General features: G+C 40.1%; 48 protein-coding genes and 1 tRNA gene (1 of these 49 running past the window's edge). 22 read left to right on the forward strand and 27 right to left on the reverse strand.

Going from position 1 to position 57,671, the window contains the following annotated elements; genetic code table 11:
- Nucleotides 1-370: 370 nt before the first annotated feature.
- From GARC_RS26425 to GARC_RS15885, 6 genes are all read right to left on the reverse strand, one after another.
- A protein-coding gene (locus GARC_RS26425; RefSeq protein ID WP_085948795.1) for an IS630 family transposase occupies nucleotides 371-1,349 on the reverse strand; the annotation gives its coding sequence in 2 pieces (ribosomal slippage) (nucleotides 371-949 and nucleotides 951-1,349; 978 coding nt in all).
- A gap of 215 nt (nucleotides 1,350-1,564) precedes the next feature.
- On the reverse strand, nucleotides 1,565-3,295 hold the full coding sequence (locus tag GARC_RS15865) for an acyl-CoA dehydrogenase family protein (protein WP_007622008.1): 1,731 nt from the start codon (nucleotides 3,293-3,295) through the stop codon (nucleotides 1,565-1,567).
- A gap of 619 nt (nucleotides 3,296-3,914) precedes the next feature.
- Nucleotides 3,915-4,910: an NAD(P)H-dependent glycerol-3-phosphate dehydrogenase gene (gene gpsA, locus GARC_RS15870; RefSeq protein WP_007622012.1), complete on the reverse strand. Its 996-nt coding sequence runs from the start codon at nucleotides 4,908-4,910 to the stop codon at nucleotides 3,915-3,917.
- A gap of 16 nt (nucleotides 4,911-4,926) precedes the next feature.
- A complete protein-coding gene (secB, locus tag GARC_RS15875) occupies nucleotides 4,927-5,436 on the reverse strand; it encodes a protein-export chaperone SecB (RefSeq protein ID WP_007622014.1) in 510 nt (169 codons plus the stop codon).
- Between the two features lie 22 nt (nucleotides 5,437-5,458).
- Entirely contained in the window at nucleotides 5,459-5,716 is a 258-nt protein-coding gene (gene grxC, locus GARC_RS15880) for a glutaredoxin 3 (protein WP_007622016.1), read from the reverse strand.
- 16 nt (nucleotides 5,717-5,732) lie between these two features.
- Nucleotides 5,733-6,158: a rhodanese-like domain-containing protein gene (locus tag GARC_RS15885; protein WP_039989857.1), complete on the reverse strand. Its 426-nt coding sequence runs from the start codon at nucleotides 6,156-6,158 to the stop codon at nucleotides 5,733-5,735.
- Between the two features lie 278 nt (nucleotides 6,159-6,436).
- Here GARC_RS15885 and gpmI point away from each other — a divergent pair, with 278 nt between their 5' ends.
- The 5 genes from gpmI to GARC_RS15910 all read left to right on the forward strand — a co-directional run bounded on the left by gpmI (nucleotide 6,437) and on the right by GARC_RS15910 (nucleotide 11,527).
- A complete protein-coding gene (gpmI, locus tag GARC_RS15890; protein ID WP_007622018.1) occupies nucleotides 6,437-7,969 on the forward strand; it encodes a 2,3-bisphosphoglycerate-independent phosphoglycerate mutase in 1,533 nt (510 codons plus the stop codon).
- 88 nt (nucleotides 7,970-8,057) lie between these two features.
- Complete coding sequence (locus tag GARC_RS15895) at nucleotides 8,058-9,134, forward strand: murein hydrolase activator EnvC family protein (protein ID WP_007622019.1); 1,077 nt, start codon at nucleotides 8,058-8,060, stop codon at nucleotides 9,132-9,134.
- Nucleotides 9,135-9,236: 102 nt separating this feature from the next.
- A complete protein-coding gene (locus GARC_RS15900) occupies nucleotides 9,237-9,998 on the forward strand; it encodes a divergent polysaccharide deacetylase family protein (RefSeq protein WP_007622020.1) in 762 nt (253 codons plus the stop codon).
- Nucleotides 9,999-10,010: 12 nt separating this feature from the next.
- On the forward strand, nucleotides 10,011-10,943 hold the full coding sequence (locus GARC_RS15905; RefSeq protein ID WP_007622022.1) for a DUF808 domain-containing protein: 933 nt from the start codon (nucleotides 10,011-10,013) through the stop codon (nucleotides 10,941-10,943).
- A 170-nt stretch (nucleotides 10,944-11,113) separates the two neighbouring features.
- Complete coding sequence (locus tag GARC_RS15910) at nucleotides 11,114-11,527, forward strand: MerC domain-containing protein (RefSeq protein ID WP_007622024.1); 414 nt, start codon at nucleotides 11,114-11,116, stop codon at nucleotides 11,525-11,527.
- On the opposite strand, the gene GARC_RS27750 is transcribed toward GARC_RS15910, so the two are convergent.
- From GARC_RS27750 to rsgA, 5 genes are all read right to left on the reverse strand, one after another.
- Complete coding sequence (locus GARC_RS27750) at nucleotides 11,524-11,865, reverse strand: glycerophosphodiester phosphodiesterase (RefSeq protein ID WP_407636168.1); 342 nt, start codon at nucleotides 11,863-11,865, stop codon at nucleotides 11,524-11,526. The genes GARC_RS15910 and GARC_RS27750 overlap by 4 nt on opposite strands.
- Nucleotides 11,862-12,218, reverse strand: coding sequence for a glycerophosphodiester phosphodiesterase (locus GARC_RS27755; protein ID WP_407636169.1), 357 nt, complete (start codon nucleotides 12,216-12,218; stop codon nucleotides 11,862-11,864). The genes GARC_RS27750 and GARC_RS27755 overlap by 4 nt, the downstream gene beginning before the upstream one ends.
- Before the next feature lie 19 nt (nucleotides 12,219-12,237).
- Nucleotides 12,238-13,104 carry a DMT family transporter gene (locus GARC_RS15920; RefSeq protein WP_039989861.1) on the reverse strand — a complete coding sequence of 289 codons (867 nt, stop codon included), beginning with the start codon at nucleotides 13,102-13,104 and terminating at the stop codon, nucleotides 12,238-12,240.
- A gap of 3 nt (nucleotides 13,105-13,107) precedes the next feature.
- A complete protein-coding gene (gene asd / locus GARC_RS15925) occupies nucleotides 13,108-13,968 on the reverse strand; it encodes an archaetidylserine decarboxylase (RefSeq protein ID WP_007622026.1) in 861 nt (286 codons plus the stop codon).
- Between the two features lie 155 nt (nucleotides 13,969-14,123).
- Complete coding sequence (rsgA, locus tag GARC_RS15930; RefSeq protein ID WP_007622027.1) at nucleotides 14,124-15,158, reverse strand: small ribosomal subunit biogenesis GTPase RsgA; 1,035 nt, start codon at nucleotides 15,156-15,158, stop codon at nucleotides 14,124-14,126.
- A gap of 117 nt (nucleotides 15,159-15,275) precedes the next feature.
- Between rsgA and orn the strand changes: the two genes are divergently transcribed.
- From orn to GARC_RS15965, 7 genes are all read left to right on the forward strand, one after another.
- Nucleotides 15,276-15,821, forward strand: coding sequence for an oligoribonuclease (gene orn, locus GARC_RS15935; protein WP_007622028.1), 546 nt, complete (start codon nucleotides 15,276-15,278; stop codon nucleotides 15,819-15,821).
- 300 nt (nucleotides 15,822-16,121) lie between these two features.
- Nucleotides 16,122-16,196, forward strand: a tRNA-Gly gene (locus GARC_RS15940).
- Nucleotides 16,197-16,466: 270 nt separating this feature from the next.
- Nucleotides 16,467-16,955 carry a DUF4442 domain-containing protein gene (locus GARC_RS15945; RefSeq protein WP_007622030.1) on the forward strand — a complete coding sequence of 163 codons (489 nt, stop codon included), beginning with the start codon at nucleotides 16,467-16,469 and terminating at the stop codon, nucleotides 16,953-16,955.
- 213 nt (nucleotides 16,956-17,168) lie between these two features.
- Complete coding sequence (maoP, locus tag GARC_RS15950) at nucleotides 17,169-17,546, forward strand: DUF413 domain-containing protein (RefSeq protein WP_007622031.1); 378 nt, start codon at nucleotides 17,169-17,171, stop codon at nucleotides 17,544-17,546.
- Between the two features lie 194 nt (nucleotides 17,547-17,740).
- The gene (locus GARC_RS15955) at nucleotides 17,741-19,459 is read left to right on the forward strand and encodes an acetolactate synthase 3 large subunit (RefSeq protein WP_007622032.1); all 1,719 of its coding nucleotides are present in this window, start codon (nucleotides 17,741-17,743) and stop codon (nucleotides 19,457-19,459) included.
- Nucleotides 19,459-19,956: an acetolactate synthase small subunit gene (gene ilvN / locus GARC_RS15960; RefSeq protein WP_007622033.1), complete on the forward strand. Its 498-nt coding sequence runs from the start codon at nucleotides 19,459-19,461 to the stop codon at nucleotides 19,954-19,956. The genes GARC_RS15955 and ilvN overlap by 1 nt, the downstream gene beginning before the upstream one ends.
- A 377-nt stretch (nucleotides 19,957-20,333) precedes the next feature.
- Nucleotides 20,334-20,927, forward strand: a complete 594-nt coding sequence (locus tag GARC_RS15965; protein ID WP_007622034.1) for a hypothetical protein — start codon at nucleotides 20,334-20,336, stop codon at nucleotides 20,925-20,927.
- Between the two features lie 114 nt (nucleotides 20,928-21,041).
- Here the strand turns inward: GARC_RS15965 and GARC_RS15970 are convergent, their stop codons facing one another.
- The 4 genes from GARC_RS15970 to GARC_RS15985 all read right to left on the reverse strand — a co-directional run bounded on the left by GARC_RS15970 (nucleotide 21,042) and on the right by GARC_RS15985 (nucleotide 27,788).
- Entirely contained in the window at nucleotides 21,042-21,617 is a 576-nt protein-coding gene (locus GARC_RS15970; protein WP_007622035.1) for a thymidine kinase, read from the reverse strand.
- Between the two features lie 83 nt (nucleotides 21,618-21,700).
- Complete coding sequence (locus tag GARC_RS15975; RefSeq protein WP_007622036.1) at nucleotides 21,701-23,611, reverse strand: putative bifunctional diguanylate cyclase/phosphodiesterase; 1,911 nt, start codon at nucleotides 23,609-23,611, stop codon at nucleotides 21,701-21,703.
- Between the two features lie 353 nt (nucleotides 23,612-23,964).
- Nucleotides 23,965-24,471: a DUF3087 domain-containing protein gene (locus GARC_RS15980; RefSeq protein WP_007622037.1), complete on the reverse strand. Its 507-nt coding sequence runs from the start codon at nucleotides 24,469-24,471 to the stop codon at nucleotides 23,965-23,967.
- 173 nt (nucleotides 24,472-24,644) lie between these two features.
- Nucleotides 24,645-27,788: a PAS domain S-box protein gene (locus tag GARC_RS15985; RefSeq protein WP_007622038.1), complete on the reverse strand. Its 3,144-nt coding sequence runs from the start codon at nucleotides 27,786-27,788 to the stop codon at nucleotides 24,645-24,647.
- A gap of 125 nt (nucleotides 27,789-27,913) precedes the next feature.
- Here GARC_RS15985 and lpxL point away from each other — a divergent pair, with 125 nt between their 5' ends.
- Entirely contained in the window at nucleotides 27,914-28,846 is a 933-nt protein-coding gene (gene lpxL / locus GARC_RS15990; protein ID WP_007622040.1) for an LpxL/LpxP family Kdo(2)-lipid IV(A) lauroyl/palmitoleoyl acyltransferase, read from the forward strand.
- A gap of 114 nt (nucleotides 28,847-28,960) precedes the next feature.
- The gene (locus GARC_RS15995; RefSeq protein ID WP_007622042.1) at nucleotides 28,961-29,530 is read left to right on the forward strand and encodes a toxin co-regulated pilus biosynthesis Q family protein; all 570 of its coding nucleotides are present in this window, start codon (nucleotides 28,961-28,963) and stop codon (nucleotides 29,528-29,530) included.
- Nucleotides 29,531-29,549: 19 nt separating this feature from the next.
- Here the strand turns inward: GARC_RS15995 and glnE are convergent, their stop codons facing one another.
- The 4 genes from glnE to GARC_RS16015 form a co-directional block, all read right to left on the reverse strand.
- Complete coding sequence (gene glnE, locus GARC_RS16000; protein ID WP_007622043.1) at nucleotides 29,550-32,468, reverse strand: bifunctional [glutamate--ammonia ligase]-adenylyl-L-tyrosine phosphorylase/[glutamate--ammonia-ligase] adenylyltransferase; 2,919 nt, start codon at nucleotides 32,466-32,468, stop codon at nucleotides 29,550-29,552.
- Nucleotides 32,458-32,769: a GIY-YIG nuclease family protein gene (locus GARC_RS16005; RefSeq protein ID WP_007622045.1), complete on the reverse strand. Its 312-nt coding sequence runs from the start codon at nucleotides 32,767-32,769 to the stop codon at nucleotides 32,458-32,460. The genes glnE and GARC_RS16005 overlap by 11 nt, the downstream gene beginning before the upstream one ends.
- A 128-nt stretch (nucleotides 32,770-32,897) precedes the next feature.
- Nucleotides 32,898-33,542: a DUF2290 domain-containing protein gene (locus GARC_RS16010; RefSeq protein WP_226989184.1), complete on the reverse strand. Its 645-nt coding sequence runs from the start codon at nucleotides 33,540-33,542 to the stop codon at nucleotides 32,898-32,900.
- Nucleotides 33,543-33,573: 31 nt separating this feature from the next.
- Nucleotides 33,574-35,730: a DEAD/DEAH box helicase gene (locus tag GARC_RS16015; protein WP_007622049.1), complete on the reverse strand. Its 2,157-nt coding sequence runs from the start codon at nucleotides 35,728-35,730 to the stop codon at nucleotides 33,574-33,576.
- 277 nt (nucleotides 35,731-36,007) lie between these two features.
- Here GARC_RS16015 and trhA point away from each other — a divergent pair, with 277 nt between their 5' ends.
- The 3 genes from trhA (at nucleotide 36,008) to GARC_RS27030 (ending at nucleotide 38,107) form a co-directional block, all read left to right on the forward strand.
- Nucleotides 36,008-36,649, forward strand: coding sequence for a PAQR family membrane homeostasis protein TrhA (gene trhA, locus GARC_RS16020; protein ID WP_007622051.1), 642 nt, complete (start codon nucleotides 36,008-36,010; stop codon nucleotides 36,647-36,649).
- A gap of 77 nt (nucleotides 36,650-36,726) precedes the next feature.
- Nucleotides 36,727-37,764, forward strand: coding sequence for an XrtA/PEP-CTERM system-associated ATPase (locus tag GARC_RS16025; RefSeq protein WP_007622053.1), 1,038 nt, complete (start codon nucleotides 36,727-36,729; stop codon nucleotides 37,762-37,764).
- A 172-nt stretch (nucleotides 37,765-37,936) separates the two neighbouring features.
- Nucleotides 37,937-38,107 (forward strand): hypothetical protein, encoded by a 171-nt coding sequence (locus GARC_RS27030; RefSeq protein ID WP_162832681.1) that lies wholly within the window; start codon nucleotides 37,937-37,939, stop codon nucleotides 38,105-38,107.
- Between the two features lie 81 nt (nucleotides 38,108-38,188).
- On the opposite strand, the gene GARC_RS16030 is transcribed toward GARC_RS27030, so the two are convergent.
- Complete coding sequence (locus GARC_RS16030; RefSeq protein WP_007622055.1) at nucleotides 38,189-39,043, reverse strand: LysR family transcriptional regulator; 855 nt, start codon at nucleotides 39,041-39,043, stop codon at nucleotides 38,189-38,191.
- Between the two features lie 167 nt (nucleotides 39,044-39,210).
- Here GARC_RS16030 and gcvT point away from each other — a divergent pair, with 167 nt between their 5' ends.
- From gcvT to gcvP, 3 genes are all read left to right on the forward strand, one after another.
- Nucleotides 39,211-40,290, forward strand: a complete 1,080-nt coding sequence (gene gcvT, locus GARC_RS16035; protein WP_007622057.1) for a glycine cleavage system aminomethyltransferase GcvT — start codon at nucleotides 39,211-39,213, stop codon at nucleotides 40,288-40,290.
- 28 nt (nucleotides 40,291-40,318) lie between these two features.
- Nucleotides 40,319-40,708, forward strand: coding sequence for a glycine cleavage system protein GcvH (gcvH, locus tag GARC_RS16040; RefSeq protein ID WP_007622059.1), 390 nt, complete (start codon nucleotides 40,319-40,321; stop codon nucleotides 40,706-40,708).
- 121 nt (nucleotides 40,709-40,829) lie between these two features.
- Nucleotides 40,830-43,742: an aminomethyl-transferring glycine dehydrogenase gene (gene gcvP, locus GARC_RS16045; RefSeq protein WP_007622061.1), complete on the forward strand. Its 2,913-nt coding sequence runs from the start codon at nucleotides 40,830-40,832 to the stop codon at nucleotides 43,740-43,742.
- A gap of 222 nt (nucleotides 43,743-43,964) precedes the next feature.
- Here the strand turns inward: gcvP and GARC_RS16050 are convergent, their stop codons facing one another.
- The 7 genes from GARC_RS16050 to GARC_RS16080 form a co-directional block, all read right to left on the reverse strand.
- Nucleotides 43,965-46,379 carry a hypothetical protein gene (locus tag GARC_RS16050; RefSeq protein ID WP_007622063.1) on the reverse strand — a complete coding sequence of 805 codons (2,415 nt, stop codon included), beginning with the start codon at nucleotides 46,377-46,379 and terminating at the stop codon, nucleotides 43,965-43,967.
- Nucleotides 46,380-46,626: 247 nt separating this feature from the next.
- Nucleotides 46,627-46,836, reverse strand: coding sequence for a hypothetical protein (locus tag GARC_RS16055; protein WP_007622065.1), 210 nt, complete (start codon nucleotides 46,834-46,836; stop codon nucleotides 46,627-46,629).
- A 10-nt stretch (nucleotides 46,837-46,846) separates the two neighbouring features.
- Nucleotides 46,847-48,220 (reverse strand): TnsD family Tn7-like transposition protein, encoded by a 1,374-nt coding sequence (locus tag GARC_RS16060; RefSeq protein WP_007622067.1) that lies wholly within the window; start codon nucleotides 48,218-48,220, stop codon nucleotides 46,847-46,849.
- Nucleotides 48,217-49,149 carry a TniQ family protein gene (locus tag GARC_RS16065; protein WP_039989867.1) on the reverse strand — a complete coding sequence of 311 codons (933 nt, stop codon included), beginning with the start codon at nucleotides 49,147-49,149 and terminating at the stop codon, nucleotides 48,217-48,219. The genes GARC_RS16060 and GARC_RS16065 overlap by 4 nt, the downstream gene beginning before the upstream one ends.
- A gap of 4 nt (nucleotides 49,150-49,153) precedes the next feature.
- Nucleotides 49,154-50,467: an ATP-binding protein gene (locus GARC_RS16070; RefSeq protein WP_007622071.1), complete on the reverse strand. Its 1,314-nt coding sequence runs from the start codon at nucleotides 50,465-50,467 to the stop codon at nucleotides 49,154-49,156.
- A gap of 18 nt (nucleotides 50,468-50,485) precedes the next feature.
- The gene (locus tag GARC_RS16075; RefSeq protein WP_007622072.1) at nucleotides 50,486-52,720 is read right to left on the reverse strand and encodes a hypothetical protein; all 2,235 of its coding nucleotides are present in this window, start codon (nucleotides 52,718-52,720) and stop codon (nucleotides 50,486-50,488) included.
- On the reverse strand, nucleotides 52,705-53,613 hold the full coding sequence (locus tag GARC_RS16080) for a TnsA endonuclease N-terminal domain-containing protein (protein ID WP_007622073.1): 909 nt from the start codon (nucleotides 53,611-53,613) through the stop codon (nucleotides 52,705-52,707). Before GARC_RS16080 ends, GARC_RS16075 begins: the two co-directional genes overlap by 16 nt.
- Nucleotides 53,614-54,207: 594 nt before the next feature.
- Here GARC_RS16080 and GARC_RS16085 point away from each other — a divergent pair.
- Nucleotides 54,208-55,971: an N-6 DNA methylase gene (locus GARC_RS16085; RefSeq protein WP_007622074.1), complete on the forward strand. Its 1,764-nt coding sequence runs from the start codon at nucleotides 54,208-54,210 to the stop codon at nucleotides 55,969-55,971.
- An 86-nt stretch (nucleotides 55,972-56,057) separates the two neighbouring features.
- Nucleotides 56,058-57,671 carry the 5' portion of a type I restriction-modification system subunit M gene (locus GARC_RS16090; protein ID WP_007622075.1) on the forward strand. Its footprint extends 855 nt past the window's final position, so only the first 1,614 of its 2,469 coding nucleotides appear in the window; the start codon lies at nucleotides 56,058-56,060; the stop codon falls past the right edge of the window.

The raw sequence follows: 57,671 nt of genomic DNA on the forward strand, positions 1-57,671 counted from the left end.
CCATGCGAGAGTAGCACATTGCCAGATTCCCAATTAGAGAAAGGGCTATCCGTAAGGGTGGCCCTTTTTTGCATCTGCGGTTTTATCAGATTGGTTGTGTTGAAAATCGGTGAGTAGTCAAATACACATCCCTGATGATATGCACCCAAACTCATCATCCATGACTCGTTGAAAATGCCTAGCCGAGCAGTGCTCGTCTCAAAACGGCAATTTCCCAAACTCGCCTTCCTTGACTCGTTGTTCAGCAAGGCGCTGCTGTGCAGCTAAAGAAACTTGCTGAACCCTCCTGCGAGAGTAGACAGGTTTTTGCTCCTGCAAAACCTGCACTTCCTACATCCATGTAGGTCGCACATTGTCATACCAATCCGCATTAAGTTTTTCCCACCTCAAGCCAATCCCTTGAACACATTTTTGTTACGCGTTTTGCATCGCTAACGAAATCATTCCAAGCGGTTGAGCAGGCATCAACAATGTCATCATAACCGCTGAAACAGCGATTAGCTAAATGGTGCTGGCGGAGCCAACTCCATACTTGTTCTATTGGGTTTAGTTCAGGTGAGTATGGGGGCAATTTGATGATATCCACATTTTTAAGCCCTTCGACTAATGAAGCTTGATGCCATCCAGCCCCATCCATTATCACCACTGCGTACCTACCGGGTTTTGTTTTTTCCGAAATCTGTTCGAGGTGCTGCGTCATAATATTTTTATCAACATGGGGCACTATCAATGCCTCTGTTTCGCCTGTGGCCGGACACGCAGCCCCAAACAAATATGCATAGTCGAACTGTTGTTGCTTAACCGCTCTTGGTCGGCAGCCTTTCTTTGACCAAAGACGTGTGGTGGTATTCTGCTGACCTATTCTCGCTTCATCCTGAAACCAAAAATCCACCTTATCTAGTGCAATATGTCCGGCGATCAACTTGATCGTTTCAATTTGCAGTTTTTTTAAACTCTTCTTGAGCTTCGAGTGACTGTTTGGGGTGTTTATAGCGACTTGTCGTCCAACTGATCCCTAGTGATTTGAGCAAAGGGTAAATTGAATTTTGATGATAGTTGACTGCAAAGACTTGTTGAATATAACGTTGCAGCATTTCACCGTTTAAGCGTCCCCCTTTGCAGGACTCGCTTTGTTTCTCAATGTACTCTACCAACTCCGCTTTTTGCTGCTCCGTTAGGAGACTAGGTCTACCGGATGGTTTTTTACTTTCAAGGCCACTGATACCCCCTTTGAGATAGTTGGCAACCCATTCATTGACCATTCTTCGACTCACATTTAGAGTCCTAGCGACTTTGGCTCTATTTTTACCTGCCTTAAAATGCGCTACCGCCAATAAACGCATACGCATTCGATGATCTTTAACATTGTTAGAGAGTGTTTTTAATTCTTGTTCAGTATGATGATTCAAAGGAAACGCTAGGTGGCTTTGAGATAAACATATTAGATCACATGTTTATGCGGATTGGTATTAGAGCTCAGTGTGTTTGGCATATGCTCTAAAAAAGTGCTATGTGAATTACATAGCAATTATCATGATTATCTTATGATTTATTAATAATAGTTTTACTTTGTACGTGCACGCTCAATAATGAACTTCACATCCACTTCTTTTGGTAAGGTGCCATAATAGTAACCGCCGTAGTGATTTAAACGTGAATGCACATAGCCAAATGCAACCGATTTATCGCCAAATTGTATAAGTGTGCTTGCTTGCCAAGCAAGGGCCAGTTTTTCTACTACACTGCGCGCACGAAATTCTATGCTGTCAGGATCTTTAAACTCGAGACTCAAGGTTTGTAGGTATTGATCGAATACAGGATATGTACCTAAACCTTTTTTCAGCTCATTCATAAAAGCATCTAACACAGTAGGGTCTTTTTGCATGGCACGTAATACATCTAAACATTGCACATTACCGCTACCTTCCCAAATTGCGTTGATTGGGCTTTCACGATATAAGCGTGGCAATATATTATCTTCTACTACGCCCACACCACCGATACACTCCATACACTCATAGGTAAATTGTGCGGCGCGCTTACAAATCCAATATTTACCTATGGCTGTGGCGACACGAGAAAATTTTGATTCTTGTTCTGCTACATCCGCAGGAACATTATCTTGCTGCAATACATCGAGTGAATGGGCAATGCGCATGCTAATGGCCAACGCTGCTTCACTTTCAATGGCGAGATCGGCCAGCACATTTTGCATAAGAGGTTGATCATGCAAATTTTTTCCAAACACTGCACGACCAGAAGTATGGTGTACCGCTTGTGCTAACGCCTGACGCATAATGCTGCTAGAGCCGACCATACAATCAAAGCGTGTCATCGATACCATTTCAATGATCGTGCGCACGCCGCGACCTTCTTCACCAATCATCCAAGCAAATGCGCCCCGGTATTCTACTTCGCTCGAGGCATTGGAGATGTTCCCCATTTTGTCTTTAATACGTTGAATGTACATTTGATTTTTATTGCCATCTGGGCGCCAGCGTGGCAATAAAAAACAGGATAAGCCTTGCTCTTTCGATCCTGTGTATGCCAACACTAGAAAGCCGTCGCACATGGGGGCGCTGCAAAACCATTTATGTCCAACTAATTCATACGTTTCGCCAGGCCCTGACTGCGCAATAGCTGTGGCAACGGTTGTATTAGCACGCACATCTGAGCCTCCCTGTTTCTCTGTCATGGCCATGCCAATCGTTAAGCCTTTCTTTTCATAAAACGGCACATTGCGTGGGTCGTAAATATTAGCCGTGATTTTACTTAACCAGTGTTCAGCTATATTTGTTTGATGGGCTATGGCAGGTACGGATGCAAACGTCATCGTTAATGGACAACCCGAACCTGGATCTGCCTGGCTGTGCATATATTCAATTGCGGCACGGGCAACATGGGCGCCCATTTTCTTTTGTGTCCATGGTAAACTATGGTGCCCTGCCTCAATGGCAGTTTCCATTAGCAGGTGATAAGCGGAATGAAAGTCCACTTGATCTATGCGTTCACCAAAGCGCGAATGGGATTTGAATTCTGGTTTGTATTTATTGGCGGTAAAGCCTGCTTCAAATAAATCTGAGCCCACACGTTCCCCGTAGTAACTCATGGCATCTTTATGCCAATCACCTTGAAAGGTTTTGACCCAGTGTTGCAGTGCTTGATCACCATCATAGGCATTGAATGGATCTAAGCCAGTAGGTTGATTAAATACAACATGTGTCTCCCCAGAACTCGGTTTTTTTACAGCTGCTGATCCGCTGCTTTTCACCTTTGGTTGAGTAATATCACTCATGTTGCGACTCCTGTTAGTGGGTACCGTATTCTGTACTGAATTATCTGCTGCCAATTATTGGCAATGACACCTGAGGTTACCAGCAAAAAAATTCGATAGGACACCTCTTTGAACGCACCACGTAATACAGATATTAAAGAATATACGAAGAGTAAATCACGTACTAGTTCTATTCACTAGACATTGATTTTTGGCGGCAGCAGGATAAAGAGCGAGGAAGACTAGGGGCGAAACAATTCACAGAGCATTCAGCTATTTAAATAGGGTTAAAACATCGGTTGCCGTCTTCCGCCTTCTACTAGCTTTTTACACTAACTTCTTGCTGTACGAGTTACTATTTGCTCACAGTGGCCATGCTATTTATTCAATTATTACATCAATTTAGCAGGGCCAAATTGAAATTTTCAGGAGCACTGCTTCCCACAATTAAACCGTTAGATAAGCGAGCTGTATGGATGCGGGAAGATAGAATAATGCTGGAGCAGTTATCGAAAAGTCGAGACTGGGTGGCCGATTGAACGTAGTGGGTTGCTTAATCTTTAAATATTGAAATGGATGTGGTCAAGGTTGAGTGGTTTTATAAAAAATATTAGGCTGTATGGATTAATGCGGGGTTAAATTATTCTGAAGTTTGGTCTCTAGCTAATAAAGTTAATGCCGCTTCTTTAGCTGATTTGCTGTTGTAAAGTACTTCGTATATTTGTTCACAAATGGGCATTTCTACTCCCATGCGTTGGGAAAGTATATGGACTTCTTTGGTGTTGCGATATCCTTCAACGACTTGGCCAATTTCGGTCATGGCTTCTTCGATACCTAAACCACGGCCTAGAGCTAAACCGAATCGTCTGTTACGTGATTGGTTGTCAGTACAAGTAAGTACTAAGTCTCCTAGCCCTGACATACCCATAAAAGTGGCAGGTTTTGCTCCCATTTTTACGCCTAGTCTGGTTAGTTCTGTTAGTCCTCTAGTGATGAGTGCGGTTCTGGCGTTAGAACCGAACCCTAGTCCATCTGCCAAGCCGGCGCCTATAGCGATGACATTTTTAACGGCCCCGCCTAGTTGTATGCCAATGAAGTCATCATTTCTATAGACTCTAAAGGATTTGGAACAATGCAGCTTATTAGCAAACTCTATAGCAAGGTTTTCATTTGTAGAGCTTAATGATATTGCGGTAGGAAGGCCTGCCACCATTTCTTTTGCAAAGGTTGGTCCTGATAATGCTGCTATAGGCGTGTCGTTACCTAAGATCTCTACAGCAACATCTTGTAAAAGCCTACCTGTTTCAGGCTCTAAACCTTTAGTTGCCCATATAATTCTATGCTGGGGAGTTAGGTAGGGTTTCGCTTGCTGTAAAGTGCTGGCAAATGCATGGCTTGGGACAACAACTAGAATATCCTGACTATTGGTTATAGCTTCACGCAGTTCGGATTCTACCATCAATTCTTTGGGGAATATGGCATCAGGCAGATACTTCTGATTGCATCGGTCCTTTGCCATCAATTCGATTTGTTGTTTATCTCGACCCCACAAGACGGTTTTCACACCATTGCGAGAAAGACAAAAAGCGAGGGCAGTACCGTAAGAGCCTGCCCCTAATACACAAACAGAGTTCATTTTGAAATCACTGGAGTTATGCGTCTAATTTCTGTGTAGTTTGTTCCTGAGCCTGTTGAGCGCGTTTTTGCATGTAAGCTTTAAAAACAGAATTGAAATCCACAGGTGCCAAGTTGAGTGGTGGGAAAGTACCACGATTGACTAAATTAGAAATTGTTTCTCTTGCATAAGGAAACAAAGTATTAGGACAAAATGCGCCAATCATTTGAGCTTTATTTTGATCCGGCATGTCTCCAATCATGAAGATACCTGCTTGTTGCACTTCACACAAAAATGCCGTTTCTTCACCTATTTTAGCTGTTACAGTCACAGACAATGTCACTTCAAATAGGTTGTCACCCAGAGGATTGCTTTTTGTATCTAAGTCTAACTGTACTTCTGGTTTCCATTCTTTTTGAAACATAGCGGGTGAGTTAGGTGTTTCAAAAGAAATATCTTTAGTATAAATTCTTTGGATTGAAAACTGTGGGCCTTGTGCCGCTTCTGGCTGCGCTGCAGCTTCGTTTGGTTGATTATCGTCAGCCATGTTACTTCCTTTAATTGAGTTGTTAGTCAGCTAATAAGCTGTCTAGTTGGTTTTTTGCTTCTAATGCAAACAAGTCATCGCAACCGCCTACATGATGATCTTTTATGAAAATTTGCGGAACTGTCGATTTACCGTTTGCCCGTTCGATCATTGTGCTGCGTAATTCGGGCATAACATCGATTTCAATTTCATTAAAGCTTACTTCTTTTTTAGTCAACAAAGCCTTTGCTCGATGGCAATATGGGCAATGTCCTTTAGTATAAATATCAACTTTACTCATATACGATCCCTGCAAATTATTTGGTGATAGGTAGGTTTGCACCTTGCCAAGCATTGATGCCACCTTTCAACGTTACAACATGTTCAAATCCTGCTTTGAGCATTTGAGATGCAGTGCGTTTTGACGTCATGCCCATGGCACAGACAATAATAATGGGCTTGTCTTTAAATTTTTCAAGGGTGCTAAAGTCTCCTTTAGTCACTAATTCGGCTTTGATTTGTTTAGAACCTAAAATATGACCTTTTTTAAACTCCGCAGCCGGGCGAATATCCAAAATATAGGCATCCTCTTTATTCATTAACAATGTTGCTTCGTGAGTGCTTAATTCTTTTAATGATGAAAACTGACTTGCCACTGTGGTGTATATTAGCGCTGCTAAAAGTGCAGCGAATAAACCAGCTAAAATATAATGATTAGTGACAAATTCTACCATTTGATCCATAACAGGTGACCCTTTAAGGTGAGTAACATAAAAAAATGAGGCCAAAGTATATAGATTTTGTGTGCAGAAACTAGCCCTAGAGTAGATTCATACGTGCCACAAAGAATAACTTATTGTTATCCATTTGGTTTTTTAGAATGATTTAGCCGTGACCTGCATAGCGAGTAAGGATAACATTAGCCCATTACCAAGTAACTAGGCCATGTAGATACCATAACTGCCACTCCTAGTATGCAATCACAACATTAGTTAATAGCTTTATTGATAAGGACTGAATAATGAGTCAAACCAAAAAGACCACCGCATTGATTATTTTAGACGGTTGGGGTCATCGTGAAGAACAAGAAAGCAATGCGATTGCTCATGCTAATACACCGGTTTTAGATGGTTTGTGTAAAACTTACAGCAACACTTTAATATCTGGCTCAGGGTTAGACGTAGGATTACCTCCTGGCCAAATGGGTAACTCTGAAGTTGGTCATGTCAATTTAGGCGCTGGACGAGTGGTGTATCAAGACTTTACTCGGGTAACCAAAGCTATTGAAGACGGTGATTTTTTTGAAAATTCAATACTCACAGAAAACCTAGATAAAGCTATTCAAGGAGATAAAGCAATCCATGTAATGGGGCTATTGTCGGCAGGTGGTGTACATAGCCACGAAGATCATATTTTTGCATTGTTGAAAATGGCAGCTAAGCGTGGTGCAACAAAATTATACTTGCATGCATTTTTAGATGGTCGCGATACACCGCCACGAAGTGCCGAGGGCTCTCTGAAAGCTGCTGATAAGGTATTTACAGAACTAGGTTTAGGGAAAACCGCCAGTGTTATTGGTCGTTATTATGCGATGGATAGAGACAATCGCTGGGACAGAGTCGAGGCCGCCTATAATTTGATTGCCCAAGGAAAAGGGAATAAGGTTGAAGCTAGTGCTATTGATGCGTTAGAGGCTTCTTATGAACGTAATGAGAATGACGAGTTTATGCAGGCCACTGTGATTGGTGAAGCGGTACCATTACAGGATGGTGATGCTGTTTTCTTTATGAATTTTAGAGCCGATCGAGCCCGTGAGATCAGTCGACCATTTGTTGAAAAAGATTTTAATGAATTTAATAAAAGTAAACATATTGAGCTCAGTGCCTTTGTTACCCTAACCCAATACGCTGAAAGTATTGATGCGCCAGCAGCATACCCACCTGTTCCTCTAATAAACGTGATGGGAGATTGGTTAGCTCAGCACAACAAAACTCAATTACGCATTTCAGAGACTGAAAAATATGCTCATGTCACTTTTTTCTATAGTGGTGGTCGTGAGGATTTATATGCGGGTGAATCGCGTATTTTGATCCCATCACCCAAAGTGGCTACTTATGATCTGCAGCCAGAAATGAATTCAGCTGAATTGACCGATAAGCTAGTTGCGGCCATAGATTCTGGAACGTTTGACGTTATAGTGTGTAATTACCCTAATGGAGACATGGTTGGACATACTGGAAACTTTGATGCAGCTGTTAAAGCTTGTGAGGCGGTTGATGCCTGCGTTGGCAGAGTTGTTGAAGCGATTAAACGTAATGGTGGAGACTGTTTAATTACAGCTGATCACGGTAACGCTGAAAAAATGCAAGATGAACATACTGGCCAAGCGCACACTGCACACACCAGTGAACTTGTCCCCTTTATACACGTAGGACAAAAATCTACTGTTCGAGTTGGAGGCACATTAAGCGATGTAGCCCCCACTATGCTGCATTTAATGGGGATGACACAACCTCCAGAGATGACAGGTACTCCAATAGTTACAGTGGATTAATCAATTGAGATTGATACAGCACAAATTATTCCAAGGGAAAAGCCGCTCTTACTGGCTTTTCCTGTTGGTGATTTTATGTAGCATTTTTTTGGGATTTAATGCAAAAGCTCAAGAACAGTCAGATCTTGAAAGTATTCAGCAACAAATAAAAAACAAACAGGCGAAAATTAGTAAACAATTAGAGACGGCCAAAAAGCTTCAAGATAACCTAAAGGATGTTGAATTACAGATTGCAAAATCTGCTAAGGAACTCAATAAAATTGACATATCCCTAGCCAAAAACCAACAACAACTGAGTGTTTTGCGCAAACAACAAAAGGGGTACTTAACATCCTTAGATCAGCAAAAATCAGTATTATCTAAACAAATTCGTAGTGCCTATATGACAGGTAATTATGACTTTGCAAAAATGTTATTGAATCAGCAAGATGCGGCTAATTTCGAACGTACTATTACTTATTATCAATATTTGAATAAAGCCAGAAAATCGCAGATAGACAGTTTTAATTTGTTAGTTAAAGATCTACAAAAAGTGAATGCCAAGCTTATTGATAACCAAACTGAGCTAGAACAATTAAAAGACAAACAACTAGAACAACAACAAGCCTTAAAAGCTAATCAAACTGACAGGGAAAGAACGCTTATAGCGATGCAGAACGCTATCGAATCTGAAGAAGCAAAAATTGCACAGCTACAAATCAATGAAAAGAATTTGCTAGAGGCATTAACCCGTGCGCAACAACAAGCCGACAAACAAGACGTAACCTTAAATGGATTAAGTGCCTTTAAAGGCCGTCTATTAATGCCTGCTGAAGGTAATCTCAGAAAAATGTTTGGTAGATTTAGGCAAGGTCAAATCAAATGGAAAGGGGTGGTGATAAACGGTACTGCAGGTGATTCTGTGATTGCCATCCATCATGCTAAGGTGCTTTATTCTGATTGGCTTCGAGGTTTTGGTTTAGTCACAGTCCTGGATCATGGAGATGGATTTATGAGTCTGTATGGTCATAACCAAGCTTTATTAAAACAAGCTGGTGAGACTGTTCAGGCGGGGGAAGCTATTGCTCTATTAGGGCAAAGTGGCGGGCAAAGTCGACCTAACTTGTATTTCGAAATTCGCCATAAAGGACGGCCTATTAATCCAGTTAATTGGTTAAAACTATAGGCCCTAATATCTTTGTGTATTTAAACGATTCAATCCTAGCAAAAATACTTGATGTGATTATAATCAAAGTGAAATGCAGTCGGGTAAAACAATAATAAAATCATGCGGTTATTTCTAATTAGTTGTTTGTTGTGTATCGGTTGCTCTGCTAAAGCGTCACAAATCGCTTTGATCATTGATGATATGGGAAACAACAAACAAGATGCATTAGCATTTACATTACCAGAAAATGTGGTATTTGCGATCCTACCAAACAAAGCCCTATCTACGACTTATTCCAATCGTGCCGCAGCGCAGCATCGTGAAGTGATATTACATATGCCAATGGAGTCATTGGCAGGCAATAACCAAGAAAAAAATGTATTACTTTCAAGTATGCAGCCCCAACAAATTATACAAACATTAAAGATGGCATTGTCGACTGTGCCAGATGCCGTGGGTGTCAACAACCATATGGGAAGTCGACTGACGCAACTTACTTTACCTATGTCAGTAACTATGGGATTTCTATCTGAACAAGGTTTGTTTTTTGTAGATAGCCGTACAACTAAATACAGTAAAGCTGAAATTATCGCCAAAAAAAATGGTGTGTTAAGCGCAAAACGTAATGTGTTTATCGATCACACCCCAAGCCCTGAGCAGATTGATAAACAATTTCAGCGCTTACTTAGGCTGTCCAAAAAATATGGTTTCGCAGTAGGCATTGCCCATCCCTATCCACAAACACTAAAATATTTGAAAGTGAATCTAGACACACTTCAACAACATGGGATCGAGCTGGTTAAATTAAGTGAAGTGCTGTCATCAGGGGCCGCTTATGCTTATCATCCAAAAGCTAAATCGCCACCCGTTTCAGCAGATTAATAAGGAAACATTATGCCAGCCGCAAATCTACTTGCCCTAATTGATGATATTGCCACCATTTTGGATGATGTCGCCATTTTGTCGAAAGTTGCAGCGAAAAAAACTGCAGGTGTATTAGGTGATGACTTAGCTCTTAATGCTGAGCAAGTCTCTGGTGTAAAAGCTGAGCGTGAATTACCTGTAGTGTGGGCTGTGGCTAAAGGCTCTTTACTAAATAAACTCATTCTAGTGCCCTCAGCGTTATTGATAAGCGCATTTTTGCCTTGGCTTATTGTGGTGTTACTGGTTATTGGTGGCTTGTATTTGTGTTTTGAGGGCGTCGAAAAACTCGCTCATAAGTTTCTCCACTCTAAAGATGAATTGGAACAAGAACACGCGAAAAAGCTTGCCGCTGTGGCAGATCCTAAGGTGGATTTAGTCGCTCTTGAAAAAAACAAAATAAAAGGCGCCATCAGAACTGATTTTATTCTGTCAGCCGAGATAGTTGTGATTGTGTTAGGTACGGTGCAAGCAGAGTCTTTTGCAACTCAAGTGACTGTTGTGTCTTTGCTTGCTTTGGCAATTACTGTTGGAGTGTACGGTTTAGTCGCAGGAATTGTAAAACTTGATGATGCCGGATTATATCTACTTAGAAAATCTGTGAGTGGCTCCTTTAACCGCATCCAACGATCAGTAGGAAGGAGCTTGTTAATTTTTGCCCCGCTGTTGATGAAAACATTATCAATTGTAGGTACTGCAGCCATGTTTTTGGTTGGAGGCGGAATTTTGGTGCACAGTATCCCATTCATCCATCATGTGCTCGAACCCATCTTACACAGCGTTGAATCCATTAATGTTGTAGCGTCTATAGTGCCAATTTTACTGGATGGCTTGGTGGGTATTGTTGCTGGTGCCCTAGTATTATTGGTGGTTACCTTAAGTTTTAAAATATTTAAAAAGTCTTAGTAGTATTCACTTATCTAACTTGTGACTGAGCAGATACCGAGTATATATTTCGATTAGCACTATTTTGAAAATATTTTTTTCGACATATTGCCAAATTTTTAGCCACCTAATACTTGTAAAGTTCATGAAATGTTATATTATAACGTTAGATTGAGTTGAGGTGGTTACTGATGGAATTAAGCAAAGATAAAACGTTGTTAGACAGACTAGGCATTTGGGCCTCCAGTTTGTGTGCGTTGCATTGTTTATTACTACCTATTCTAATTCCACTAATTCCTTTTGTTAGTGCCTCCTTTTTTGCTCAAGATTGGTTTGAAAGGAGCATTTTGTCACTTTCTATGCTTGTTGGATTTTGGGCATTGTTCTCCGGGTTCTATCGTTATCACAGACAGCTTTATCCGTTATACAGTCTAGTTTTGGGCGGTTTAATTTATTGGAATAAAGATATGTTTGGTGAGTCTTACGAACCTTTTACTATCGCAATTGGCGCTTTTTTAATTGTTGGTGCCCATGTTGTGAATTTGAAATTATGTCAGAGCTGCCAAGACTGTGATACTGGATGCTCTAGTTCACAATTAGACTAAGCGTTTGCCGCTAACAGCTTTTTAGCTTTTGCTGGCCTATTACTAAATACACCATCTACTCCCCAAGCTTGCATTCTAAGCAGGTCTTCAGGCTCATCTACTGTGTAAGCAAACAATTTTAAGCCACGTTTATGTGCATCGTTCACGAAAGCCTGATCGATAAAACTGACATCTGCATTAACTGAGTATGCCTGTAGTTCTTCGGCAAAACGTGCGTGATCTAGAGGATTACAGGCAGTTAGCGCTCCAATCTTTATTGTGGGTTCAATATTTTTAAAAGCCAACAACAGATGATGGTTAAATGATGAAATGCTAAATTGCTCAGGTTTAAAGTTCAACTGACCGCTTTATTAATGCACTCTTTAATTAGTGAAACATCCTGTACACCCTTCACTTCAATATTCATCAAACATTGCCCCTGAACTCGCTGTAACACTTGCCAAAGTGTCGGAACAAACTGGCCTTGTCCCGCGTCCAATGTTTGTAATTCTGCAAGGGAATAATCAGATAGCAGCCGACTACCGTTGGTAGTCCTGCTGACCCATCTATCGTGTATCACTACTAATTCATTACCTAGCTGATAGACATCTATTTCAATGCCATCTGCTTGTTGAATTAAGGCTTGGTCTATGGCTAATAAGGTATTTTCTGGGGCGTCGGAGCTGGCACCCCTATGGGCAAATATCAGCATTGGTTTAGTTCTCTGGCGATTATTTACTGTGAAGTTTTTGAGCGTTGATGGTTTCATAAATAGCAGCGGATATCACCAATAATCCACCAACAATAGTTTGCCATCTAGGTTGTTCGTCTAAAACCAGTATCGCAAGACTCACACCATACAATGGTTGCATACATGCAATTAATGAAAAGGTTTTGGCGCGCAAATGTTTAAGGCTTGCGGCAATCAATGCATGAGGAACAGCGGTTAAAAATATCCCTAGTACTACTAAGCCTATATAGGTTTCTTGGCTAGCTTTAAACAACTCATCACTTGAAAAAAAGCTAAGTGAAATAAAGATCACCAAGGTTTGGTAGGCCATGGCATGAGCACCAGAGTAGTGAGAAAAGTGTTTTCGATGCACCAAATTTCTAAAAGAATACAAAATAGCTGATGCAATACCAATGAGTACACCTTGGGTGATTTCATTATCTAAAGAAATTTCAGGCACTATAAGATAGATGCCAAAAAGTACCACAAGTGCGCTTACAATGTCTTGCCAGACTAAACGTATACCTTCAAAAAAGGGTTCCAACAGTACTGTCATTACAGGGAAAGTAAATAGGGCAATCATGCCCACAGATACCGAAGAATATTGCATTGCAGCGAAATAACTTACCCAGTGTGCAGCCATTAGTAGGCCTAAAAACAGCGCGATCAAATAGTCTTTTACGCTGTTTAGTCTAATTGCCCCCCCAAACAATTTGACTATGGCAAACAACATCACACATGCCACAATTGCTCGGCCGAAAGTGATATCCACTGCAGATAAGGGGAGAAGTTTAGAGAATAATGCTGTTGCACCCAGCAATGCCATAGTGACATGCAGAGACCACAAGCTTTTCTTGACAGGATCCACTGATTATTTCGTTATATTTGCGAAAACGTCGCCGAGGCGCGTAACGTCTCCTGCACTAAGATCAGCAAAATCAACAGTGTCAGTTTCGAAGCAAGCCACTATGGTTGAACCGAGTTTAAATAAACCCATTTCTTCACCTTTTTTGATGAAGACTGAATTATCCCCTTGATTTGGATACTGCCAATGCTGCACGTTTTTACCTGCTGGCGGTGATACAGTGCCGGCCCATTTGGTTTCAATACTGGCAACAATGGTTGCGCCTACTAAGACCATGGCCATTTTACCTATTTCAGTATCGAAAATAGCCACTACACGTTCGTTCCTGGCAAATAATCCGGGGACACGTTCTGCAGTAAGTGGGCTAACTGAAAATAGCTCGCCAGGCACATAAACCATATCAGTTAACTGTCCGTCTATCGGCATGTGTATACGGTGATAATCTTTAGGAGATAGATAAATTGTGGCAAATTTGCCATCTAAAAAGGGCTTTGCAAGTTCAGGTTTTCCACCAAGCAGTGTGGTCAAACTGTAGTTATGACCTTTAGCTTGGAAAATAGCATCATGTTCAATATCACCTAACTGGCTGACTGCCCCATCTACCGGCAAGGCTAATTGTTTTTCGTCTTGGCAAATAGACCTCGAGCCATTTTTGAGTTGTCTAGTGAAAAAAGCGTTAAACGATGAATAGGACTCAGGATTGGGATCCAATGCTTCAGACATATCAACATTATATTGCTTAATAAAAAGTTTAATAATGGTAGTAGTCAATGCACCTGCTTGTGCCGCAGCTAGCGTGCCTACCAAACGTGATAACAGGTGCTTTGGGGTAATATATTGCAGAGCAATTTTTAACGAATCAAACAAAATAGCTTTCCTAATAATCTAACTTTAACGTCAAGAATTGTACCGCAATAATCTTGGCTTTGTGACCTTCACTAAGTTCAATAGGCTATATGCTAGTTTATTTTGCAGACTATATTTAATGATAAATTTGTGGACAAATATCGACAGTATTGTCTTTACACTTTTGTGTGTGCTGGACGTAGTTCGTCCATGTTCAACAATATTTTATGATAGCTTTGGTAACGTTGAGAGCTGATTTTTCCCTCTTCAACTGCTGCCTTAATGAGGCATCCGGGATCATTTCCATGTTTACAATCTCGAAATTTGCAGCCGCCTAAATAATCTCTGAATTCTTTAAACCCATTTGTCAGTCTTTCTGCTGGCAGATGCCATAAGGCAAATTCACGAACACCAGGAGAATCAATCAAATCACCACCCGCAGGGAAATGTAATAATTTTGCTGTTGTTGTGGTGTGCTGTCCTAGTCCTGAGTTATCAGATATGTCACCAATGACTTCGTCTGCTTCTGGCAATAACTCATTGATTAAACTTGATTTACCTACGCCTGACTGACCAACAAATACACTTATTTTATCCTTTAAGCATGCTGCAAGTTCATCAAGCCCAGTTAATGTTTTACAACTGGTATAAACAATCTGATAGCCAATATCGCGATAAATATTCAGTTGGCTTTCTACTTCACTAAGTTGCTGCGAGTCGAGTAACTCTACTTTGTTTAATAATATCACTGGGGTAATTTCCACGTCTTCTGCCGCCACTAAATATCTGTCGATAATATTTAGGGATAAACTAGGTATCACTGAACTGACGATTATTATTTGATCGATGTTGGCAGCAACAGGCTTTACGCCATCATAAAAATCAGGGCGGGTAAGTACGGATTTCCTGTCTTGGACAATTTCAATTATACCACTGATAGTTAATGTCTGATCTTTCCCTGGCCTAAATAACACTTCGTCACCACATACCACACTAGTAATAGTGCGCCGCATATGACATCTATGCACAACCCCATTCTGGTCTTCAACATCTGCATGTTTACCAAATCGGCCTATTACTCGTCCACTCTGTTGCTCGCCCAATTGATTATCTTCAAGTTCGTTTGACTTGGCACCGCTTGAAAGACGCTTTGAGCGATTCACTGAGACTTGGCGTTTCTGCCGATCTGTTAACTTTGGTTTTTTAGCCACGTTTTATCTTTGCTGTAATTAATACTATTTCTTGTATCATGTTAACGTTTGCAGAGGCGGATACCAAATCTTTAATGTATTTGTTGTTCACTCTATAGTTTTAATTTAGGAGTCTACATGTCAGTAAATAACGAAAATTTAGTTTGGATCGATATGGAAATGACAGGGCTAGAGCCCGAAACTGATGTGGTTTTGGAAATTGCTACCATAGTCACTGATAAGGATTTGAATATATTGGCTGAAGGGCCTGTCTTAGCGATTTATCAGCCTGATGAGGTTCTCAATGGTATGGATCAGTGGTGTACAGACACCCATGGCAAATCAGGTCTAACCAAAAGATGCCGCGAAAGCAACGTCAATGAACAACAAGCTGTGCAACAAACAATCGCATTTTTAGAAGGTTTTGTGCCTAAAGGCATATCTCCATTATGTGGCAATACTATAGGTCAAGACCGCCGCTTTCTAGTTAAGTATATGTCTGAGCTTGAAGGGTACTTTCATTACAGAAATATTGATGTCAGTACTATTAAAGAGCTAGTTCGGCGCTGGAAGCCAGAATTACTAGACGGTTTTCACAAAAAAGGTGTGCATTTAGCGCTAGATGATATCCGCGAGTCCATCGCTGAAATGGTTTATTACCGTCAACATGTATTCACCATCTAAGCTAAAACATCAATAAATGTGCACAATTTCATCAATATTGCGCAATTTACAAAAAAAATCATCAAAATTGATTTTAGAGCTTGCATCGAAGTCTCATTTTTGTAAAATGCGCCTCCGTTTTAGGCAACCACAACTTAAAACGAGTACGTAAGTACAACATTATTATGCGGGACAAAATTGTCTGGAACAATTTTGAACATCTGAAAGATGGCCTGCAAGGCAAAATACAGGACGTATTTTGTAGTAGCTCAGGGACTGGGCAATGACCATAGACAAAGTACGTAAGTACAACATTATTATGCGGGAATAGCTCAGTGGTAGAGCACAACCTTGCCAAGGTTGGGGTCGCGAGTTCGAATCTCGTTTCCCGCTCCAATGTTAAATTTACAAAATTTCCATCCTGTTTATTTCGTTCATACGACCCGAAGGGTTACATAACCAGACGATTCTGTTTCTAATCTTTGCTAAATAATCTGAACTCAGATTACGTCAATAATTTCCAAGCCTCTTTCATTTTTTAAACACAAAACATTTCTTCATTGAATTAATAAACTCAGCTCAGTTTATTAATGTCTACAATAAATGCATTGCTATTGACTCCACACAAATTCATAATTACCACTGGTCTAACCAGAGGTGTGAGTCATGGCTGTAATTAACCCATTAAGAACGTTTGTAGACAAAATAAACCATTATCCTTCTTGGCTGCGTAGCAAGCTCATCACTTGGGTATTTAGGTACAAAGTTAAACTTGCTGGCACTACTGGAATAGAAGTGCTGCATACAGATGGAAAAACAGCGACATATCGTCAAAAAAATCGCCGCAAAGCCCAAAATCATATTGGTAGTGTACATGCTGCTGCGATGGCGCTATTGGCTGAGTCATGCACAGGGTTTCTTGTTGGAATTAATTTGCCCGGTGATAAGTTACCTTTGATTAAACGTATGGACTTAAATTACGTTAAACGTGCAACGGGTGACTTGACGGCTGTAGCCAGTTTAACTGATGAACAAATTGTCTTGATGCAAACCGAGGATAAAGGAGAGGTGAATGTCAAAGTCCGAGTCACCGATTCCGCAGAAATTGAGCCTGTTATATGTGAAATGATTTGGGCCTGGGTTGCAAAACGGTAATTTTATATGTGATTTATAAAGGTTTGATTGAGCTTTCAGACTCATTAGAAATATCCAGCGCATGAATTAGAAAATTCATACAAAAATAGTTGACAGATTTTCATTTTAAATTATAAAGCAAGTTAAATCAGACGAGAGTACTAACTCTTAGTACCCGTCATTTATTAAACCAATGATCTTAAATCTTGTTAACTTATTTTTGTGGGGGTTGTAATGAGTAAACTTACTAGAGAGTTTTTAGTCCAACGTATGTTCAGTGATGCGAAAAATTATCCTTATGGTTTTTCACGTTCTGGAGATTTTTCTATCAGTGAAAGCAAGGCTCTATCTGAATATGGTTGCTTAATTGCCGCTTTAGTCGACGGTCAAATCCAACCTGAGACCAACGAGGACAATGAGCTATTAGCTGCTGCATTTGGCAAAAAAGAGCCAGAAAGTGCTGCTGAAAAAGCCTGGGTAAAATATCAAAAACGTATTAACCGTCCAAAACTGGGCAGCGTTTATGGTAATCATCGCCCAGTAGTAGTTGAGGATGATATTGAAGATGATGAGACTATCGAAGATGACTTGGAAGTAGAAATGGATGATTAATAGATAGTTGTTAATGAAATGTAATTACATCCTAATATTCGGCATTAAATTCCGCTAAATTAGAAGTCTTATCCTAATATATGGGTATATTGGGATATGCATCTCACTTTTGTCCGTTTTTATGTTTAAATTTCCTAATCGCTCACGTATAGTACTCTTTCATTTTTAATTAATATATTTCTGGAGTGATTCTGATGGAGATGATGTCAGGCGCCGCAATGGTTGTGCGAACGCTAAAAGATATAGGGGTAAAACATGTGTTCGGGTATCCAGGTGGTGCCGTACTGGATATTTATGATGCGTTATATGCACAAGAAGATGTCGAACATGTCCTCGTCCGTCACGAACAAGCTGCAGCTCATATGGCGGATGGTTACGCCAGATCAACGGGTAAAACAGGTACTGTTTTAGTCACATCGGGTCCGGGTGCCACTAATACCATAACGGGTATTGCTACCGCGTTTATGGATTCTATTCCTATGGTGGTGTTATCTGGTCAAGTGCCTTCTAAACATATCGGCGAAGACGCATTTCAAGAAACAGACATGGTGGGCTGTTCAAGGCCAATCGTTAAACATAGTTTTCTGGTTAAACGTGCTGTAGATATTCCTGAAGCCATTGCTAAGGCATATTACATTGCCAATACAGGTCGTCCAGGCCCAGTGGTGGTGGATTTACCTAAAGATATAGTGAATGTTCTAGAAGAACATCCTTATCAATTCCCTGCTGATGTCACTATGCGTTCGTATAATCCTACGCTTAAAGGGCATAACAAACAGATTAAAAAAGCGGTCAAAACTTTGCTAGAAGCAAAGCGACCCATTCTCTACGTTGGTGGTGGTGCAGTCACTGCCGAAGCTAGTGAGCTAGTTACTGAGATAGCTGAAAAACTAAATGCACCAGTTACCTCTACTCTGATGGGTCTAGGAGCCTTTTCGTCGTTACACGAACAGTTTGTGGGCATGTTAGGTATGCACGGCAGGTTAGAAGCGAATAAAGCTATGCATAATGCCGATTGTATTTTGGCTTTAGGTGCACGCTTTGATGATCGTGTGACCAATAATGTAGATAAATTCTGCCCTCATGCAACCATTATTCATGTTGATATTGATCCCGCATCTATTTCTAAAATTGTTGGGGCACATGTTCCTGTAGTGGGTAGTGTTGACGAAGTTGCAAAACAACTGCTCAAAGAGATGGGTAAAATTGATGCTAAGGCTCAAAAAGCTAAACTTGCCGATTGGTGGGAACAGATAACCCAGTGGCGTTCTCGTAAATGTTTAGATTATAAAAAAGACAAAAATTTAATTAAGCCCCAAGAAGTGATCGAGTCTTTATATAAGCATACTAATGGTGATGCATATGTTAGTTCCGATGTAGGACAGCACCAAATGTTTGCCGCCCTTTATTATCCTTTCGCTAAACCTAGGCGTTGGATCAATTCAGGTGGTTTAGGCACTATGGGCTTTGGATTACCGGCAGCAATGGGCGTGCAAATGGCCCATCCAGAAGCCGTTTCAACTGTTGTAACTGGCGATGGCAGTATTCAAATGAATATTCAAGAGCTAGCCACTTGTATGCAATATAATTTGCCTATTAAGATCATCTCTTTGAACAACCGAGCATTAGGCATGGTGCGCCAATGGCAAGATATGAACTATAAAGGTCGTTATTCTCACTCATATATGGATTCCATGCCTGACTTTGTTAAGTTAGCAGAGGCTTATGGGCATATTGGGATCAGAGTGACTAAGCCGGAAGAGTTAGATGAAGCCATGGCCAGATGTTTTGCCGCCAAAGATAGATTAGTATTTATGGACATAGAAATAGATCAAAACGAACACGTTTATCCCATGCAAATTAAATTTGGTGCTATGGATGATATGCGTTTAAGTAAAACGGAGCGCACATAATGAGAAGAATTATTTCTGTATTAATGGAAAATGCTCCGGGTTCGTTGTCACGCATAGTGGGAGTATTCTCGCAGCGTGGATTTAATGTGGATTCTTTGTGTGTGGCCCCAACAGATGACAAAAGTTTGTCACGTTTGACTATTGTTACTCATGGCGATGATAAAGTTATTGAACAGATCACCAAACAAGTCAACAAGTTGATCGATGTCTTAAAAGTGACTGATTTAACAGATGGTCACCACGTAGAACGAGAGTTAATGTTGGTGAAAGTAGCGACCCGCAGTGAACTTATTCGTGCAGAGGTCAAACGTAATGTTGATATCTTCAGGGCGCAAATTGTTGACGTAGATGCCAATAACTACACAATCCAAGTGACAGGTACTAGTGACAAGCTAGATGCTTTTGCACATGCATTGAGTCAAAGCACAGAGATTATTGAAGCTTCGAGAACGGGTGTCTGTGGATTAGCCAGAGGTGAAAAAGCGCTACGTCCTTGAAAGTAATGTTTAATTTAAATTAAAAAGCCCTAACGGGCTTTTTTTGTAAGTAACTTTCAAAAATAGTTCAAATTATTACCTGTTAGAAGCAAGAATGTATTTTTTGTTACTTGTTTTTGTAATTAAATTACATGTCGTGCTATACCTAGTTAATATATTAATATTCACTAATGACATATAAATTAAATTTATATTGTTTTAAAACAATGGTTTATTTTATTTCCCTGCTGCTTTTCGTATTCTTTACAATTAATTAATCAAATGTGATCAGAAAAAAAACAACATATTTTTGTAATTTAATTACTATTGGTTTCATCAGGTTGAGGCAACAAACTCACCGACCATTTTTAACTAATTTAAATTACTGAGGTGTTATTTTGAAAAAATTACTATTAACGACTATTTGTGCCGCTACATTATCATTCAACGCAAGCGCATCATTAAGAAGTGCTGACAACTTTAAGTTTGTTGGTGACACTCAATATGCTGAACTATGTCAAGCAGCTGCTACTAACGATTTAGGTTTGTTCAAAAAGAACGTTAGGCAACATGGTTTTCGTTTAAGCGTTAGCAAAAGCAAAATGTTAATGCTTTTAACCAGTGCAGATAGTTTCGAATGTGCCGGTCAAAGTTTAGTTGAATTTTCTGAATCACGTGGCTCACAAGATGTGGCTAATTATTTAACAGGCGTTGACGCTGAAGTTGAAACAGCATCAACTAGTAAATATAAATTTGTAGGTGACACAAATTATAAGAACTTCTGTAAGTCTGCGGTAACAAATAATGTTGGTTTGTTTAAACGCGCTGTAAGCAGCCAAGTTGGTCGTTTAGGTTTGACTAGAAAAGAAGTGATGGATAAAGTTTTAGATGCCGAGAACGTGACATGTGCTGGAGAAAGCTTAGGCGAATTCTTTGAATCACGTGATGCGTCTAAAGTCATCAGCTACATAACAGAAAAATCTGCAGAGTAGGCAAAACTGTTAGAAAATTAAGCGTTATTTAAAAAGCAAACAGTGATGGCTGTTTGCTTTTTTGTGGTTTGATAAGAATTAGTTTGAGTTGGGAGTAACCAGCACTCTGGTTAACTACCAAACAAGTTCTGCAAAGTGCTGCCGGCACATCGATTCGTATCTATCATTTCCGCCTACTTCTACCTGTTCGCCTTCTTTAACTACTTGTCCATTCTCATCTATCCTAACCACAAATGTCGCTTTTCGGCCACAATGGCAAATGGTTTTTAACTCTATCATTTTGTCAGCCCAGGCCAAAAGATAACGACTGCCTTCAAAAGTTTCTGCTAAAAAGTCAGTGCGTAGGCCATATGCCAATACAGGTATATTGAGGTTGTCTACAACATAAATTAGCTGTTGGACTTGTTGCTTAGTTAAAAACTGCGCTTCATCAATAAATAAACAATCTACTTTACCCTTTGCTAATAGCGCTTCTACGGCCGATTGCATATTAGTTTCTGGAGTAAAAAGATGCGCTGCAGACACAAGTCCTATTCTAGAAGCGACTTTGCCTATTCCAAATCTATTATCTAAGGCGGCAGTGAAAATTTCAGCATTCATACCTCTTTCGGCATAGTTATAGGCAGATTGCAGCAAAGAAGTGGATTTTCCAGCGTTCATCGCCGAATAATAAAAGTAGAGTTGCGCCATAAAAATGTTGTCTCATTAAAAAAGCCGTTATTTTGCCCTGATTAGAGACAAATTAAAATCATCAATGGAAAGTCAGGGCACGTTTATGAAAAAATACTAGTGATGGGGTTTTGCCAAACAATTAAGTCTTCATTTTTCATTGGTTTGGCAAAATAATATCCTTGCAGGTAATCAACTCCCATGGCTGACAGGGCAGCGGCTTGATCTTTTGTTTCAACTCCTTCAGCAATAGTTTTGTAATGTAATTCGCGGGCGATAAATAGGGTGGCTCTAATAATAGCTTCGCCTTTTCCCTCTATGTTATCTACAAATGACTTATCTATTTTTACATAATTAACCGGTAAAGATTGGAGCTGCGATAATGATGAATAACCAGTACCAAAGTCATCGATTGATATGTCTATGTTGCGTGCTTGAATTTGTTCTAATTGTTGGCGAACTTTGACTTTGTTTTCAACAAAGGTGGACTCAGTTACCTCTAAATGTAGCCGTTCAGGTGCCAGTCCGCTGCTACGAAGGCAGTTATCCAACAATCTAATAAAGCCATCATCCATTAACTGAATAACCGATACGTTAACCGATACCGCGGCTTGTTGATTGAATTGCCAATGATTTGCATCCATGCAAGCACGGTTTAATACCCATGCACCTATTTCTTTAATTAGGCCAGACTTTTCGGCTAAAGGAATAAAAACATCAGGGCCAATAAGCTTGCCGTTAAAATTCCATCTCAATAAGGCTTCAAATGCAAAAGATACATTATCTTTTGCTGTCAGGATTGGCTGGTAACATAAATAGAACTGCTTTCTCTCTATTGCATGTTGCAGGCCTTCTAATATCATTTGTGATGCAGTAATTTTTTCTTTCAAATCATTGGAAAACAAACGAGGGCGTTTTTTACCAGAGCGTTTTTGCTCACACATGGTTAAGTCAGCGAGTTGAATAAGTTCAGTTGCTGACAAACTATGTGCTGGGGCCATTGCAATGCCGATAGATGCTGATAGGTGTAATTCGTTACCATGCACATAAATGGGTTGGGCAATGCTAGTCGCGATAGCTTTAGCAATAGACATAGCCGAGTCTTGATCGCTGTATGGTAAAGCCACTAAAAATTCATCACCATTCCATCGCCCGGCACTGTTATTTTCTGAAAAAGCTGAGATCCTTTGCGTGACTTGCACTAACACACTATCACCGACAATATGGCCCATAGTGTCGTTAATTTTCTTAAAACCATTTAGGTCAATAAACAATAATGCCAAAGGGCTATCATTGACAATTGACAGTTCTATCAAGGCTTCAAGGCTAGAAGTAAAGGCTTTACGATTGACTAATTGAGTTAAGGGATCAACGTTGCTGAGGCGGTATATTTCCTCGGTTCGTCGTTTGACTTCGTCTTCTAAATTAATATTAACTAGGCTTAGCTCACTCGAGGTGACTTCTAATTCTTGATTAGTCTGGGCAACAAGATTTTTCTCGTCTTCCATTTCTCTAACAAGCATCTCATTGAGGTTTTTTTGGTAGATAGCGCCTGACGTAAAGCGCGTCGCTCTAATGCAAGTGAATACCATACCCAAGGCAAAGGTCAACCCCAGTATGCCAAGTGCTTGTCTATGTGGTATCTCTGAGACTAACCCCATTACAGAGATAGGAACCAATAAAATCATTGAGTAACTGATAGCGATAAAGCGGCTAGCAGCTAAAAAAGAGGCAGAACTGCCTGCCAATGAGCATATTATTAAAATCGGGAATAGTAGGTCAACATTATTAGCTGGGCTAAAATAAATCACCACATATAAAGACCAAGCAGTAGCTGTAGCAATACACCCAGTAGCATAACGTTGTATACCCAATAAGCCTGAAGAGGGTGATTTGCTACTTTTTATGTTCCAATGGGCTAAATCGCACATCCGCAGCAGCAATATTGCGTTGATGGAAAACCACCAAGTTAGCTGATATGGATTGGTACTTACATCGCTAAATCCAAATATCATTATACTGCTAGCGAGGGCACTAATGAGGATCCCCGAAGAGCCATTATCATACAACAATTTAGCGGCATCTAAGTTAGAGGCCCTTTGGATAGCTATGTCGGTTTTGATATAATCATACCTTATGAAAATCGAACCACTAATGATAACACTTAAGATATAAAATTTAGGGTGTCATTGATATCATAAAGAACATTTTAATAATATTCCTAAATTAATCTAGTTTAATTTATAGAATGGTATTACAGACGAAGATTTTTGTAGGATTTGTTTCCTTTAATTGAACCAGTACTATGAACAGTGACATCGATAGTGAGTTTATATTAAGGGTAATTGAAAAAATTATTCTGCAGGCATTAAAATTGTTTTAAAATACGCGGATCGTAATCATCTGCATTTAGCGTTAAATTAAACTTGGCGGCTATGTTATCAAGCTCTGTTTGTTGAATAACTAACTCATCCATAACTATAGTGTTATCGTCTAGTTGCCACAATAAGCGTGAACCTGCATAACTAAAATGAATGGCCAATAACGCGTCGGCGTTTCCTTCGCGACTAGCTGCTTTGAGCTTAGGCATTTTGCGGTTTATTTTATTGAGGCATTGTTTTAGCTCCCATACGTATACAACTTCGGCCATAAAGTTGTGAGTACGGTATTTGTTAAGTAACCAAGCAATAGTCACACTGGCAATAACAACACCTAATAAGTTCCAATTAAAATGGCTGCCACTTTCATCAGGAAATAAAGCAATAAGTGTCTGAGAGATAGCTAAGCTGCCTATTACCAAAGCTGCAATACATCCAACTATTACCAGGTTTAGGTGGCGGCGATAACGTACTTTATTAATTTTAATGAGTTGCATGTTTTCCAAAAGGTATAATTATAAATTGATAAGATCCAAAGGCCGATAGTATAGGCTTTGGAAACTAAAATTGCAGGGCTATGTATCTGCGGATACTGCCCTCACATTAAATTAGCACTCTAATAAAGTCGCCACTTTCTATCATAATGGCACTAATTCACGTCATAGTTCTATCATCGCCTATCAACAAATACCCACTTATGTAAGATTTCTGCTAATTGTTCAGATAAAAAAGGTTTTGATAAGTAGTCGTTCATTCCCGCTTCGAAGCATTTAATATCGTCACCTTTCATTGCATTGGCAGTTAATGCAATTATTGGGATGTTTTTATCAAACTGTTGATGTTCGGTGGCGCGAATGTGTCTGGTTGCATCGTAACCATTCATTAATGGCATTTGACAATCCATTAAAATTAAATCAAATGATCCGTTATGGTTACTGAGCATATTTAGCGCTTCTTGACCATTTCCCGCAAGGTGGTAATCACAATCTAGTGATTTCAGCATTTCTATAACAATTTGCTGATTAATATAGTTATCTTCAACGATCAATATATTAGGTTTTTTGTGAGCGGGCGTCTCTAATGGATTAGCTTTACGTAATTCCCGTTGACGAACTGGGGCCTGAGTATATTGTGGTTTAATGAGTACAGAAATCAGGGAGTCGGGTTTAAATGGTTTGCCAAGATATCCACTGATTTTTATTTCTGGGGGTTGACTATTATTGACTGCCGCAACTTGCGCGGTCATTAAAATTATTTCTAATTTAGAAAAACGTTTATCCGCCCGTATTGCTTTACTTAGCTCTATGCCATCCATACCCAGTAGTGCTAATTCAATCAATATATAATCGAAAGATTGTTGAGAATCGTATGCATGTCTTAAAGCCTTGATAGCTTCTGGCGCGTTACTCGCACCTACTACTTCTATTTCCCCCTGCGTTAGAATATTCAGCACTGACTGTCTTACACTGTTGTGAGAATCTACAACAAGTAGCTTTTTCAATCGTAAAGGGGCAAGCATAGCCTGAGTTGTTGGGGGTGTTGATTGGCTAGAGGGTTCAGATTTTACGGTAAAGCAAAAAGTAGAACCCTGCTGCCAAACACTTTGCACAGAAATTTGTCCTCCCATTCTCTCAGTTAACTGTTTACTAATGGCCAAACCTAAACCGGTTCCACCATGCTGACGAGTATTTGAACTATCAACCTGCATAAATTGCGTGAACAACTGTGTTTGTTTGTCTTCGGCTATGCCTTCTCCTGTATCAATAATAGTAAATTTTATTAATTCGTTGCTAGTGCTCTCGACTCTTAATATAACCTCTCCTTTTTCTGTAAACTTAATGGCGTTACTCAGTAAGTTATTCAAAACTTGTTTTACTCTGTATGGATCTATTTTTATCCATCTAGGCAAAGCTGGAGCAATATCTAATACTAGTTCAAGGTGTTTATCTTGGGCACGGGCTGCCATAGAGTCAATTATGTCGCCTAGTAATGCATATAAATTAATGTCCTGTATTTCAATATCGAGTTTGCCAGCTTCAATTTTTGAAAAGTCTAAAATATCATTAATTAAGTGCAGCAATGAATGGCTACTCATTTTGACTAGTTGTGCAAAGTGACGTTGGTTTTCGTCAAGATTTGAATTCAAAAGTAAATCGTTCATACCTAATATGCCATTTATAGGTGTACGAATTTCATGACTCATATTTGCTAAAAATTCACTTTTTGCTCGACTTGCCTCTTTAGCTTGTTCTTCTGCATGCTTAAGCTCGGTGATATCTTGAAAAGCTCCTCTAAGAGACGTTGCCACCCCGTTAGTAAACTCAGCATAACCCACAGAACGCACCCAAATATTATTGCCTTTGGCTGTGATAAAAGCGGTTTGGATGTCCCATGGAGTGCCGTCTTTTATTGCTAAGGCAATCGCCTGTTCAATTTTAGGTCTCGATTCAGGTGCATAAAAGTTAATGGCATTTTTTAAGTCAATCACTGAACCAATGGGTAATTCGTGAATGTTATACACAACATCAGACCAAATAACCTGATTGCTTAATAAATCAAGTTGCCAACCTCCAAGTTTTGCCATGTCTCCGGTGCGTTCTAATAGCTCTTGTTGTAACTGTCGCTCTTGCTCAAGCCTTTTGACTTCCGTGATGTCGGTTTGAATGGCCATAAATCCAATGAGCTGCTTTTTCTCATGTAACGGTTTACAATTAATTCGCAACCAATAAGGGGTACCATTTTTATGATAATTTAAAATTTCAGCGTTAAATCCTTGTTTTTTAGTCAGTGCAGCGCGGATATTTTTTATTGTTTGAGGGGCAGTATCTACACCCTGTAATATAGAACCGGGAGTAAAACCTTTAACTTCGTCCAATCGGTATCCACTGATTTGAGTAAACATCTTATTAACCCAAGTGATTTTGCCTTGTTCATCTGTCAAAACGACTGCGTTAATTGTTTCTTCAGCAACTTTTGCAAGCACTTGATTACTTTTTAGGCTTTGCTTGAGGTTTTCTTGAACGATAAAGTTTTCAGTCATATCGTAGTTAACACCTATGACTTTAAATACTTTACCTGTGTTATCACACACCGCGTGTCCATAAGCTTTTAAATAACGTATTTGCTTATCTGGCGTTAGTATCCTGAAGGTGGCATCAAATTTTTTATTTTCTTGTGTGGTTCGTTGTAATGCCTTAAATATCTCTTCTTTATCGTCTGGGTGCACTGCATCTCGCCACTCAGAGGCCGTGCCACTAAAGGTGCTGGGATCATGTTGATAGAGCAAAAACATTTGTTCGTCCCAAATGAGTTGTTCAGTCTCAACGTTAAATTCCCATACGCCTACTTGTGATGCCTCTTTGGCGATCATCAGGCGCTCGTTACTATTATTTAGTTGCTCTTGAGTACGTTTTAATTTTGATGATTCAGATATAGTCGCTATAACTGAATTTTGTTGGTTATTTGGTGATGGCTTTAAATTGATTGTCACACAAATTTCTTGACCATTTTTATGTAACCCAGGGAAAGCTTCATTCTCTCTATTGGTGCGTTCACGGTCGTTATTAATAAATTGTTCCAGGTGTTTTTGGTACCCTTGATTAAATCTGTCGGGCACTAAATCATCGAAACACATTTGTTTGAGTTCTGTCAGTGTATAGCCAAAAATATCTACGGCAGCTTGATTGGCAAAAAGAATATTGCCCTTTACAGAAATTTCAAAAACCGCACTTGTTACTGAATCTAAAATAGCTTGTAATCGCTGCAGTTCTTCGATCGTTTGGTCATTTGATATTGCTGTTTTGTTATATTCCATGACATCTCCCATCTGCTGCGAATTGTCTTTACAGGGGTAAAGACAATTCAGCTTAGCATTTTTTTTCATGTTGCCAATTGGCTTTCCGTATTAGAATACAACTAATAAATTAGTCGGAGATCAGTTTGTCAGCAAAAAAAGTAGTCGCTCCTAAGTTTGAAATCGCGTTTTTCCTACCTAAATATTGGTTAACTTGGTTGAGCATTTTAATTCTGTATAGCATTTCTTGGTTACCCTACAAAATACAGCAATATATAGGTAAGTTGCTGGGTAAATTACTTAAAGTCGTAGCTAAAAAACGTTATCACATTGCTAAGCGTAACATTGAATTGTGTTTTCCTGATTTGAGTGCACAAGAACAAGCGGCAATGTTAAAGGCGAATTTAGACAATGCTGGTATGGCAATACTTGAAACCGGCATGGGGTGGTGGTGGCCTGCTTGGCGGGTAGATCGTCATGCCGAGTTTGAAGGTTACGAGCATATTGAAGCTATTTTGGCCAAAGGAAAAGGTGTGTTGGCCTACGCTATTCATAATATGAGTCTCGAATTTGCTAGTCGAATATTAGGGCATCAATATCCATCTGTGGTGTTTTACCGCAAGCACAATAATCGGTTAATGGAATATATGCAGTATTATGGGCGTAATCGAGCCAATAAATATATGATAAACAAACGTAACGTAAGGGGGTTGATCCATGCGTTAGATGACGGCGAATTGTGTATCTATTTGCCTGACCAAGATTATGGTCGCGCTTTAAGTGAATTCACACCGTTTTTTGCTGTCCCAGAAGTAGCAACAACTAAAGGCTCATTATTATTTGCTAAGCAGGCCAATTGCGAAACAATATTCTTAGTATCCATTAGAACAGATAAGGGTTACAAAATTATTGCATTGCCGGGACTGGAGAACTTCCCCTCAGGTGACGATAAAGATGATGTGACACGTATTAATCAAATGATTGAAAAAATGGTCATGATCGCACCAGAACAATATTTGTGGATGCATAAGCGTTTTAAGACCAGACCTAATGCTGATGATCCTTCTTTATATGATTGATATGAATGAAGTTAACATATGTTTAAAGGTAACACTGAGGTTCAACAATAGTTAAAATGTGTAATGAAAAAAACTAAACAGGTTTCTAATTCTTTATTTTGGTTGAAGCATATAATGCTGGCACTGATGATCATTGTGATTGCGGCTGTAGTTATTATTATGCAACAAAGCAACGAATCGGCTGTACTACCAGAAGGTAACTCAGGCAAAAAAAGTATCTCAAGTAATATGAGTAATTTTTATGCGGATTACCGTTTGTCTTCTCGCCATCCTCGCGAAGAAGGACTCGGGGACTTCGTTATGGAGGTGAAAACCTCAGATAAGCCCTTAGGCGAGCGTTTGCAAAAAATGGAAAGCCTACAAAAACCCATATCAGGAAGATGGGTAGGTGAGCACAAACATCGTACATTCAAGGCCGGAAGTACACTTCGAAGTGCGATTACCGATTATGCTCAGTCAGAGGGCATGCAGGTGATTTGGGAGCTTGATCAAGACTTTATTGTCAAACACCCTTTTCAACTTGATGACTCCATTTTAGGTAGTTTAACCATGATTGCCAACGCCATAGATGCTAACTTTGATGGTGAGGTCAAAGCTTACATGTGTCCTCGACAACGATCTCTGGTTATTACCGCAACAGCAACTGAGTATTTAGAAAAACAATGCGCAGAAGCCCGCAAGTAAACTGACTTTTTAAGTTGGGCTATTGCAGTGGTTCGATTAAGTATTTGTGCCAAATTGCTTTTACCTTTGTTTGCAGATCAAGCAGTGATGGATTGATTTCCGCTAACTCACCATTTTGTAAGGCTAGTCGATGGGCATAGTTGCGATATTCCAAATATGCTTGGTTGAGGGTATTCGCTTCAGCTTTAGTAATAAGAGATAACTTTGCTAAGTCAGCTAAAATTCTCACATTGTCAGGCCACTTGGCTAAATTTGGAAAAGAACTGGTGTGGGCCAGCAACATAAACTGCACAATAAACTCTATGTCTGCTATACCGCCAGCGTCTTGTTTTAAATCAATATTGTGAGCATCTCCTTTAGCTAAATGGTCACGCATTTTTTCTCGCATTGAGACCACTTCTGCTGCCAATTCCAACATATTTCTTGGTTTTGAAAGCACAGCTAATCGCACGGCACTAAAACGTTGTTGCAATTCACCACAGCCTGTTATAAATCTTGCTCTACCTAATGCCTGATGCTCCCATGTCCAAGCGTTTTCCATTTCATAGGTCGCAAAACCGTGCACATGACATACCAGTAAACCGGCATTACCTGAGGGACGTAATCGCATATCCACATCATAGAGTATGCCTAAGCCCGTTTTAATGGTGAATATATGCAAAATACGCTGGGCAAGTTTGATATAGAAACCACTAGTTCCAATTGGTTTTTTGCCATTAGTGAACTGTTGCCCGTCGCAATTATGTAAAAACACCAAATCTAAGTCTGAGCCATAACCCAACTCCCAGCCTCCAAGTTTGCCAAATCCCAAGATCCCAAACCCTTTATTTTGGATGTTTTTAGGGCCTTGGGTTTCACATACGGGCACACCATGTTTGGCAACTATTTGTTGCCATGCGATGTCAACAACTTGGACAATTATAGCTTCGGCCAGATAGGTTAAATGGTCACTGACTTGCATAACTGGCAAAGCATTGGAAATATCGGAAGCCGCGATTTTTAATTGTTGACTGAGTTTAAACTGTCGTAAGGTTTCTATTTGCAGTTCTAAATCTTCAGGCTCTACGCGCAGTAACGCTTGGCGTAGTTCATCAGCATATTGATTAAAGGCCACTGGTTGATAAAGTGAAATGGGATTAAGTAGCTCATCTAATAACAGCGGAAAACGCGCAATTTGTTCTGTCACCCAAGGACTAGCCGCGCATAATTTAACTAAGTGGAACAATGCCGCTTGGTTTTCAAATAATAACTGCAGATAAGCAGTACGCCCCAATATGGCACGTAACACAGTGAATACCCGTCTAAACAATTCACCGTGATCCTTTGCTGAATAGCTAAGGATTTTATGAATAATCACCGGCATCAGATTATTTAGTGTTGTAAGGCCCCTCTGACCAATTCGTTGGCTAGTTAAATCTTGTTTAAATCCGCTGATTTGTTGGTACACATCTTTGCCAATGGTAATATCTGAAGTGGGTACTTCATCTGCCAAATGCCAATGATTTAGTATACTTTGGGTTTCTTCGGCATCAAGTTGTAACTGCCAAAGATCCTTCGCTCCTTGTAGTTGTTCATCTGCCACATCATCTTGTAATGCGGGATCGTCTTTGACCAGTAACGAAAACTGCTGGTGGATTAAACCGCAGTGCTGCGCCAACTGTTGCATAAAATCTTCATAATCATTGATGCCTAACACAGTTAATAGTCGTTTTTGGTCCGTGTCATTGTTGGGTAAAACTTGTGTTTGTTTGTCGGCAAACTGTTGTAAACAATGTTCTATTTTTCGCAGCCATAAATAACTCTGTAGTAAATCTTTGGCGCTTTTGGTGGGTAATATTTGTAAATTGACTAGCTCTGAGAGTGCTAATTGTAAGCTCTGAACCTTCAGGCTTGGTTCTCGTCCACCGTTTATTAATTGCAAACTTTGTACTACGAATTCTGCTTCCCTGATCCCACCTTCACCTAATTTAATATTGTTGGTTAGGCCACGTCTGCGCACTTCTTGTTCAATCATCGATTTCATACTGCGCAGCGACTCAATGGCACTAAAGTCCAGATATCTACGATAAATAAAAGGTTGTAGAATAGCTGACAACTGCTGTGTATACGGGCAAGGTACATTTAAGATAGATGCCTTTAGCATCGCATAACGTTCCCAGTCTCTGCCTTGTTCTTGGTAATAATCTTCCATAGCATCAAAATGCATCACCAGTGGACCACTGTCACCAAATGGCCGCAGGCGCATATCCACTCGGTACACTTGACCATCAGCTGTTATTTGATCCAATGCAGTAATTAATTTTTGAGCTACCTTGGTAAAAAACTGCTGATGTTCAATCGACTTTCTTCCGCCTGAAGTGACGCCTTGAGCTGGATATGTGAAAATCAAATCTATATCTGAAGAAAAATTTAGTTCATCTCCACCTAATTTTCCCATACCCAAAATTAACATAGGTTGTGGACCCAACTCACCCTCAGGTAAGCCAAATTGGGGCTGTAAAAATTGATATAACCAACTGTTCGTTTGGGTAATTAATTGCCGTGCTAAATCAGACACTTGAGCTAATGAATCCTCAATCGATTGCATATTGAGCAAGTCGCGCCAAGCAATCCTCAGCATATGAAAATTTCTAAATTGTCTGAGTTTTTGTTGTAAAACTGCTTCACTATCAACCTGAGCCAATAGCTGTACAAGATTGTCTTGGTAATCAACCTGCTCAGTAAACAGTACTTTTTCGAGCAATAACTCAACTAACCAGAGCGGATTTTTTAGACATTGCTCGAAGATAAAATCGCTCAGAGCAAAGGCCGTTTTAATGTGTTCTTCAAACGATTCAAAATGAGCGGAAAATTGTTCATGAGATTGGATTTCTTGCCAGCGCTCGTTACCAAGAGCGATTAATTCTTCAGGCAGTGGTGTTGCGGGGCTATTCTTCATGTTCAATATCCTCATCCTGCAGCATATTTTGTATGGGAGCATCACAAAGGTTGTTGTTAACTAATTTTATTTTGTTGGCTTTATTCAACTTTTTAATCCAAATTTCAAACTTTAATGCCTCTGAATGGCTATTCACCTCACAACTAAACTTCAGCGTGAGTGGGCCTTTGCCTTTTAACGCTTTAGCACATTTAGGACCGCTGGACTGATGTTCCGCAAATCGTCGTTCAATGCTGGTACAAATGCCAGTGTAGTATTGGCTTAATTTGTTTTCGACTATGTAGATGTACCATTGGGACACTGCTTTACCCTAGGATAGTTTTTGTTTTAGGAGAGGGATTGTACATGATGAGGGGATTTCGACTAGTGGGGTATGCCCTAGAGCAGGGATCCCTGCATGGTTGAAACGAACATGGGGAATTGCTCAAGTTATACAACTTTTCCTATGATAATTCTTGAAACAATTTGTTCTTCGCCAAATAATGAGTCTTCAAAGCAATCATCAAATTGGGTTATCTCATTGAAGTACTTTTGAAATGCAGTATTGTAAAAGTTGCGAAGTAAAAAGCATAAGAAATCGTGTGGGGTCAATGCTGAGTTGACCGGAATCCTGCAATTTTTATATTGGCCTAAAGTAAGATGCGACCTCGGATGTTCAATTGGTACGGCTATGTCTACTCTACAGTCGAAGTCAAACCTAATTGGAAAGGGGACAACGTTTTTATTTGATACATCGGCGTAAATCTCATCTTCTAAATATATTTCAGGATTATTTTGAAACTCCTCTAGTGTGGGGGATGGGAAAAAAGCCAAGCGATGGGTTTCAATTGAATCGTCTTTATACCGATACATTAATTGGATAAGGGCACCGTCAATCATTTTTAAATTGTATGCATGTGATTTTTCTAATTCAGCGTATATTTTGTCATAGCTGATATTCTTAAGAACTAGGCTTAAATCTGAAACATTAGCTAACCCAACTTCAGTTATCTGATTTGGAAATCTCTTTATAGATGGAAAATTTTGTTTATCGCAAAGACTTAATCCTATTAGATCTGCAGTAAGAGTTTCCAATTGCTGTCTTATTTTTAGGGGCGAAACCATTCTATACTTCTTTTTTTGACAATAAATTCCTCAACCTTTCTAACTGTTCTACTCCTAAATCTTCGGCAAAAACTGCACCTGACTCCAAATCACTTAAAAGTTGAGTAAGATTTTCTTGTTTTTTTCTAACTGCATTTTTTTCAGCGGCTGTCATATCTCTATTTACTATGTTTAGGTGTTGCCTCTGTTCTTCTGTTGGATAAGTGAAATCCAATTGAAATTGGTTGTTTTTTGTCATTTCAAATTCCTCCTTTAGAGCGGCCATCATAGGCCCTACACCAAGTACTCTTACCCATGCTTTACTTCTAGTGATGGCAGTGAATAATTGGTTTCTAACTTTAGCCATGCTACCAAATGATGAGTAGCAGTCTTGCGCATTTATTATATAAACCATTCCAGCTTCATTACCTTTTGCTCTATAAATACCAGTAAATGCAACAGAATCACTGTCAGAATCAAAAAACACATCTGGAGAAGTATCTACTCCTGCTAAATGCGTGTTTATATTTCGTTCAAAAAGAATTTTTCTTGCTGGGCCTACTGCTTTTCTTGTTGTGAGTGGGTCGGGGTTAATAACAACTATGTCGTCTGGTCTAAGTTCATCAACTGCTAAATTTTGTTGTATTGAATCAGCTAGCCACTGTGCTTGCTCTTCTAGTGTGTTAAAAATATTAAATTCAATCAAGTCCTCTATTGGGGAGTGATCTTCAAGGAATTTAGGGCTACTGTTTTCTGTGCGCCGCAATACGACTCTTTTACCGGCGGCAAGTTGCCCCTCAGAAACTTCATATCCAACCTCTTTCCACAGTTCTTCATGATCAAACATTTGTACTAAACCAGTTGTAATGTTAGGAGGCGGTTGCCTGTAAACTCCGAAACCAAGTGCATGAGCAGTAACAAGTAGAGGCCGAGAGTTTCGATAGCACTTTTCTAAGATTACGTCTTGTTGAGGCTGGCCAGGCTGAGAGGCTTCAAACGTTACTAAAGGCTTACTTTGAGTATCTAAACCAAATATTTCTTCAGGAGATGGAAGAGATTGAGAACTAAGGTTTTGAAGTTCATCATAAGCGTAAACGAGCCGTTTTTCAGGTTTCAGCAAGTCATAACACATTTTAAGGAATGCAGGAGGGAAATCTTGTGCCTCATCGATTAAAACTACGTCGTATATCTGTTTAGCATAATTAACTTCATCTAGTGCTTTCTTACAAACTCCCTCGAATTCTTTATTAGAAGCGAATCTACTTTTAGCAGCCTTAAAATCTAGATATTCAATTTCGTTGTGCTTACAGAAACTATAATATATCCCATTGTTGTAGCCTCCTCCTGGAGAGCCCCAAGAATGCAATATTTCTAAATTTTCCCAATCTGGTTCTTCATTTGTTTGTTCAATTACGAATGTATTAATTAACTTCTTAAATTGACCTTTAAGAGACCTTGTATGAAAGCTAACTGCAATTTTCCAATCTGGATGTTGTGCGTGTAAATATGCAGCCTTCAATGCTAAGACAATAGTCTTACCCGATCCAGCTAATCCCCTTATTCGTTGAACACCTTGTACTGTTTCAATTACAGCTCGACCTTGTAGATTATCGAGGTTCGCAATAGAGTCTTCAAGCATTTGAAGTTTAGCCCCACGAGAATCTGGCTTCAATGGAACTCGTTTTTTTCTACCTTTTCTAATTGTAGAAATTGCTTGCACAATTGCTAGCAAAGATTTGAAGTACTCTGGTGTCTCCCATTTCAATGAGAGTATAAATGCTCGCATGTTTTCTTCATTGCAGACTTGGTAATCATCCGAGGTGAATTCTTGCGGGTTTTCTTTTGCTGGTGCGAATGTTACAGGAGTAATCGTTACTTTTAACTGTCGCCCCTGCATCAGACTTTTGTGTGACCTAAGTTTCGATTCTAACTTGTTTACACTGTCATCCTGAGTTTCACGGAACTCTCCTAACTCAACGCCTTCGACGAGATTGAATACTATCAGGCCTGTTTGTTTAGATACAAAGATGGCATCAATTGGATAAGGGCCTTCAGCGGTGCCGATTACGGGATATCCAATATAAAGAAACCCTTCTAATTCATTTAATTCAGAAAATAGTGTTACGAGCCTTTGAGCTGAAACAGGTTTCTTTGTGGCGCCTTGTACTATTGTGACCATTTGTCCTCCATATTTATAGAGTAAACCTTACGACTGCTAAGCTTAGCAGGTTAGTACTCTTAGATTCGACGTTATAATTTCATATCCCATTCTAGACAATCTGTTCGATAGTTAACAGTGCAGAAATTATTACTTTTTATTGTTGCTTAGTCGCTCATAAACTTTAAGCTTCAAATTAATCCAAAACATCAACAGAGTTAGTTAACAGACTAAATCCAGTGTACAAGTGTACGCTCAAATTATACACTGCAATTCCTGCTACCTAAGATCATAATTCATGACCTCTACCAAGCTTTCTGTTCGCCCTTACTCGCCACTTGAAGAAACTTTAAATGCTGCAACCCATGGCTTGGGGTTTGTTGCTGCCTTTATTGGTTTGGTACTTATGTTGTTGCGAGTCGATGGCATATACGGGCAAGTAGCTTGTGTGGTCTATGGGTTTTCGATGATGTTGATGTTTCTTTCTTCAACGCTTTATCATGGTGTGAGTCGAGCTGATTTAAAGCAAGTATTAAAGACTATTGACCACAGCGCAATCTATATATTGATAGCAGGTACTTACACTCCTTTGATGGTCGTAGCTGTGGGTGGCACAGTGGGCTTAATTGCTATGGTGTTGATCTGGTCTATTGCGATTGCAGGTATTTTGTTTAAGTGTTTTGCCAACAATCGTTTTCCTAAGTTGTCTTTGGTGACGTATTTATTGATGGGCTGGTTGGCGATATTTTTTATCTATCCTTTGTACAATTCTTTGGAAACAACAGGCTTTTATTTACTGCTAGCGGGAGGCCTTTGTTATACTGTGGGTGTGGTTTTTTATGCGGCTAAAAAAATCCAGTTTACTCATGCCATTTGGCATCTGTTTGTTGCGGCGGGTTGCTTTTGCCATTTTTTGACTATTTATAGTTACGTTATTTAATTGCTATGCCCTAGGCAGATGGCTTAAGCTAGCTTAATCATATTGCTAAAACTCCTAGGATCAAGTGACTTTTTATTATGTATAAAAATTATTACGGACTAACTTCTAAACCCTTCCAATTGACTCCCGATCCTAGCTTCTTTTTTGGTAGTAAATGGCATAAACGTGCCATGTCTTATTTGCAATACGGTTTGTCTCAAGCTGAAGGTTTTATTGTTATCACTGGCGATATAGGTACAGGTAAAACTACCATAGCCAACAGTTTATTAGATAACATGCAGGAAGATATCGTTGCTGCACAAATAGTGTCGCCAAAATTGTCACCTGATGAATTGGTGAAAATGGTCGCTAGCAAATTTAATGTGCCAGTCAAAGGCAGTACCAAGTCTGATATTTTGAATGATCTTGAAGCTTTTTTGATGGGATTGCACAAAGAAGGTAAGCGAGCATTGTTACTGGTTGATGAAGCACAAAACTTACCTTTAGAAACCATTGAAGAATTGCGTATGTTGTCTAACTTTCAAGCAGCGGGTAAACCATTGTTGCAAAGCTTCTTGCTGGGGCAGGAAGAGCTACAACCTATTCTTCGTGCGCCAAATATGGAGCAATTTAGACAACGCATTGTGGCGTCTTGCCATTTGGCGCCTTTAACGGATGTGGAGTGCCAAGCCTATATTGAATATCGTATGCAACACGCTGGTTGGGATGGTAGGGCGTTGTTTTCAGCGGGAGCATACGACCGAATTTTCCAATTCACTCATGGAATACCAAGAAAAATTAATACTTTGATGGACAGGATCTTGCTTTTTGGTTTTCTTGAGGAATTAGAAACCTTAGATGAAGAAGCCGTTGAAAACGTGATCAAAGAAGTGTCTGAGGAAATGTTTTTACCAGAGAAACAAGCTCAAACTCAAACACCGGCTAAAGGCATTCTTGATGCTGCTACTGATGATGGGCAAGTTAAAGACGTAGAGTATTATAAAACCATGCTCACAGAATTAGTGGATGCTTTAGATAACGCGATCAGCCAAAAAATTAAGCTTACTCGCTATATCGACCGTCTATTACAAAAAAAATACAAAACTTACGTTCGATTGAAGTCCGATGATGAGTAAAAACCGCTAAATAACAACAAAAATTTCGCTTTATTTTAAATTGAGTTAAGTTTTTGATAAAAAAGCCGATGAAATAAATGAACTAAAAGGTTAAGATCTTATCCGAAGGTTATATCGTACAATAACTATACAAAATTAACCTTTAGTATATTTGTTCCATTTGGGGTGTTCTATGAAACGTATAATTGGTGAAAGAAGGCAAGCATCGGGATTATACCCTGATGGACCAATGTTCAAGGAACGACGTAAAGCTTATTATCATGGAAAGTACAGTAAGAGAATGTTGTCTCTTTTGTTATTGGTTAGTTGCGTAGCCTTAATTATATTTAAGCAAGTCGCCTAACTAATTAGCATATTGTAAAAACCGCTGGTTATTGTTTATTTTAAACAATAACCAGCGGTTTTTTGTTTTAGAGATACCATATCAATTCGATTGCACTAATCTTGACTGAATAAACTCTGCTAATTTACCGCTGGCTTGGGGATGTTGAGACGATCCAAAAAACAAACATATCTTTATCGAGCCTAAATCAGGCAGATGCTTATGCTGAATAATATCTAATTGTTTTGGGACACTACTCTTAGCCAACGCACTGATCCCTAAGCCCTGTTTAATGGCGGCTGTAATGCCACTTAGATCTGCATTGGTATAACTGATCCGCCACTGCTGAGTTTGCTGTTTTAGCTTATTGATTACTCGGCTTCTATATACACAGCCATCAGGTGCCAAAACTAACGATAACATTGCTTGGGGGTTTGCTAAGCTACGATCGCCTACCCAAACTAACTCATCAATTAATAATTCTTGTCCGTTGATTTCAGTACCAGGGTCGACTAATGCCAAAACAAGATCAAAACCACTGAGATTCTCATCCTCAAGCAAGGATTTACTTAATGCTGAAGTGACTTCTAGAGATACATCAGGATATAACTTGCCAAATTCGCCAATAATACTAGGTAGTAAAGTGGTGGCAAATTCACTGGGGATCCCCAGCCGTAGTCTTCCTTTCAAAGAGGTTGGTTGAAATTGCCGAAAGATTCCATCGTTTAAGTCCAGCATAGTGAGTGCTGTTTTATATAAATTTACGCCATCTTGGTTAACTACCTGTCTTTGCCCTTTTTTTGCAAAAAGACGTTTCGACAATTGTTGCTCTAAACGTTTTATTTGTAAGCTTACTGCAGGTTGCGATAAACCAAGCTTTTCGCCTGCTTTTGCATAGCCACCTAAATCCACCACAGTGACAAATGTGCGCAGGTTATCCAAAGAAAGTTGTTTCATATGATCTAATCAACATTGTTTTTAAAAAAGCCTCTTAAATAAGACTTTTAAATGATTATTCGATTATTCATAAGAAATGTAAATGTAAAGATTAAATATTTCAATTTGTCGTGCTCCATTACTGTAACTATAATTCCCACATTATTTAACTACGGATACAGTATTTGATGTCGAATAAAACGGTTTTACATGGCAAACACTTGGAAGCAGGGGCCAAAATGGTCGACTTCCATGGTTGGGAAATGCCCATCAATTATGGTTCGCAAATAGAAGAACATCATGCCGTGCGTAAAGACGCAGGCATGTTCGATGTATCTCACATGACTATAGTGGACATTACAGGTAACGAAGCGCAGGCCTATTTACGTTTTTTACTGGCCAACGACGTAGTCAAATTGCAAGATAAAGGCAAAGCCTTATACAGCGGTATGTTAAATGAAGCTGGTGGCGTGGTGGACGATCTTATCGTTTATTATTTCGACCAAACTAATTACCGTTTAGTGGTTAATTCTGCGACCCGTGAAAAAGATATGGACTGGCTAAATAAACAAGCCAAGGGTTTCGAAGTAACCATCACCGAGCGTCCAGAGTTCGCCATGATTGCTGTGCAGGGTCCTAATGCCAAAAGCAAAGCAGCAGAGTTATTTTCTGCCGCACAAAAAGAAGCGGTAGCAGGCATGAAAGCTTTTTATGGTGTGCAAGCCGAAGACTTATTTATTGCGACCACTGGATACACAGGTGAAGCTGGCTACGAAATTATGGTACCTATCGCTGAGGCTGCTAATTACTGGCAAAAATTGCTAGATGTAGGCGTGGCTCCTTGTGGTTTAGGTGCAAGAGATACCTTGCGCCTAGAAGCTGGCATGAACTTGTATAGCCAAGATATGGATGAGACTATTTCACCATTGGCCGCTAACATGGCTTGGACTATTAGCTGGGAACCCAGCGACAGAAACTTTGTTGGTCGCCAAGCACTAGAGCAACAAAAAGCCGCTGGCACTGATAAACTAGTAGGCTTAGTGATGACCGACAAAGGTGTTTTACGAGCCGGTCAAAAAGTACAAGTTACCGGCGGCGAAGGGATAATCACTTCTGGTACATTTTCACCTACTTTAGGTCATAGCATTGCTATGGCACGTGTACCTTCAACAGTTGGTGATAGCGCTGAAGTTGAAATGCGCAAAAAGTGGGTTACAGTAAAAGTGGTCAAACCCAGCTTTGTCCGAAATGGCAAAAGTGTCTTATAAGTTAACTAAATAATTATTAGGAACCAACATGAGCAATACTCCAGCAGATTTACGTTACGCTTCCACTCACGAATGGGTACGCCCAGACGGTGACGGTGTGTTTACTATTGGTCTTAGTGACCATGCCCAGCAATTATTGGGTGATATGGTGTTTGTAGAGTTACCTGACGTAGGCGCTGAGGTAGGTACGGGCGACGATATCGCTGTTGCCGAATCAGTGAAAGCCGCATCTGATGTGTATGCACCTATCAGCGGTGAAATTGTAGCAGTAAACGAAGACTTAGGAGATACACCTGAGTTGGTTAACTCTGACCCATATGGTGACGGCTGGTTATTTAAGATAAAAGCGGAAGATCCTAGTGAAGTTGAAGGATTACTCGACTCTGCAGCATACGAAGGCACCATCGAAGACGAATAAGTACACTCAAAATAAGGGCTGCAGAGCCCTTAGGTCTTATTTAAATATTATTCTCGTAAAAGAGTGAGCACTGGTTCAACGGTTCTTACTCTTTACTCACATCAGGAATTTGTAGTCAGCTATGTCATTATCTCATTTTTCATTATCAGAACTTGAACAAAAGCAGGATTTTGTTCGTCGTCATATTGGTCCCAGTGAAGCAGAAATGGCAGACATGCTTACTGCAATTGGTGCCACATCCCTTGATGATTTAATGCAACAAACTGTGCCCGAGAGCATACGTTTAGCCCAACCTTTAAAAGTAGGTGAAGCGCAAACCGAAGCCGATGCCTTGGCTTATTTAAAAACCGTTGCCAGCAAAAATAAAGTGATGCGTTCTTTTATTGGTATGGGTTATTACGACACACTTACTCCTAATGTGATTTTACGTAACGTACTAGAAAACCCAGGTTGGTATACAGCCTACACGCCTTATCAACCAGAGATTGCCCAAGGCCGACTCGAAGCCTTACTTAATTTCCAGCAAGTCACCATAGACCTAACTGGTATGGAATTAGCTTCAGCATCATTGTTAGATGAAGCCACTGCCGCAGCTGAAGCTATGGGGCTGGCTAAACGTATTTCTAAAAACCGCAAAGCGAATACCTTTTTTGTTGCAGACGACGTACATCCACAAACCTTAGACGTAGTGCAAACCCGCGCCGATATGTTTGGTTTTGATATTGTGGTAGGTAAAGCCGCTGAGGCCAGTCAACACGATGTGTTTGGCGCGTTATTACAATACCCAGGTAGCACAGGTGCAGTAACCGATATCGCAGATATCATTGCCGCGGTACAAGCCAATAAAGGCATAGTGGCGGTAGCGGCTGATTTACTCAGTTTAGTGTTACTCAAATCACCTGGCGAAATGGGTGCAGATGTAGTACTTGGTAGCGCGCAACGTTTTGGTGTACCTATGGGGTACGGCGGCCCTCATGCCGCATTTTTTGCAACTCGTGATGCATACAAACGTTCATTACCAGGACGTATTATTGGTGTGTCCAAAGATACCCGTGGTAAACCTGCATTGCGTATGGCGTTGCAAACCCGCGAACAACATATTCGCCGTGAAAAAGCCAACTCAAACATTTGTACAGCACAAGTATTGCTGGCCAATATGGCCTCGTTCTATGCTGTGTACCATGGTCCAGAGGGCTTAAAAACCATCGCTTCACGGATACATCGTTTTGCCGATATTTTGGCATCAGGGCTGGTTAAAGCTGGATTTGAATTAGTTAACGATACTTGGTTCGATACCTTAGCCATTAAAGTGGGCAGCAAAAAAGAAGCAATAATAACGGCCGCATTGGCGAATAAGCTAAACCTACGTACCGATATTGATGGTGTGTTATGTATTAGCTTAGACGAAACCACTTCGCGTGATGATCTCCAAGCTTTATACCAAGCCTTTGTTGGCGCCAACGTAGAGTTAGATATTAAAGCCTTTGACCAAGTGATGGTTGAAAACGGCAGTGCTTCTATTCCTGAAGATCTTATCCGTACGACTGATTTTTTAACCCACCCAGTATTTAACAGTTATCATTCTGAAACTGAAATGCTGCGATATATCAAATCACTAGAAGACAAAGACTTAGCCTTAAATCATTCAATGATTTCGTTAGGCTCTTGCACCATGAAACTCAACGCCACAGCAGAAATGCTGCCTATAACATGGCCTGAGTTTGGTCAACTACATCCGTTTTCACCTTTAGATCAAGCCCAAGGTTACAAACAAATGCTTGATGAGCTGAGCGAATGGTTAATCGACATTACCGGTTACGATGCTCTATCTATGCAGCCCAACTCAGGCGCACAAGGTGAATATGCAGGATTGATCACCATTCAAAAATATCACGAAAGTAGGGGAGAAGGGCACCGTAATGTTTGCCTAATTCCAAGCTCTGCTCACGGTACTAACCCAGCGTCAGCGCAAATGGTTAGCATGAAAGTAGTAGTGGTAAATTGCGATAAAAAAGGCAATGTGGATGTAGCCGACTTACGCAAAAAAGCCGAAGAAGTGGCCGACAACTTAGCTTGCGCCATGATCACCTACCCATCTACCCATGGTGTATACGAAGAGACCATCAAAGAAATGTGCGACATAGTGCATGAATTTGGCGGTCAAGTGTACATGGACGGCGCCAACATGAACGCCCAAGTAGGTGTCACATCACCAGGTCATATTGGCTCAGATGTATCTCACTTAAACTTACACAAAACCTTCTGTATTCCACACGGTGGCGGTGGCCCAGGTATGGGACCCATAGGTGTAAAAGCCCACTTAGCGCCATTTTTACCCAACCATAAAGTGGTAGGTGTAGAAAACGCCGGTGACACTCAAGTGCGCGAACATGGCGCTGTATCAGCAGCACCTTGGGGCAGTGCCTCAATTTTGCCAATCAGCTACATGTACATCAAAATGATGGGTAGCGAAGGGCTTAAAAAAGCGACGCAAGTCGCCATACTTAACGCTAACTATGTGGCAGAAAAACTCTCTGCACATTACCCAGTGTTATATCGTGGCCGTAACAACCGTGTTGCTCACGAATGTATTATTGATTTACGTCAACTAAAAGAAAGCTCAGGTGTCACCGAAGTCGACATAGCAAAACGCCTTAACGACTATGGTTTCCACGCACCAACTATGAGTTTCCCTGTTGCTGGCACATTTATGATTGAACCCACAGAATCAGAAGCCAAAGCCGAACTCGACCGTTTTATTGCCGCCATGGCGTCTATTCGCGGCGAAATCGCCAAAGTGGAATCAGGTGAGTGGGATGGCACAGACAACCCACTTCATAATGCACCCCACACACTTGACGATATTTGCGATAGTGAGTGGAACCGTAGCTATGACAGAAAGCTTGCTGCTTATCCAGTGGCAGCAGTGGCTAGGAATAAGTTTTGGCCAACGGTTAATCGGATTGATGATGTGTTTGGGGATAGGAATTTATTTTGTGAATGTCCGAGTATTGAGAGTTATATTGAGGAATAGTTTCTGTGTAAATTTTCTAAGTTCCCCGTTGAGACCCTTCGGAGACCTTATTTTACAAGCACTAATTTATCCATAAAAAATAACTAAGTTCCCCGTCATCATATGTTCCCAACTATCAGAAAAATAGCTTATTCGTACCCTAATATTAAAATGGTTAAGCTCCCTTACAATCAAATTAGTAGGCAAAGAACACTGTGGTGTTATCGCAATTCAACCAACAACTTAATTCTCTTTAGTCTGTTCAGTCGTTTTACGTTCAGTAATATTTGCAGGCTTTTCATAAAAAGACTTTAGCACCTCAAGCACATGCTCAGGTATGTCATCGACGCCCACTGGCAATGTAACCGATATCGATTGATTATCATCCGCGATTAGTTTAATCACTGTTTCAGACTCAACGCTACTAACCTTCTTTTTAACCTCTTCAATTATGAGGGTAGCTATAGCATTTTTACTCATTGCAGTGCTTATAACTTTTCCCCCTTCTTCGATGATAAAAATTACAGGCCCTTTAGCTTCAGTTATATTAGTTCGTATCGTCATTGTATTTCCGGATACCGAAACACTTTGAACCTCTACGCCTTCGAAAACTGATTTTATCTTTCCCTTTATATCAGCTTCGTCTTTACCTTTCAGTGAAGAAAGATTTTTTCCTATCAACACAAAGTCTTGTAAATGATCTTCTATCTTCTTTTCTTCGTTTCGTTTGAGTGTTACTGATGACGGAAAAATATGAGAGAACTCAACTAACTTAGTTTCAGTCTTTTCTGCCTGCCTGTGAGGAAGTCTGGTAAATTGAATATCACCGAATAGTTTGCTATTAAGTTCTTCACACTTACGCTTTATAAAATTATTCGAAACGTCATCACCGTAATCTTTTACACATTCCTCTTTAAGTACTCTTTGGAGATTGAACAACTCTTCCGTTGTTAATTGTTCCTTAGAATTAAGTAGCCAAGGTGAGCGACTAGAAGATTTCCACCGGGTTGTGGGAGTTACATAAATTAATGGTTCAAGCAGACAATAATCATCTGTAACATCATTTTTGTCGCAATCTTTCGCCACTTTAAGTTCATCAAATTGCTTTTCCCCAATAGTGTCGAATCTTAGGAGTATCGGAAACGTCTGTTGCTGAAGAAGCATACTCGGATCACTATCATCCCAAGTGGCAGCGAAAAATTCAGGCTGAATTTCCAAACCTACTAACTTACCTGTCGAAAATACGCTGACGTTATTGTCCACGCTCCGGGAGCCAAACTCTTTCCTTCGCTGCTTAGAAAAGTCAGCAAATGCTTCGGCTGATTCCTTCATTCCGGCATTTTGTAAAGAAGCGGCCAGCATCAATGAAAGGTTAATTTGGCTTATTTGCTTATTTTGTAACTCTTGGGTTTGCGCGTAGGTAACAGGGGATATAGCAGTAGTATTTATATCGTATTCATCTAATAATAAGTCTTCGAAGCTTTTAATTGCGTGTTTAGCCTTTGCCTTTTTAACAATATCCTTATACCTCTTCTCACACTTCTCATCTCTGACCAAAGAAAGTTGCTTAATCTCTTTATTAGTATCGGTATCATATTCACAAGCATCAATATAGTTAGCTCTAATCAGATTTTTCAACTCGTCATCAACGCTCTGGTCTTCTATGTATTTTCGTACTGTAGCTTTTGATGCTTGATCCAATAAAACAGTAGGATTTAGGTTGACTACTGCATGGTAACCTTCTTTTGTTCGCCAACCGGGATTCACTGAGATCATTGAAACACCAAAGTAAGCATTTTTTTCATCATTGCTGGAAATTGTGGTTAACATGTCAGCCAAAAACTTGTTGGTTGCAGCTTGGGGAAGAGCATTGTAATCAGGCAGAGAAAGACTGTCTTTAAGATTGCTATTACTTAAGGAGAAACCTTCGCCATTTAAATCAGTTTTGCCTACAAAAGGAGTTGTTTGTAGTCGGTTAAGTGCGGGAACATTGTTTTCAGGTAATGTCGGAAAATCGGGAAGTTGCGACACGGTTGCCAGTTCTTTCAGTTCTAACTGGTAATCATTTAGACAATCTTTACGTCTGTTCACTGCCGCATTATTTAAAGTTATTGCGTCTGAGACAGATATGTCGCCTGTTACACGATCATCCTCACCATCTGCTATCGCTGTACACGTTGTAAAATTCTCTTTTGCTGCTTTGGCCAAGCTATCAACAATATTTTTTTTGGCATCTTGAACCGTTTTCTTTTCTTCATCTGTAAGTTGTTTTCCCGTCTCTATTTTTGCAACCGCATTTTCGTAATTTGAAAACTGATTCTCATATAAGGCTTTAGTGGTTGCGTCGGCTTGAGTTGAAGCAGCTAAGAGAAATGAGAATACTGTTTTTGTATGTTGCAGAATTCCAGCGTTCACTTCATCTTTGGCACCTTGATAGTATTGTTGAGACGTCTTATCTATCTTAAATTCGTATTCGTCTGCGGGAATACTAATTATTGGTGGCGAAGCCGTCACAGACCCCCATTCGTCAAGCACTTCATCAGCTATTTGAATAGCAGGTAGCTTTGTTGAACGAGCGATATGTGTAGTGCAGCCATTGAGAATAATCACCAATGAGATTGGAAGAATATAAATATTGTTGATAAGACGATGTGACATGCTTAATTCCTTTTAAAATTATTTTATTCCATGACGTTACCTCTATAACTTATGTGCGAACAACATTTGAATTTGCTTAAAGTCCTAATAGAACTAGCTTGAGACTTAATTCTACAAATAGGACAAATTCAAACAGCACATTAAAGTCAGAAATATTTTAGATTTATATTTTTAATTATTATAAAAAATATAGTCCAAATTAAAAATTTGGCTAAGCAAAAAAGCACATATTGCTTTTTTACCATTTTCAATCACTACTTTTTTCGATGAGTTTAATATCAAAATTACCCAACAAAAACTGCATCGTTTGAATCTCAGTCATTTCTTCAGCAAGTTTTTGTCCAAGCTGTGCCCAGTGTTCAATTACCTGTTCGGGTGTTTTCGGCAGTCTTTCCAAGTATGCATTAGCCTCTGTAATCAGATCATCTGATAGTTCTATGGTTTGTTTATCGGTCATGTCATAACTCCTATTTTTTGCTGTAATTCTGTGCTGGCGGTAGTGTTTGATACAGCCATTCATTGTCATGCTTATAAAGCCATGTGTAATCGGCGTAATGTAAATTCTTCAGTTCTTTTCGCGTAATATTGGTGTGCTCATCTATCGCTTTAAGTATGCATTGTCTGGCTAGTTTACCCCGCTCTTCCATGCGTATACTTTTTCGTTTTTCACTCAATCCGTGAACACTCTGGATAAGTTGCTCAACAGCTCCTACAGACACGCCCTCTCGTTTGGCGATGATTGCTCTGTGTAATCCAACATGAGCGCTTTGTAGTATTCGAGCTTCTATGTCAGCGGTAATAAACTGAGTACGCCTCTGAAAGCCTATGCTTTTTTGACTCGCAATACTCTTTACAAAATTGACGCTGCGTTTAAGTCGTCTAGCAATCTCACGCAATGAATACGCCCTTTTATTCAGCAACTTGATACAGCGCTCACGATCTACTTGCAATTTACCCGTCTCAACATTTCGTGGCTCATCGATACGTCTATTCTTATTGCGCATTTGGTTAAGCACATAACATAGAAAGATGAATTTTAACGGATGGCAGCTATGGTTGCTTTTGTGCAGCAAATTATGAATGACGCTTTCAGAAAGAAGTTGAAAACCGAACATTGATTCTGATATCTCGTTTGCTTGTGGGAGCAGTAAAGTCATGTCCACACTTTGACCTTTAAGAAGGTTTTTCAATCGAACAAGCTCTACTGGACCACCCCAATAATCCTCTCGACAGTCGTAAGAAACAAATTGATAATCATGACTGTAGCGCAGGATCAAATCAGTGAGTCTCACTGCGTGTTTTGATGCAATTGTTCTGGGGGCATTATCTGATTGTGGAGGAAGATAAAATTTACGACTCGATGTGTTCAAATAACGCAAATTTATTGCGTGTACAGGACAACTTATCACACCATGCATTTGATGGCTCAAATGCCAGAATGCGAGACCAAATGTAAGCCTATCTTGTTCAATACACTCTGGACAATACCAACTACCTCCAAGCTGTTTCATTGCAGACTGCGCAACAGTAGAAATATTTGCAAGGCTATGCCCTGAGTTCGAAAGCATGGTTTGTTTTAGTAAATCTGGGCTAGAGACAAAGCCAGCGAATAACGGAAAAAAGGTGTGATTGTGAAGGAGGTGATTTGTTAAATGGCCTGTAGACTCTGCAAGATGCTGTAACCCAACGGGCAACCGTTGATCAATATTAATTGGGGCCTTCCTAAACCATCGTTGCGCAGTAGCTCTATGGTTAGTTTCTACTCGATACAAATGCAAACGCGCCACGTAAGAATATACAGTTTCATCATTGTATATTGGTGGCGCGTAAGCAGATGTCATGAGGCTTTAAACTCCGTCGCGTCTTCGGCAAACTTCATCGCCAACAAAAAGACTAGAGGGTGGCGAACTGGAGCTGCCTGCTTCAATTGCTGAGCCAATCCCAAACTAGCTTTACCTGAAAAAAAAGCGTAACTTTGCGCTGACGGACATAGTCTAGTCAAAGCACTTGAAAGATACTTACGCCACTCTAGTCTGTAGGTAATATCTACATGCATACTCCTAGTGGTTTCTCTGGCTCCCATAGCGCTAGCCATAGAGGACTTTACGTCTCTTAGGCGGTTGCGGTTATCCTCTGATGATATTTTCAGCAACTGACTAGATTGATTGTTCAACCAATTACGAAGCTCATCCGATTTAATCACGCTACCAAGACTCAACACCTCATCGTTAATCAATGGGTAATCTAACAATGTTTCACCTGCCTTAAGATGGAAACTTAAAAGAGGCTTACCGTGCACAGCACATGAATACATCGAAGTAATTTGATGAGTAGCATGCCAAATCGGTGCACCGTATTTTTCAATATCAGCAACACGACAGTCTGCACAGAATTTCATCGGTTTTAGTCCATCTAATATCTCCTCGCCTTCAAAAACACTCCGCTTAGATTTCACACGGATTTTGACGCACTTGATATGTTCCCGATAGGCCTGCTCGTCGGTGAACCCTCTCCAAAACCTTGCCCCTAGATGCTCCTTTAATAAAGCACCGCTGTACTCTCTTGCACTTTCTCGATATGCAAAACATGAAGCAACGCGCGGGAATAGCTGATGTAATTTGCCTAACTGCACTGAACCACTAAATGACATCAATCTCTTTGGGTCAACACCGTTTGTCAGCTTGCGCAAACGAGCCAAATAAGCAGGGAGATATTCTCCCGGTAAAATGGGGATTTGAGCGGCGTAATGGTCAATAATATGTGTATTCATCACTCTACCCCTTACGAAATAAGTCATGAGCGGCACGTCCCAACTCTTTGCTTTGTTTTAAAGCAACACTATCAGGGTTCTTATCATTGGGCACTGGCACGGCTTTCTTAGCATGCTTTAAGGCTTGCAATGGCACTTTTAAGCTTATTTCCTGAATTGGTTTATTGTGGAAGCGTGTCAATTTATTTAATACTGATTTTTTAAGTTCATACACGTCCTTCAATAATTTTTTACTTAAGCACGTTATGTTTGACTCCTCCACGTGATCTATCAACGCTTTACAGTAAATCTGAAGAGCACTGTAATTCCCGGCTGTATAAACGTGAATTTGGCGTAAATATGCACTAGTCAATACCACTTCACGGCAAAACACATACTGCTGGATAATCGTTATGACTAACTCTTCCCAATAATCACTATCTTGTGGATAATTGTCTAAAGTGATATCTGCGTCTTTTTTATAGCGGCGAAGCGTGTGTGCATTGCAAGATAAGAAATCTTCCAGTTCAGGAGTACCAATGAGTAAAATTGGAACCTTCAAAGCATTGAATAAACTTTGGAGAAACTTCGCATTTGGCGAGTCCTTACCTGACGTTTTTCCACTCTCTGTAATGAGCATCTGCCCCTCATCCAAAATAACAAGGCCAATACCATGCTGCCAGCAAGCGTTTGCTACAGCCGCAATTAGATGTCCTTCACCTTTACGTAGAGGGTTATCTTCGTAATACGTTGTTCCAGCCTTTTCATCAATTGCTAGTAATATATTTCGCAGCACGGTAAGGGTCGAACGGGCATTTAGATCAGCCTTAATACAAGGAATTTGTAAAAAAGACTTTTGATAAGCAGTATCACTTGCAGGGTGCAGGATAGTCGCTGGTATCAAATCAATAATGCGGTTAACCGCTTCTGATTTCCCCAAGCCAGAAGGGCCTATAATACACCCTGCAATATCAATCTTTTTGTCGGCTTCGATTTTCCCTTCTACTCTTTTTTCACCGCCAAGTGCAGCCTTGTTCATATCTGCGTAAAAACTCGGGTAGGCAATATTTTTGTAACGATAGCCAAATTCCAGCATCTCGCTAATCGCATTGTAGATTTCCCATGTAAAGTCGCTTGGCTCATAAAACTCATAACTAAAGATTCGTTTCCTCTCACGAGCATCTACCCCATATAAGTTAAACTGTCTATTCTTTCTATCCGGTCTTAACTCGACCTGAGACATAAACACTTGCTTGTCGCGTATCAGGTTTAATTTAGCAACTAGTGGATTACGTGCCGTTGGTGAAACCCATTGGCTTTTTTTAGATCTTAATGTCATTGATTCATACTCCTATAATTAATTGTGAATCGCTTGGGGGTTATAATCGTCATTCATTGCAGCGCAAACTGTATTGGCGTTATTTTGTGCCTCATAGAATCTGTCTGCCTTTGTATTCGCCTGCCTGCCTTTTGCGGGTGACTTACCTTCAGAGCGCAGCAGACCACGCAGGTTTTCTCGGTTGCTTATAGCGATATCTCGCTGTGTTTTTACTCGAATGGAATCATCAACACTGTTAGCGTAGCGTGCACCAGAAGCGAATACGGCCTGATCCTCTAATATTGCTAATGCCTCTGCGAAGTGAAGGTTCTTCAGCAGTTCGCTAGAATCAGCCAAATCAAAAGCGATGATGTCATTTGATGTAGTGCCCATCTGCAACCACACATTTTGAGTCCAAGAAGGAAGGGCCATGACATCAATCTCAAAATCTGAGCACTTGCGATCAACTGCGATCTCCTGCCTCATTTCTTCAAACTGCTTGTTGGAGGTTTGATAATTGAAACCGTCTTTTGTTAATTTCACCCCTGTCTTACTGACAATGGCTTTTTTCTTTGGCAGCAATGCACTCATCAGAGTTTTAGGGTCAACAGTTTTTCCGCCGTCCATCAACTCCTCCAGCCCCCAATTCCATAGCTCTCTGGGAATTCCCCTAACACCATTTTCAAGGTGTTCCTGTGTCACCTTCTTCTTAAGGATTGTTTGATTATTGTGTGCAATGATTTCCTCAATCAGGATGTAATAGAGATCATCAATGGTGTATACAGCATGATTGGATGGGTCTTTTTTGGCTTTTGCACGCCCTTTAATTAGCGCTCCGGGCAGACCGTGGATGCAGCTTTTATTCAGCTTATTGAATAACCCTTCTACTGACCCTTTAGCCCGACCTAGATAGGCTTCGGTGACTTGAATAGAAGCAAGGCCTATTTGTGACTTAATGAGTGCGGACATAGCTGCATCAAGGTATTCTGCTCCTCTATCAATAACTAAGGTATGGCAGACGTGATGACAAGGCCAATCACCGGGCTGATAGTCATAACCCCATTGTTTACAGAATTGTCCCTTATCAGACATCGCATTAAACAGCGCAAGGGTCACCGCTTCGGCATTCGCTCCATTAAGAGATAAGTGAAAACCTGCGATAATGTTAGTGCTAACATCAACAACTGAGTAAAGAATAGGGCGTTCAATAGGCAACCACTCTTCGGTGCAGTATTTAGAAATTAGATGAACATCCAGAACAGTCGCGTCAATTTCATACATGTGACCCGGGCCGATTACATGCTTCATGACTGTGCTGGTATGAATCTTAAATTTGTTACGAAACTCTTTCGCCCCATGCTTTATTTTTTCGAACTTAGCTCGACCACCACACGCTCTGAATAAGAGCGTTTTAAACTGAGAGATAGTTAAAAATTTTTCGGGAATATAGTCGTAAATCTTTCTCCCAAATTCATCTTCATAGATTAATTTAGTGGCGTACTCGGAGTTATAATATTTACACAAATGTTTTAAGCTAAAATATTGAATGCTATGAAAATTTGACTTGATAAATGCCTCAACGTCTTTAGAGTCTTGTTTATTTGATACACGTTTAACTTGATTGTTTGACTTTCGCTTTCTTCCTCTACCTGTAGGAAAACGACGCTCAGCATCTTGAGAATTTTCAGGTAAAGTGGTGTTACGACCACTGTTTCCAGAGGCTGAAATAAGTGCTTCTTCACACTGGCCAAAGGCATAATATTTGGACAACGTATCCCACACAAAATCGTATGTTACACCGAGGCTTTTGGCGAATGACTTCATGCATTGAGTAGATATCTCTCCGTTGAAGAAAGCATATTTTCGTTGTGCAATTTGTTCAAACCTCTCGACAACCCGTCGCCTAGCTTCCACTTCCTTTTTACGGTTTTCTCGTCGTTCAAAGAAGCGTTCAATAGTTTTAGGTTTACCCCTCGGGATGTTTTGCGACAGCCATAAATCTCGATAATAACGGATGTGAACTGCGTCCGAAAAACTCTGACTCTCCAATGAAAATAATTGCCAATCAACACATTCTGTTGCGGAACAGTGTGATAGTTTGATAGGGCTACCGATTCGATGGACAAATGGTTTTTTAGGCCGCTTTCTATCCTGCTGACACAGTACAACAATGTCAGAACCATACTGATATTCGACAACAGTGAATCGCGCTGGATTATTGTCGTGACTATGCAGAGGCGGTGCGACAAGAACTTTATTTATTGCCAATTCCATAATTTTTCTCCTATAGGCAAAGGGCGGTTAAAAATGATTTCTTTTGAGATATCCACAGGTAGTCTTTGCTGCCAAATCAATTTCCAGAATGACCCTCGAATTTTTCCCGTTGAAACATTTAATTGAAGTGCTATTTCAGATAACAATGTTGCAAAACATGCTTTAGGCATATCCCGAAACCAACGCTTGAAAGCTTCCTCGCCCCTTACCAGAAGCTCTTCATCAATTTCGAGTTCGCTTCGAACTTCAGCCTCCAGTAAGTTGCGGGCAAAATCCTCTTCAAAGCACTGCATTGCAGAGGTCATCAAACGCCAACCTAAACCGTCCATTCGACAGAATTCGGCTTCAATATTGAGTTTATTGCGTATGTTTACATCACGTTTTTGCTTCTCAGAGAAAAGTCCATCTTCATTCAATCCCTTAAGAGCTATCGCGCATTGCTTAATAACGCCATCCTCATCTGAGTAATCAATCAGGTAGTCCGTCGTCATAGCGACCGCTTGATTAACTTTAAGCACTCGCCGTATATGCTTGCCTTTTGGGGTGTAGCTGGGGTGTTTTACCCCCATAGCATCGGCTATTTCTAGTGTCGTGTTGATTGGTAGCAACGGGTACTGCATTTTGATAGAAATAACATTCGGTAGGAAATCCAAGTACCTTAGCAATCGAGTTTCCATAATCGACAGAGTCTCATGACTATCATCAGATTCTGGGTTAAAAACCTTACTACCCTTACCCACCGTTGCGGTGCGTTTTAGCTTAAGGTATGGCGTATACTGCTTGGTCTTGACTGCTTGTGCTTCCCACTTCGCAATGCGATTGAGGGTGAGCGGTGTAACGGGTGGCTGATTCCCGATTCGAACAAAGCCTAAATTTTCATGATTTTCTTGCATAAGTATTTCTCCTTTCCATTTCGAAAGTAGGCTAGAGAAATCAGATTTAAAATCAGTTTTAGAGGTTTACAGCAAGATTATTGGCAAAACCAATAACGATAAAAACACATAGATAGAATTTGACAACATCAACGATCACTTAACATGCAAGCTCAGTGAGCTGATTTAAAGACAAGATGATGGATGTATTTATAAAAACACAAAACTTAGCCACCATTTAATATCAAACACGAGTTTTGTAACGCAAATTCAGAGGTTGTCAACTAAGGTATCCGGTGCAATAAGGGTTGGGAAGTGATAGCCCTTTCAAAATGTGTGTGAGATGAAAGTTTTGTCAGTATTGACAAAAATCTGTACTGTCCAAAATTCCATCATTCATCGTTCACCAACTACACCACTCGCCTTTTAAACATAACAAAAATGGCGATTAGGTCAGATTTGCTAGAACTCAGGACAATACAAAAACCTGTAAATTAAAATAATTTTTTACTTATTATAATTTTCAAATTGACAAAGCTATATAACGTACATAATCTGATATTTTTTAAGCGGTTAGTTTCTCCAAAATGACACTAAAGAAAAGGCATAGTCATAATGCACACATCAATTAAGCAATTGATTGATTACTCGTCAGGCCTTTTCTCTTTAGAGCAAGAAGAGTTTATTGAGCTTGTATCTGCTTGCTTCGTTTATGTATATATCTTCAATCAGGACAAGTCACCACAAGCATTTCAACTTGATAAAAAGCTAACCTTTAACGACCTAAACTCTTCGGTCAAAACCGTTCTGCATTTGTCAGCGCCTCTCAAGGTATGCCGCAAGAATAGACCTGAATTGGAATATGCCTTAAACGAGTTCATTGCAAAACTAGCACTCCTATTCCAAAGCAATGTCATCAGTGGCAAGGATCTAAGCGTAGCCGTTAAAGAATTGTATGGTAAATCTAGAGAACATTTCGTTATACCAAACGAACTTTGCCAGCTTGGAGTTGGTTTATTGAGAAGCTCAACCCAACAAGTGTATTGTCCATTTGAAAAAGGCTGTGATTTTGCTTTATATTTACCTGAGCAAACAGAAGTCGTGACTGAAACGAACAGTAAAGACGACGTGTTTTATGCAAAGGCCCAGAGTGCACTATTAAACAAACCACTTCAGGTCATTGAAACCGATCCCCTCAAAAATCCTACTCTCATCGAAGATGGACAACTAAAAAAGTTTGATGCTGTGGTTGGTATGCCCCCACTAGGTATTAGGGTAAAGGGGAAAGTTAACGGCGATATTTGGTGCCGTTTTCCTGAAGACTCACTTATGGGCGAGGTATATTACTTACGCCACATGCTAGCGCAAAGTAAAGGCCGCGTTATTTGTTTCGTGTCTAACGCTTTTCTTTTCCGCACCGCTGCGGGTGAATATCAGTTTAAAGAAGACATAGTTGAGAATGAGTGGCTAGAAGGTGTCATTGCACTGCCCAGAGGACTACTGACACATATATCAGTGGATATCAGCCTTGTTATATTGAACTCAAGCAAAACATCGCTAAGCGTTAAATTCATGGATGCTAGTAGCGAGGCGTTTACTCGAAAATTATCAAAAACCCTTAGTCAACTATGTAATGTTCAACAACTGTTGGATATCTATAACAATCCCCATAATTATGACGACGAGATAGTTTACTCATCCAAGTATGAGATAGCCGATACTGGCTATAACTTATCCCCGGCTCGCTACGTGAAGTCGGAGGATGATAGAAAATTAGACGAATTTTTATCCGGATTCAAAACAGCTAAATTATGTGAGCTGGTTGATATAATCCGACCTCAATCCGTGCAGCATAATGAAGAAGGTAATGAAACTTTCAAAGAATATGGAATAAATAACCTTGACGGTATTGGTTACCTTGCGGGAAATCCAAGGTTGTTAATGTTAGACCGTCAAAAATCAAAGCGTGCAAAGAAGCAGATGATAGAACCAAATGATGTTTTGGTCGTTTGTCGTGGCGCTGTAGGCAGAGTCGGATTCGTTCCCGATAAAATAGGAGATAACGCCCTAGCTAACCAAGCATTTGCTATCTTGCGGGTGAAGCCACTGTGTAGAAGGATGTCTCCAAAAGCCCTATTTCAATACTTATCGTCCGATTATGGTAAATATCAGCTCAGCTCTCTTGCCACTGGAACAACATCACTCATGCTTTCCAGCAAAGATTTAAGCTCTATGATCGTTCCTGCATTGAATAAAGCTCAACAAGAAGTGATGGCTATTGCTCATCAGCAAGCCATCGACAAACAAAAATCAATAGACATTTTGCAAAAAGAGCTTGTGGAATTGCGAACACAGGCAATCAAAAAAATTGCAGTATGACACTCAACTTTCAATTACTCTTAATCAATTCGAATATAGTGCGAGCAATACGTCTGCACATCAGAAACGGAATTTAAAGGAATACAATGGCAATTAAAAAAACAGAATTATATTCATCTCTATGGGCTAGCTGTGATGAGCTGCGTGGCGGGATGGATGCCAGCCAATACAAAGATTATGTGCTCACCATGTTGTTTATGAAGTACGTTTCAGACAAATTTAAAGGTGACCCTTACGGAATGATTGTCGTGCCACAAGGTGCTAGTTATGACGATATGGTTGCCGCCAAGGGTGATAAAGAAATTGGCGATAAGATAAATAAAATCATCTCTGCTCTTGCTGAAGAAAATGATCTTAAAGGCGTGATTGATGTTGCCGATTTCAACGATGAAGACAAGCTGGGCAAAGGCAAGGAAATGATCGACCGCCTCACTAAATTAGTGGGGATTTTTCAAGGTTTAGATTTGACGGCCAACCGCGCTGCTGGCGATGATTTGTTAGGTGATGCATACGAATACTTAATGCGCCACTTTGCTACCGAGTCAGGTAAATCAAAGGGGCAATTCTATACGCCATCCGAAGTATCTCAAATTCTCGCCAAGGTTGTGGGGATTACAGAGGACACTCCACAGGATGCAACTGTTTATGACTGTGCCTGCGGGTCAGGTTCACTTTTATTAAAAGCAAATGATGAAGCCTCACGAGGATTGTCTATTTACGGGCAAGAAATGGATAATGCAACCAGCGCATTAGCCCGTATGAACATGATCTTGCACAACAATGCCACAGCTAAAATTTGGAAAGGCAACACTCTGTCCGATCCACAATGGAAGGATTCACCTAACTCATTGAAACTTATGGATTTTTGCGTGGCGAACCCTCCATTTTCAAATAAAAACTGGACGAGCGGGTTAAATCCAAATGAAGATTTATATGGTCGTTTTACATGGGGTATTCCGCCAGAGAAAAACGGTGATTACACCTTTTTATTACACATCATTAAGAGCTTAAAGAGCACGGGTAAAGGCGCGGTGATTTTGCCACACGGTGTGTTGTTCCGGGGAAATGCCGAAGCCAATATTCGCGAAAACCTTATTAAGCAAGGATACATAAAAGGCATTATTGGCCTACCTGCTAACCTGTTCTACGGCACGGGTATTCCAGCCTGTATTATCGTGATTGATAAAGAGCACGCACAAAAAGCAGTGTCTAAATTTAACGAAGGTGATGATAATCTTCCCACGATAACTGGTCGCCCTATCTTCATGATCGATGCCAGCAAAGGCTTTATTAAAGACGGCAATAAAAACCGCCTGCGCAGCCAAGATATTCATAAAGTGGTTGATGTGTTTAACAAGGGCTTAGAGTTAGCACGATTCAGCCGTTTAGTACCACTGGATGAAATTGCCGCAAACGATTACAACCTCAATATCCCTCGTTATATCGACTCGTCAGAACCAGAAGATTTACATGATTTAAGTGCTCATTTACAAGGTGGTATTCCAAACCGTGATATTGACGCGCTTGAACATTTTTGGCAGGTATTCCCCAGCATTCGCGCAACACTATTTAAACCAGCACGCGAAGGCTATAGCCACGGCATGATTGAAGCAAGCCAAGTTAAAAGCAGCATTCTTGCTCATCAAGAATTCAAAGACTTTGCCAGTCGCAGCTTATTACCATTTAAGCAATGGATACCT

This window comes from Paraglaciecola arctica BSs20135 (assembly GCF_000314995.1).
In the GTDB taxonomy this organism is placed as follows: Bacteria; Pseudomonadota; Gammaproteobacteria; order Enterobacterales; family Alteromonadaceae; genus Paraglaciecola; species Paraglaciecola arctica.

Bases quoted from the DNA above. Each gene is read 5' to 3' on its own strand.
- GARC_RS15905 (WP_007622022.1), top strand. From the start codon at position 10,011: ATGCCAGCCGCAAATCTACTTGCCCTAATTGATGATATTGCCACCATT.
- orn (WP_007622028.1), top strand. From the start codon at position 15,276: ATGTCAGTAAATAACGAAAATTTAGTTTGGATCGATATGGAAATGACA.
- gcvT (WP_007622057.1), top strand. From the start codon at position 39,211: ATGTCGAATAAAACGGTTTTACATGGCAAACACTTGGAAGCAGGGGCC.
- GARC_RS16030 (WP_007622055.1), bottom strand. From the start codon at position 39,043: ATGAAACAACTTTCTTTGGATAACCTGCGCACATTTGTCACTGTGGTG.
- gpmI (WP_007622018.1), top strand. From the start codon at position 6,437: ATGAGTCAAACCAAAAAGACCACCGCATTGATTATTTTAGACGGTTGG.
- GARC_RS15985 (WP_007622038.1), bottom strand. From the start codon at position 27,788: ATGGAATATAACAAAACAGCAATATCAAATGACCAAACGATCGAAGAA.
- GARC_RS16065 (WP_039989867.1), bottom strand. From the start codon at position 49,149: ATGAATACACATATTATTGACCATTACGCCGCTCAAATCCCCATTTTA.
- GARC_RS15910 (WP_007622024.1), top strand. From the start codon at position 11,114: ATGGAATTAAGCAAAGATAAAACGTTGTTAGACAGACTAGGCATTTGG.
- gpsA (WP_007622012.1), bottom strand. From the start codon at position 4,910: ATGAACTCTGTTTGTGTATTAGGGGCAGGCTCTTACGGTACTGCCCTC.
- maoP (WP_007622031.1), top strand. From the start codon at position 17,169: ATGAGTAAACTTACTAGAGAGTTTTTAGTCCAACGTATGTTCAGTGAT.
- GARC_RS15955 (WP_007622032.1), top strand. From the start codon at position 17,741: ATGGAGATGATGTCAGGCGCCGCAATGGTTGTGCGAACGCTAAAAGAT.
- GARC_RS16025 (WP_007622053.1), top strand. From the start codon at position 36,727: ATGTATAAAAATTATTACGGACTAACTTCTAAACCCTTCCAATTGACT.
- trhA (WP_007622051.1), top strand. From the start codon at position 36,008: ATGACCTCTACCAAGCTTTCTGTTCGCCCTTACTCGCCACTTGAAGAA.
- GARC_RS16075 (WP_007622072.1), bottom strand. From the start codon at position 52,720: ATGGAATTGGCAATAAATAAAGTTCTTGTCGCACCGCCTCTGCATAGT.
- GARC_RS16055 (WP_007622065.1), bottom strand. From the start codon at position 46,836: ATGACCGATAAACAAACCATAGAACTATCAGATGATCTGATTACAGAG.
- glnE (WP_007622043.1), bottom strand. From the start codon at position 32,468: ATGAAGAATAGCCCCGCAACACCACTGCCTGAAGAATTAATCGCTCTT.
- GARC_RS16050 (WP_007622063.1), bottom strand. From the start codon at position 46,379: ATGTCACATCGTCTTATCAACAATATTTATATTCTTCCAATCTCATTG.
- GARC_RS15865 (WP_007622008.1), bottom strand. From the start codon at position 3,295: ATGAGTGATATTACTCAACCAAAGGTGAAAAGCAGCGGATCAGCAGCT.
- GARC_RS15900 (WP_007622020.1), top strand. From the start codon at position 9,237: ATGCGGTTATTTCTAATTAGTTGTTTGTTGTGTATCGGTTGCTCTGCT.
- GARC_RS15975 (WP_007622036.1), bottom strand. From the start codon at position 23,611: ATGATATTTGGATTTAGCGATGTAAGTACCAATCCATATCAGCTAACT.
- GARC_RS27030 (WP_162832681.1), top strand. From the start codon at position 37,937: ATGAAACGTATAATTGGTGAAAGAAGGCAAGCATCGGGATTATACCCT.
- ilvN (WP_007622033.1), top strand. From the start codon at position 19,459: ATGAGAAGAATTATTTCTGTATTAATGGAAAATGCTCCGGGTTCGTTG.
- GARC_RS15885 (WP_039989857.1), bottom strand. From the start codon at position 6,158: ATGGATCAAATGGTAGAATTTGTCACTAATCATTATATTTTAGCTGGT.
- GARC_RS15970 (WP_007622035.1), bottom strand. From the start codon at position 21,617: ATGGCGCAACTCTACTTTTATTATTCGGCGATGAACGCTGGAAAATCC.
- GARC_RS16080 (WP_007622073.1), bottom strand. From the start codon at position 53,613: ATGCAAGAAAATCATGAAAATTTAGGCTTTGTTCGAATCGGGAATCAG.
- GARC_RS16085 (WP_007622074.1), top strand. From the start codon at position 54,208: ATGCACACATCAATTAAGCAATTGATTGATTACTCGTCAGGCCTTTTC.
- GARC_RS16015 (WP_007622049.1), bottom strand. From the start codon at position 35,730: ATGGTCACAATAGTACAAGGCGCCACAAAGAAACCTGTTTCAGCTCAA.
- secB (WP_007622014.1), bottom strand. From the start codon at position 5,436: ATGGCTGACGATAATCAACCAAACGAAGCTGCAGCGCAGCCAGAAGCG.
- gcvH (WP_007622059.1), top strand. From the start codon at position 40,319: ATGAGCAATACTCCAGCAGATTTACGTTACGCTTCCACTCACGAATGG.
- GARC_RS16060 (WP_007622067.1), bottom strand. From the start codon at position 48,220: ATGACATCTGCTTACGCGCCACCAATATACAATGATGAAACTGTATAT.
- GARC_RS15995 (WP_007622042.1), top strand. From the start codon at position 28,961: ATGCTGGCACTGATGATCATTGTGATTGCGGCTGTAGTTATTATTATG.
- GARC_RS27755 (WP_407636169.1), bottom strand. From the start codon at position 12,218: ATGCTGATATTTGCCCATAGGGGTGCCAGCTCCGACGCCCCAGAAAAT.
- gcvP (WP_007622061.1), top strand. From the start codon at position 40,830: ATGTCATTATCTCATTTTTCATTATCAGAACTTGAACAAAAGCAGGAT.
- GARC_RS16070 (WP_007622071.1), bottom strand. From the start codon at position 50,467: ATGACATTAAGATCTAAAAAAAGCCAATGGGTTTCACCAACGGCACGT.
- GARC_RS15945 (WP_007622030.1), top strand. From the start codon at position 16,467: ATGGCTGTAATTAACCCATTAAGAACGTTTGTAGACAAAATAAACCAT.
- GARC_RS15980 (WP_007622037.1), bottom strand. From the start codon at position 24,471: ATGCAACTCATTAAAATTAATAAAGTACGTTATCGCCGCCACCTAAAC.
- grxC (WP_007622016.1), bottom strand. From the start codon at position 5,716: ATGAGTAAAGTTGATATTTATACTAAAGGACATTGCCCATATTGCCAT.